This is a genomic window from Stenotrophomonas sp. YJH_SMC_110 (assembly GCF_059369255.1).
In genome coordinates this window covers 226,947-283,056 of record NZ_JCAFSM010000005.1, presented here as the reverse complement: position 1 = coordinate 283,056, position 56,110 = coordinate 226,947, and the positions used below count along the sequence as shown (strand labels likewise).

Genomic DNA, 56,110 nt, shown 5'->3' with positions numbered 1-56,110 from the left:
CCGTTCAAGCGCCGCAAGGACCTGCTGAAGGTCGCGCGCCTGGGCGAGAAGACCTTCGAGCAGTGCGCCGGCTTCCTTCGCATCGCCGATGGCGACCAGCCGCTGGACGCCTCGGCGGTACACCCCGAAGCCTATCCGGTGGTTGAGCGCATCGTGGCCAGCACCGCGCGCCCGATCAAGGCGCTGATCGGTGACGGCAGCTTCCTGCGTGGCCTGAAGGCAGAACAGTTCACCGACGACACCTTTGGCGTCCCGACCGTGCGCGACATCCTGAAGGAACTGGAAAAGCCGGGCCGCGACCCGCGCCCGGAGTTCAAGGCGGCGCGCTTCGCCGAGGGCGTCGAGGACATCAAGGACCTGCGCGAGGGCATGGTGCTGGAGGGCGTGGTCAGCAACGTGGCCGCCTTCGGAGCCTTTGTCGATATCGGCGTGCACCAGGACGGCCTGATCCACATCTCGGCGCTCGCCGATACCTTCGTGAAGGACCCGCGCGACGTGGTCAAGGCCGGTGACATCGTCAAGGTGAAGGTGCTGGAGGTGGACGTGGCGCGCAAGCGCATCGCCCTGACCCGGCGCCTGGACGATACCCCGGGCCAGGCCACCAGCCGCCCGGGCCAGCGCGATGAGCGGGGCCAGGGCCAAGGGCCGCGCCGTGACGCTGGCGGCCAGAACCGTGGACCGAACCGCGGCCAGGGCGCTGGCGGCCGTCCGGCCCAGTCTGCGCCGCCGGCCAACAATGCCCTGGCCGAAGCCTTTGCCCGGGCCAAGCGCAGCTGAGGATCGTGCCCCCCGTCACGGTTGATCCGGGGCGGGGGGCTTGTCGGTTTTCCCCGTGATTGCGCACACTTGCGCCTGAGGGGGGCGTTTGGCCTCCCCGCTGTCGCTGGGGAGGACCATGACGCCAGCACGACCCGCCGTCTTCGTTGCAGGCCGCAGTGCTTCGCTGCGGTCGGCGCCTGCCCGTGCCGGCAGGGGACCGGAGTGATGCCGGGCCAGGGCACCCACGGCAATGGACTGCTGGAGCGCCGCCTGCAGGCGTTGGCTGAAGAGCGTCGCCGGCTGGCGATGATCATCGACGGTACCGCTGCGGGTACCTGGGAATGGAACGTGCAGACCGGCGAGATGCGGGTCAATGCGCGCTGGGCCGAGATTGTCGGTTATCGCCTGGATGAGCTGGAACCGATCTGCCAGAAGACGTTCCTGAAGCTGGTCCATCCCGATGACATTGCGCTGTCCGATGCAGCGCTGGACGACCATTTCGAAGGGCGCAGCGACAACTACGCCTGCCTGCTGCGCATGCGCCACAGGAACGGCCAGTGGATCTGGATCCAGGACCGTGGCCGGGTCTTTGAATGGGACGGGCAGGGCAAGCCGCTGTGGATGGCCGGTGCCCATGCCGATGTCACCGAACTGCAGCAGGCAAGGCAGGACGCGGCCGAGACCCGGCAGCGCCTGCAGGCCGTGGTCGATGCGTCCGATGAGGTGGCGGTGATCGCCACCGATACCGATGGCACCATCACCCTGTTCAACACGGGGGCGGAGCGCCTGCTGGGCTACAGCGCGGCGGAGGTGGTCGGCCAGCGCCGGCTCGACGCCTTCCACGATCCAGCCGAACTGAAAGCGTGGTTGCAGCCGCTGGCTGATGCTGATGGCAATCTTCCCGGCGTGTTCGAGGCGCTGAGCGCGCGTGCCGACGGGCAGACCTACTCGCGGCAGTGGACGCTGCTGCGCAAGGATGGCCAGTCACGCCAGGTACGCCTGTCGATCAGCCGCATGGAGAGTGCCGATGGAACGCGCATCGGCTACGTCGGCATGGCCATCGACATTACCGAGATCCTGCAGGCACGCGCCGAAGCACGACTTTCGGCAGAGAAGTTCGCTGGCGCGTTCACCTCCGCCGCACTGGGCATGGCACTGGTGTCGCTGGAAGGACGCTGGCTGGATGTCAACGACGCGCTGTGCCGGATACTGGGCTACCCGCGAGAAGAGCTGCTGCAGGTCGATTTCCAGCGCCTGACCCATCCCGATGACCTGCAGACCGACCTGGCCCTGGTACAGGACCTGTTGGCCGGGCGACGCAGCCACTATCACCTGGAAAAGCGCTACCTCGACCGCGACGGCCGCATCATCTGGGCGCGGCTGTCGGTGTCGCTGGTGCGCAACGAGCATGGCGAACCGCTGCATTTCGTGTCGCAGATCCAGGACATCACCGCCCAGCGCAGCAGCGAGCAGCGCCTGTTCGAGAGTGAACAACGCAGCCGAATCACGCTGGATGCGGTGGCCGACCTGGTGCTCAGCGTCAGCCTTGATGGCCGCATCGACTACGCCAACGCGGCTGCGGTGCGCACCCTGGCCGGTGATGGCGCCTTGTCGCTGGCCGGGCACAAGGTTCAGGACGTGCTGGCGCTGACCACCGAGTACGCGCCCGGTTCGGTACTGGATGTGACGGTGCTGCTGGACCCGGAGAGCAACGCGGTGGACCTGCACGCCGACCTGCTGCTGCGCCTGGGCACGGCAACGGTGCCGGTGGACCTGACCCGCGCCTGGCTGCGCGATGACGAAGGCCACGTGCGCGGCGCGGTGTGGGTGCTGCGCGACGACACCCAGCAGCGGGCACGCCAGCGCGAAGCCCGCCACCTGGCCGAGATCGATCCGCTCACCGAACTGAGCAACCGCCGCGGTTTCGAGGTGCACCTGCAGCAGGCGATCACCCGCGTGGAGCGCACCGGCCAGGCCGCCTCGCTGATGTACATCGATCTGGACCGCTTCAAGCCGGTCAACGACACCTGGGGCCATCTGGCCGGCGATGCCGTGCTGTGGGCGGTGGCCAGCGTGCTGCGCCATGGCGTGCGCGATTCGGACGTGGTGGCACGGTTGGGCGGCGACGAATTCGCGGTCATCCTGTCCGGTTGCACGCCGCGGCGTGCGGCCCGCATCGGGGGCGAGCTGCTGCACACCCTGGCCGCGCTGTCCATTCCGTGGGACCAGGACCGGCTGCGGATCGGTGCCAGCATCGGTATCGCGCCGCTGGCCGGCGGCATGAGCGTGGACCAGGCGGTGGCTGCGGCCGATGCCCAGTGCTACCGGGCCAAGGCGATGGGGCGCAACAACGTGCAGGTGCAGGGCGAGTTGTCCCAGCTTCCGGGTGACGATCCCGACGCCGCGGAGGACTGATCTCAGCCTGTGAGAGGACGCGCGCGAATACTGCGCGCACTCCACTCACGCAGGTAACCTCCATGAATGCCTGGAACCCGGTTGCGGTACGCAAGTTCATTCCGGCCCTGATCGGCTGGTGCCTGGCGCTGGCCGCCTGTCTACGCGCCGAACAGCTGCGCGGCGACCTGCACGCACGGGCGTTGTTGCCCGTGTTGCAGCAAGGTGCGGTCGCGCTGCTGGTCCTGAGCCTGTCCTGCACGGTTGCGGCCTGCCTGTTGCTGTGGCGGCATGGCCGCAGCGATCATATGCATCCCGCTGCAGGCACTACACCCGTACGGCATCCATCAGCAGGAACCGGCACGGCGCACACTGGAAGGCATTGATCTGTGGCACAAGGCGCTGGAAGTGTTCGCTGGCACAGTGCAGGTCGAGCGCGGCGCGGTCGGGCCACAGCTCGATGAAGATGAAGTGGCCCGGATCCTTCTGGTCGACGAACAGTTCATAGCCGAGGCAGCGCGGCTCGCGCAGCGTGCATGCGACCAGCTCCCGGTACAGGGGAAGCACGGTGTCCACCGCATCGGGATGGATGAAATCCTCGGCGATCACTTTCAGCATGTCGGCACCTGCGAATCGGGCCTTGCAGGATAGCGCCGGCGCATGGCCGGCACCTGTTCCCGTCAACGCAATACCGTGTCCGCACTGACCAGCCGCACGTCATGCATCTGATTGAGGTAGGCCTCGTAGTAGCCCTTGTGCGAGGCACCCACGATGGCCAGCATGCGTCTGCCAGGATGCTGGCTCAGCACGTCGCGGATGTTGGCGACCATGCGCAGGTTGCGGGTTTCCCAGTAACCGACGTACATCCGGCCGAACGCCTTGGAGGACGGCTCGACGAGCGTCGCGCCGAAGTCGCTCTGGTAGGCGGCCATCGCCGCCGCCGGGCTGTTGTAGTCCCGATACAGCGCCATGACACCGCCGGGCTTGTCCAGATCGGCCACGAGGCGTTCATCGGCCTCCCGCCGCGCGCGCGAGTGCGTATTGTTCCAGGCACCGGTGATGGCCGCGCTGGCCGCCGCTTCATCCTCGGCGGGCGTGGGCGAATCGGCCGTGTGGTCGTCCACGGCCCACAGGCGTTCCTGCCCGAGGCGGGCGGCGACCTCGGCGGCGATCAGGTGGGTTTCATTGCGGCGAACCAGGCCTTTTTCGAGGATCTCGACCAAGGCAGGTGTCAGTCCATCACCGCCTTTGCGCTCAGACGCAGGCAGGCGCAGCCACTGCACCTGCGCCGAGCCGCGTTCACCCGCTGCCAGGAACAATGCTGCGAGCCGACGACGCTGGGCGGGCGTCGGCTCGTCCGGCCAGGTCGCAAGCAGGTGCTCGGCCTGGGTGTTCGCCGTAGGCACGTCCAGTCCGGTCGCAGCCTGCGCAGCGGTGGTGTCGAAGCAGTAGGTGGCCACGCTCTCCGCATAGCGTGCCGGGTAGCGACGCATGAAATCGCACTGCAGGCCTGACAGGTCTTCGGTGGCGATCAGCTCGGGCTTCCAGGCGACCAGTCGCTGCAGCAACGGTTCAAGCAAGGCGGGCTGGAAGGACTTGGGCAGGCCGGACAAGTGGGGGGTGCCCAGTACCAGCACTTCGTTCGGGCGCCCGGCAGGCGGGCCCTTCAGCTGGTCGGGATGGAAGCTGGGGCGGTAGGTGGCGTCGGCAGCGAAGGCGCCGCTGCTGCACAGGCCCAGGATGAGGAAACTGGCCAGGCGTGGGAACATGCGATCTCCGTGTCAGTGAGCGTCCTGCGGTTCGCTGCATGCTGGCCAGTTTCATCTGCCATCGGATCTCCCGTTGGTCATGCAAACCTTTTCCGCTTGAACTGCATCCGCGTGCCGGGCAAGGCTATGCCCAGTGACGGCGACAACGCGCGACATATGCCCTGACGACACCCGGTGCCGAGCAGAACCTGCCCAGCCGGCGCCTGGCGAAACCGCTCGGCGGTGCCCCTGTCGCGCGTGAGCAGAATGTGAAGTGCATCGCGATTGTCTACCGCATCCCTGCAGCAGCATCTGAAGATGCGATGGACGTCGCGGAATCCGGCTAAAGCCACCGATCGCATCGCCGATATTCCCTCTGGATCCCGCTCAAGTCGCCCGCTGCAGGACCCCAGGCTGCCCCCGACGGGCGGCCCGCGCTGTGTGTTCCGCCGCTCCCTATGCCGATCGCACCCGCACCAGACGTTCTTGCCAGCCGCTCGAGGGGTGCCTGCCGGTACCTGTAGTCCCAAGCAACTGAAGTTGCCGCCGGGCATCCCGCCCGTCGGGTCGCAACCGCTTACCGGACACCGAGGATCAGACAATGCTCATTCCAGGCTTTACGGCGGGCGCGCAGGCGCCGGCCGAGCTGCATACCCGTTGGTCGCCGTGGCGCGCCCTGCTGGGCGCGCTGGCACCGCAGCACCGCAGCGACGTCGAGGCGGCGGCCGATGGCCGTGCCGAGCTGGAGGCGCAGGTCGCGGCGCTGCACCGGGTCCAGGCGGTCATCGAGTTCGCCCTCGATGGCACCATCCTGCAGGCCAACGAGAACTTCCTGCAGGCGATGGGTTACCGGCTGGAGGAGATCCAGGGCAAGCATCATTCCCTGTTCGTCGACCCCGAGCAGGCGCGCAGCGCCGGATACCGTGACTTCTGGGCGCGGCTGGGTCGTGGCGAATATGACGCGGGCCAGTACCGGCGTTTTGGCAAGAACCAGCGCGAGATCTGGATCCAGGCCTCGTACAACCCGGTGCTGGACCGGCAGGGGCGTCCGTACAAGGTGGTCAAGTTCGCCACTGACATCACTGCGCAGAAGCTGCAGGCGGCCGACTCGGCCGGCCAGCTGGCGGCGATCGACAAGTCGCAGGCGGTGATCGAGTTCAGCATGGATGGCCGCATCCTGTCGGCCAACGACAACTTCCTGGCTGCCACCGGTTACAGCCTGGATGATGTGCGTGGCCAGCACCACTCGCTGTTCGTCGAACCTGAGTATCGCTGCAGTGCCGAGTATCGGCAGTTCTGGGAAAAGCTCGGCCGTGGCGAATATGATGCCGGCCAGTACCGGCGCCTCGGCAAGGGCGGACGCGAGGTCTGGATCCAGGCGTCCTACAACCCGATCCTGGACCTCAACGGGAAGCCGTTCAAGGTGGTCAAGTACGCCACCGACATCACCGCGCAGGTGCATGAGAACCAGGCCATGCAGCGTGCCGTGGCGCAGACCCGTGAAGTGGTGGCGGCCGCCAAGGAGGGCGACCTGACCCGGCGCGTGGCCACCGCCGACAAGACCGGGCCGATCGCCGAGCTGTGCGAAGGGGTGAATTCGCTGGTCGAGGCGATGGCCGCGATCATCGGCCAGATCAAATTCGCCGCTGACACCATCGCCGTCGGCGCCACCGAGATCGCGCAGGGCAACAGCGATCTGTCGCAGCGCACCGAGCAGCAGGCAGCGTCGCTGGAAGAGACCGCGGTGTCGATGAAGGGCCTGGCCGAGACCGTGCAGCGCACCGCGACCAACGCACGGCAGGCCAGTCAGCTGGCCGGTGGTGCCGCCGATGTCGCCGCGCGCGGCGGTAACGTAGTGCACGAAGTGGTGGAAACCATGGCGGTGATCAACGCGTCCTCGCGCCGCATCGTCGACATCATCGGCGTGATCGACGGCATCGCCTTCCAGACCAACATCCTTGCCCTGAACGCCGCGGTGGAAGCCGCGCGTGCGGGCGAACACGGGCGTGGCTTCGCCGTGGTCGCCACCGAGATCCGGGAACTGTCGCAGCGCTCGGCCAGTGCCGCCAAGGAGATCAAGCAGCTGATCGATGCGTCGGTGGCCAATGTCGGTGCCGGTACCGCGCAGGTTGAGAGCGCCGGCCGCACCATGGACGAGATCGTGGTCAACGTGCGCCGGGTCAGCGACCTGATGTCCGAGATCAGCACGGCCGCGCAGCAGCAGAGCGACGACATCCAGCAGATGAACCATGCCGTCGATCTGATCGACCAGGGCACCCAGCAGAACGCCGCGCTGGTCGAGGAAGCTTCGGCCGCGGCGCGCAGCATGGAAGAACAGTCGGCGCAGCTGCTGCAGACGGTGGCCAGCTTCCGCGTGCAGGGTGGGGCGGGGCACCTGCATGGTGCGGCGGTGCTGCGCGCGGTCTAGGCGCGGCGGTCGGCGTGTTGTTCCCCGGCCTCGACGGCCGGGGCGGCGTGCACGCAGTTGCGGCCGGCATGCTTGGCCCGGTACAGGGCCTGGTCGGCACGCTCGACCAGGCTGCGCGGGTCACCCTGGTCATGCGCGGCCTGCCAGGCCACGCCGATGCTGATGGTCACGTGGGCCTGGGCGGCGGGCAGGGCGGCGGCTTCCACGGCGGCGCGCAGGCGCTCGCCCAGGCCCAGGGCGTGGCCGATGTCGGGCGCGGGCAGGGCGGCGATGAACTCCTCGCCGCCGTAGCGGGCCAGCAGGTCATCACCGCGTTGCAGGCAGCCGTCGAGGATCGCGGCGACCGCCTGCAGGCGGCGATCACCTTCCGGATGCCCGTAGGTGTCGTTGAGTCGCTTGAAGTGGTCGATATCGATCATCAGCACCGCCAGCCCCACGCCCTGGCGACGGGCGCGGCCGTGCGCGCTGCCGAGCGCTTCATCGAAGTTGCGCCGGTTGCCGAGCCCGGTCAACGGATCGCGCCGGGCCAGCAGCGCCAGCTCGTCGCGCTCACGCTGGATCTGCACCTGGGTGAGCACGCTGCGCAGGGCATGGCCGAGCATGGCACCGATGAACCCCACGGTGGCCAGGGTCGGCTGCAGGCGTGCCACCAGCAGCGCCACCATCATCAGCAGCAACGGCAGCATCAGCGGCACGCCGGCATCGACGATGCGGCGGAGGTTGCGCGGCACAGCCACCGCCGGTGGGCGGTACGTGCTGCCGGCCAGCACTGCCAGCAGCACGAACAGCCCGCTGATCAGCAGGTCGCCCCAGCCACCATCGGGTACCTGCGGCTGCCAGGTATTGATGTAGAGCGCCATCAGGAAGTAGCCGAGCGCGTAGATCGTCAACGTGCGGAAGAAGTCGCGGCGGTCGGCATTGTCCTCGGCCAGGAAGCGGATCAGCGCGAAGCAGAACACCAGGCTGTTCTGCACGTTGCTCAGGGTGTGCAGGCATTGCGTCCACAATGCGGTGTTGAGGTGTGCCATCGCCCGCGTATGCACGAAGTACAGCAACCACAGCAGCGCGATGACCGCCAGGTCCACCGCACGGATACAGCGGTTGCCGCCGCCTGGGCTGGCGGCAACGTAGGTCAGCGGAATCCGGTAGAACACATACAGGATCAGCGACGAGGCGGTCATCTGCGCAGGGCTGAGGCCGGCCACATTGCGATACAGCAGGGCCAGCAGGGCCAGCGAGAACAGGCCGACGGCAGCGCCCAGCGTTCGCCACTTGCAGGCCGCCTGGCTGTCGCGCGCGCGTCGCACGCAGGCCAGAGCGGCCAGAAGGGGGGCGGTGATCAGCATCAGGTAGGAGCCAACCGGGTCCTGCGGGCCGATCAAGGCAATGACGAGCGCGTGCGTGACCATGAAAAACAGTGCCGCACGCAACGTCATGCATTCCCCCGCCCCCAGATCCGGCTGGGATCACGATAGGCAGAAGTAGGTGAGGCTGGCAAGAAAAGTGTGCGCTAGTGCTATTCACAACCTTGTCGGTTGTCACATTTTCGTTTCAGCGGGGTGACACGACGGCGTTGACGTGGGCGTACGTCCAGCAGTCGCGGGGCTGCCCCCGCAGGTGGCGATGGGCGCGCAGTATGTCGGCGAGCGTGGGAGGGGCATGCTGGGGCATCCTCGCCAGTGTCGGCGCTCCGGTCCGGGAAATGCAAAAGGCCAGGTCATGGACCTGGCCTTTGATGCAGTGGTGCCGGTGAAAGGACTCGAACCTTCATGGGGTCACCCCCGGCTGATTTTGAGTCAGCTGCGTATACCATTCCGCCACACCGGCAGGCAGCGTGCGAGTGTAACCGAGGTCGGCAGGAGATGCCTAGTAGGAGAGCCTATCAGGGCGGTTCCTGTCGGCATTGGCCCCTTGGTAGCTATACTCCCGACGTGCAATTGCCTCCAGGAGCGGTAGCTGATGACAGTGTTGCAGGACCTGAGGGTGCTGGTGGTCGAGAACGACGAGATGAGTGCGGCCCTGCTGCAGATGCAGCTGGTGCATGCCGGTGCGACTGTGGTCGGGCTTGCCGCGAGTGTGTCCGAGGCCCTGCGGCTGCTGGAGCAGAGCACTCCTGACGTGGCCCTGCTGGATTACCGGCTGGCCCGCAACGAGACCAGTGAGCCAGTGGCTGCAGCGCTTTCGGCGCGTGGCATTCCGTTCGTGCTGGCCACCGGGATGCTGGCCGAGCAGCTGCCTGCGCCGATGCTGGCCGGCCTGTTGCTGGTCAAGCCGTACCTGTCGGCCGATCTGTCGCGGGCGCTGGCGCGTGCGGTGGGACGCTCCAGCGCCAAGGCCTGAGCCGCTCGCCACGCACCGGCAGGGGGAAGCTGCGGGGGCTGAATCCTCACGTCTGCGATGCGCGGCGGCAACCCCTGATCCAGGAGCCCTGCCCACGCGCGGTTTTTCATTCGCGTCCGGCGCTCAGCCCGCTTCCTCGTACACGTAACGGATTTCCTCGCGGTCATCGAGGATGCGGTACTGGCGCGCCAGATCATCCGGTTCGGGGTTGAGCCAGGCGTCCAGGTGTTCCCTGCGGATCGGTACCACGCCGCGGTCATGCCCGGCAGCGGCGACGTCGCTGGGCGGTGTGTCGGTGATCGTGGCAAACGAAAGCAGGCGGCCTTCCGGTCCTTCCCATTCCGCCCAGAGGCAGGCCAGCAGCAGGTCGCGGGGTGGATCGGGGCGGAATTCGAGCACCACGTCCTGCTCCTTTTCGTCGGCACCGAGGCTGCGGCCGGCGATGGCGTGGCGGGGCACGTGCTCGTAGAAAGCCTGCACCACCACCACGCCGTGGCGCAGTCCGAACGCACCCCGCCAGTAACCTTCCAGGCTGTCGCGCCGCGCGTTGTAGGTGCCGGGGTACAGCACGTCGTTGCGCGCCGGCTTGTCCGGCAACCGGCACTGGTAGCGCATCGGCTTGATCACGCGCCGGCCGTTCTCGCTGACCATCACCGGCGCGTAGGTGCCGGGGAAAATGCGGTTGTCGCGCGGCAGCAGCTGCACCCGATGCAGGTCGTCCAGCCGGGCCTGCGCGCGCTCGATGCGGTTGCCAGCCACGCGCAGGTCATTGCGCGCTTTCTGCGTGGGCCGGGTGGCCAGCGTGGCATGGGCAATATCGCGTCGTTCGCGCTGCCGGACCAGTTCAGCCTCCAGCGCCTGCTGCTCCTGCGCATGCCATTGCTGGATCTTCGCCACGATGTCCCGGCCCTGTTCGGTACGCGCACCGGCGAACCCGTCATCCATCGCCTTCGGCGTCTTCGGCCGCTTCTTGCCTGGATCGTGTGCGTACAGTTCGGCGAACTCCTCCAGCGACAGGATGGCGCCGAACTCGCGTACCAGCTTGGCGTAGTCAGCGCGGATCAGGGCGGAATAGCACATGGGACTCTGGGGGCCTGGGTCGCAGCGGCTGCGACGTGGATGCGGCAGGATAGCCCGACCCATCTGGAGATGCCGCATGACTGATTCCATCACCTGCCAGTTCCGCGAAGCCGTGCCCACGGTCGAGGACTACTGCCGGTTGCGCGTGCTTGCAGGCCTCAGTGCCAAGGCCCGGGAAGCGGCCGCCCGCGCGCTGCCCAATACGCTGTTCGGCGTGTGTGCCTACCAGGGCACTGAGCTGGTGGCGATGGGCCGTATCGTCGGCGATGGCGGCTGCCACCTGCAGGTCTGTGATATCGCGGTGCTGCCGCGGTTGCAGGGGCAGGGCCTGGGCAAGGAAGTGATGCGGCGCCTGGATGGCTGGATGCAGGCCAACCTGCCGCCATCGGCGTACGTCAGCCTGCTGGCCGATGGCGAGGCGCATCGGTTGTACGCACAGTTTGGTTTCGCGCCCACGGCACCGGCATCGATCGGGATGTATCGGCGGTTCTGAGCCGTAATCGGGGTGAAGCCATCCACACCATGCGTGGATAGGGCCTTCCCAGGAATCACAGGCAAAGAAAAACCCCGATCGGAGTCGGGGTTTTCAAGAATTGGCGTCCCCACGGGGATTCGAACCCCGGTCGCCACCGTGAAAGGGTGATGTCCTAGGCCTCTAGACGATGGGGACGCACGAAAACTTCAAGTTGTAGATCCTTCGACGGCCTAATGTCGAAGTGGTGGAGCCAAGCGGGATCGAACCGCTGACCTCCTGCATGCCATGCAGGCGCTCTCCCAGCTGAGCTATGGCCCCATGAAACTCCGGATGATCTGCCGGGAGCAGAGTCCGTTTTGAAACTGGCGTCCCCACGGGGATTCGAACCCCGGTCGCCACCGTGAAAGGGTGATGTCCTAGGCCTCTAGACGATGGGGACGCACGAAAAACTTCAAGTTGTAGAACCTTCGACGGCCTAATGTCGAAAGTGGTGGAGCCAAGCGGGATCGAACCGCTGACCTCCTGCATGCCATGCAGGCGCTCTCCCAGCTGAGCTATGGCCCCGTGTTACCGAGCCGCCTATCATACCTGCGTGTTCAAGTTTGTGGAAGTTTTTTTTGAACTTTTTTCGTTCCGGTTCGACCATCGCCACGAGGGCAGGGGAACCGCAACGCCACAACCTGAATGCCGGTAGGCGGTGAACAAAAAAGACCCGGTTATCGGCCGGGTCCTCGTTGTTCGTGATGAGTGGCGTCCCCACGGGGATTCGAACCCCGGTCGCCACCGTGAAAGGGTGATGTCCTAGGCCTCTAGACGATGGGGACGCAATTCTCATCAATGTTCTTTAGCGACCTTTCGACGGCCTAATGCCGAAAGATTGGTGGAGCCAAGCGGGATCGAACCGCTGACCTCCTGCATGCCATGCAGGCGCTCTCCCAGCTGAGCTATGGCCCCACGTCGCTGAGGAGCGAAATAATAGCCTTGCCCCCGGGGGTTGGCAAGCATTTGTTGCACTTTTCTTCACGCGCGTTGCTATGCCGCGTCGTCGGTCAGCGCCGCCAGGATCGGGCACTGATCCAGCGTGCCGTGGCCGGGGCAGGCGTCGACCAGCTGAGAAAGCGCGGTGTGCATGCGCTGCAGTTCGGCCATGCGTTGTGCAATGTCCTGCAGCCGGGCCTGCGCCGTGTCGCGCACACTGCCCATGTCCTGTGAGTGGCGGTCACTGAGCGCCAGCAGTTCGGCGATTTCTTCCAGGCTGAAGCCCAGCGTCTTGGCGCGGCGGATGAAGCGCAGCCGGCGCAGGTCCTGCTCACCGAAGATGCGGTAGCCCCCGGCCGAGCGTGCCGCCGTGGGCAGCAACTGCTGGCGTTCGTAGTAGCGCACCGTATCGATCGGCACGCCGGCCCGGCGTGCCAGTTGACCAATGTTCATGGCGGATTCCTGCGGATGCTGCCGCTCATTGTGAAGCCTTGAGTCTGGTCCAGGGTCAAGGTCTCGTCGCTGACGGCGCATTCAGCGCACTTTGCAACTTTCTTCATAGCCCCACCGTCGTGGCAGTTCCTACCCTGCGCCTGAACCGGCCGCTGGACGGCCTGCAACGAACCGAGGAGATGGTCTGTGGAAGGATTCAGGAACGAAGGATTCGTCGAGGTCGCGGTGGTCGAATACCCGGGAGGCGACCCGTCGGCCGCCTCCGTGCTGACCGAGATGGCACATGTCGCCAACCGGCTTGCCCAGCAGCAGCGCCGTCCGTTCAAGCGTGTCCTGGTGACCCGCTGGATCGTGCCGGCCAGCCAGACCGGCGTGCATCGCATTGCCGGCGCGGAGATGCTCGAGGCGGACATCCCCGCCGTGATCGCCGTGCCTGGCCAGATCAGCCAGGGCGTCTGCCTGCGCGCCGATGAGGTGCTGCTGGATTGGCTGCGCGCGCATTACGACGGTGGCAGTCTGCTGGCTGCCGCCAGCGACGGTGTCAGCATGCTGGCACGCGCCGGTCTGCTGGCTGGGCGCACCGTCAGTGGTCCGGATCTCGGGCGCCATCCGGGCCTGCAGGGGCAGTCGGCCAGCTGGGTACCCAGCGAGCGCGCGCTGGTCGATGACGGCGACCTGCTGACGGTGGCCGGTTCCCAGGCCTGGCGCTTCCTCGCCCTGCGCCTGCTGTACCGGCTGCACGGCCAGGGGGTGGCGAGTTCCGTGGCGCAGCAGCTGGGGATCACGGTTCCGGCGGCGATCCAGCAGGATCTCGAGCGTTTCAGTGCCAACTTCGCCCACGGCGATCGCGACGTACTGAAGGCGCAACGCTGGCTGCATACCACCGCTGCGCGAGGCGCCACGCTCGGTGCGATCTGTGAGATTTCCGGGCTGGAGCCGCGCACCCTGCAGCGGCGCTTCCTGAAGGCCACCGGCCTGCGCCCGATCGAGTATTGCCAGCGGTTGCGTATCGCCAAGGCGCAGACGCTGTTGCAGCAGGGGGCGGGTATCGATGAAGTGGCCTGGGGCGTGGGCTATGCCGACCAGAGCGCATTCCGTCGCCTGTTCCTGCGCATTGTTGGAATGACGCCGGCCAACTATCGCCGGTTGGTCAACAACAAGCGGCGCGAGCGGCCGCTGTTGTCATCGGTGGCGGGCAGCCTGCGTGGGCTGCAACCGGCGCCCGGCATGCAGATGCCGCGCAGCGTGGCCTGATGCCTGCGGTAGGCGTCGCGCTTGCAACCTGGGCGCGACGCTTCGACCATGCAGGCAACGGATGATGGGGCAGGTGGGCTGATGTCGAGTGTAGGACCGGTGCCGATGCCGGTGGTGTTGATCCTGATGTGCGTGCTGCTGGCCATGGCGGTAGCACGCCTGTGGCCGCGTCGGAAAGACGGGATGGCAGTGCCTTCCGCGGCCAGCCTGGTTCTGGACATGTTGCTGATCGGCCTGCTGTGCGGACGCATCAGCTTCGTCGCCTTGAACTTCGCGCTTTACCGTGAGGCCCCGTGGAGCATCCTGCAGATCGCCGACGGTGGGTATCACCTTGCAGTCGTGCTGGCTGCGGGCCTGGCGTGGGGCACCTGGCGGCTGCGGCTCTGGCGCGCGTTGCGTGCGCCGGTGCTGGCGGGCGCACTGGTGGGCGTGGTGTCGTGGGTGGTGGGCAGCCACCTGCTGTCAGCTTGGCAGGAGCAGCGGATGCCGCTGCCGGCGGTGCAGGTGGCCGATCTGCAGGGGCGCGTGATCGACCTGCAGCAGTTCCGGGGCAAGCCACTGGTGCTGAATCTCTGGGCCAGCTGGTGTGGGCCCTGCCGGCGCGAGATGCCGGTGCTGGCATCCGCACAGCAGACCCACACCGACGTGCAGTTCGTGTTCCTCAACCAGGGGGAAACCCTGGACGAAGTGAAGGGTTTCATCGCATCCGAGCAGCTCCGGCTGGGCAATGTACTGCTGGACGATACCGCCTCGGCGTCAACCGTGCTGGGTGTGCAGGCCTATCCGTCGACGCTGTTCTTCGACGCCGAAGGTCGCCTGCGTGAACTGCACCTTGGCGAACTGACGGCCGCGGGTCTTGAACACAAACTGCGCCGGCTGCGGTAGCCTGCGCGGGCATCTCATTACGGAGTTCCCATGTTGTCGACTTCCCTGCGCATCGCTCCGGCGGTGCTGTTGCTGCCGGTCATGCTGGCATTGGCCGCCTGCAGCCAGGCCCAGACCCCGCCGGGCAAGACGGCGGCAGCGCCGGCCGCCGGCGCTCCGGCCACCGCGGCCAAGGGTGACCGTCCCGCAGTGCTGAAAGGCATCGAGAAGCACGGCTTCGAAGTCGTTGCCGAGTTTGATGCACCGGGTGGCCTGCGTGGCTTCGCCGGCGTGGTGGGGGGGCAGCAGCCCGCCGCCGCGTACGTGACCGCCGACGGCAAGCATGTGCTGGTGGGCAGCCTGTTCGATGCCGAAGGCAACGATGTGGCCGCCGAGGCGGTGGAGAAGCTGGTCGCTGCACCGATGTCGGCCAAGATGTGGACCAAGCTGGAAGCCAGCGCCTGGGTGCGTGACGGCAAGGCCGATGCACCGCGTGTGGTCTATACCTTCAGCGATGCCAACTGCCCGTACTGCCACAAGTTCTGGGAAGCGGCGCGTCCGTGGGTTGACGCCGGCAAGGTGCAGTTGCGCCACATCATGGTCGGCGTGATCCGCGAGGACAGCCCGGCCAAGGCCGCCGCCATCCTCGCGGCGCGTGATCCGAGCGCGGCGCTGCTGGAGAATGAGCACCAGTTCGACCGTGGCGGCATCAAGGCGCTACCGAGCATCAGTCGCGAGATCGCAGGCAAGCTTGATGCCAACCAGGTCCTGATGATCGAGATGGGCTTCCAGGGCACGCCGGGCATCCTGTTCCAGGATGCACAGGGGCAGGTGCAGCGTCGCGCGGGCCTGCCGCAGGGCGCCGACCTGCAGACGGTGCTGGGTCCGCGCTGATCGCCGCCAACGTCGTGATGTAACCGACAGGCCCGCATGGCAGCATGCGGGCCTGTTGCATTTCGGCGCTCCTGCGGCGGGCGGAGAGGGCAGCAGGGCTGCGCAGCAGCTGTTCGTCGTCACATCTGAATCGTGACTGACATCAAGCATCGCGCCTTGATTCCAATCAAGGTCAAAAACGACAGGCGGATTAGCCTGTTGACGCATGGAATACAGCGTCAACGCGCCATGGATGCCGCGCCAGACATGCCTTGAACCAGGGCGGTCGGCACAGCCATTCACGACACTCTCACTCCCCGATTGTTACCCAGACCGCTGCGGTCGCCACCTCTCTGGCAGCGCGGCCTTGATGGACTCGACACCGGTGCGGGCAGGGCAGTGTCATCGTCCTGTTGCCTGTCGGATGCAGGCTGGCCGGTGTCGTCAACGCAGTATCCGCATTTCCAGCAACGGCAACGCGAGGCCAGGGCACTGTGCGCCTGTATCCGGCCAGCGCGCTGCGAGTGTTTGTCCAGGGAGGATGCAATGCGCTTGGCTGTACTGAGTCTGGCCTGTTCGACCGCACTGGCGATCGCGCCAGCGTATGCGCAGCAGCATGGCCAGGAAGATGCGCAGGCGTTGCGGCAGGAAATCGCTGCCATGCGCCAGGCATTGGAAGGCATGCAGCAGCGCCTGGATCGGCTTGAGCAGCGCGAGGGCTCAGCGCCTGCCGCCGTGGCGCAGGCCCCGACCCCGGCAGCAACGGCGGGCGGCAGCGCCAGCATGCTGCACCCGACCCAGGTGCCGGGCGTGGCGCAACCGGTGCTGCCGCAGCGCGAATCGGTGGCCGATCCCTCAACGGCGGCGTCGCGTCCCGACAGCGCAGCCGGTCCGACCGACCCCGATCTGAAAGGCTTCTTCACCATTCCCGGCACCGATACGGTGATCCGCATCGGCGGCTACGCCAAGCTCGATGCGATTGCCGATTCGCGTGCGGCCGGTGACGAAGATCAGTTCATTCCGTCGTCGATGCCGGTGGGTGGCAGCCATCGCGATGTCTCCAATTTCAACATCCATGCCAAGCAGACCCGCTTCAGCTTCGAGGCGCGGCGCCCGACCACGCACGGCAACCTGCGTTTCTACCTGGAGAACGATTTCTTCGGCAGCAGTGAGGGGTATGAGTTCCGCCTGCGACACGCCTATGGACAGCTTGGCAACACCTATGCCGGCTATGGCTATTCCAGCTTCATGGACCCGGACAGCCTGCCCGATACGCTTGACTTCGCCGGGCCGGGCGGCGCCGGATACCTGCTGGTGGCGGGCATCCACCACAGTTTTGCGATAGGCAAGGGCAACACCCTGACCGTCGCTGCTGAAGACCCGAAGACTGAACTCGCCGGCGCCAGCGATGCTCGCACGGCAGTCAACCGCCTGCCCGATGTGACCGTGACCGCGCGCCTGGAGCGCGACTGGGGCCACCTGCAGCTGGGCGCGGTGGCACGCAGCCTGGCCTACGACGGCGATGGCGAGCGCGACCGGCGCATGGCCGGTGGCCTGCAGCTGAGCGGCTCGGCGTCAGTGGGCGAGCGCGACCTGCTGCTGTTCGGCGTACTCGGCGGGCGCGGCCTCAGTCGCTACACCGCCGACCTGACCGGCTCCGGACTGGACGCAGTGGTCGGTGCCGACGGCCGCCTCGCCGCGTTGGACCTGCACGGCGGTTTCGTCGGCTACACCCATTACTGGTCCGCGCTGTGGCGCTCCAACCTGATCTTTGGCCAGCTGACCCTGGAGCGCAACGCCGCACTCGCCGCTGATGCATTCCGGCAGAGCCGCTACGGCGTGTTCAACCTGATCTGGAGCCCGGCGCCGTCCTGGACGATGGGCATGGAGCTGCTGTACGGCCGGCTGGAACAGCAGGGCGGCGCACGCGGCGACACGGTCCGGGTGCAGGGCAGCCTGCAATACAACTTCATCAAATAGACGCCAGCGGTCGTACGCCAGCGTAACCGTCCCCACGCCCGGTGCTGCCGGGCTCATGCCAGTACCGGAGATCGTCATGGCAGAAGCAAAGAAAATCGGGGTGGTCGGAGCCACCTTCCTCGTCGCCGGCAACATGATGGGCTCAGGCGTGTTCCTGTTGCCGTCCAGCCTGGCCAAGATCGGTACCGCCTCGATCTGGGGCTGGCTGATCACCACCGCCGGTGCGCTGCTGCTGGCCTTCGTGTTCGCCAAGCTGGGCAAGCTCGCACCCAAGGCGGGCGGTCCCTATGCCTACGCGCGCGACTGGTTCGGGCCGTACATGGGCTTCCAGACCAACACCATCTACTGGTTCGCCAACTGGATCGGCAACGTCGCCATCCCGATCGCGGCGGTGGGCTATTTCAGCTATTTCTTCCCGATCCTGTCCGAGCCGCTGGTGCGTTGCATCGCGGTGCTGGTGCTGGTGTGGGCACTGAGCTTTGCCAACGTGATCGGTCCGGCCTTCGTCAGCCGCGTGCAGACGGTCACCACCAGCTTTGCGTTGGTGCCGATCCTGGGCATCGCCATTTTCGGCTGGTTCTTCTTCGATGCCGACATCTTCAAGGGCGCCTACAACGTGTCTGGCGAGTCGAACTTCGGTGCGATCTCGAGCGCCGCGGCACTGACCCTGTGGGCCTTCATCGGCGTCGAGTCTGCATCGGTGACTGCCGGTGTGGTCGAAAATCCGGAGAAGAACGTCGCCCGCGCGACGCTGGCCGGCGTGTTCCTGGCTGCCATCGCCTACATCGCCAGTTCGTCGGTGATCATGGGCATGGTGCCGAACGCGGAACTGCAGGTGTCCGACGCACCGTTCGCGCTGGCGGCGGCCAAGGCGGTCGGTGGCTGGGGCGGCGCGCTGGTCAGCCTGTGCGCCTTCATCGGTGCCGCCGGCTCGCTGGGTGGCTGGATCCTGCTGACCGCGCAGAGTGCCAAGGCAGCGTCGGATGACGGCCTGTTCCCGAGCATCTTCAGCAAGACCAACAAGGACGACGTGCCGGTCAAGGGCGTGCTGATCGTGGCGGTGCTGATGACCCTGGCGGTGCTGGTGACCTCCACCTCGGAAACCGCGTCGGCCCAGTTCGACGTGATCACGTCGGCGGCCGTGGTGCTGACCCTGCTGCCCTACATCTACTCGTGCGTGGCGTGCTACTTCGTGGTCGAGCGTTCGCACACCCTGGTCCACACCGGTGCGTTCTGGACGCTGACCAGCCTGACCGTCGTGTACTGCCTGTGGGCGATCTACGGCTCGTCGGGGACCATCGTGCAGTACGCCTTCCTGTTCGTGCTGTTCATCACCGTGTTCTATCCCTTCTTCAGCGAGGAGCGCCGCCAGCAGCGGCAGCGCGCCCGCGAGGCCTCGGCGATCAGCGCCGGCGCCCGGCATTCCTGAGTTCGACAAGGAGAATCAACGTGTACTTCAAGTCCCTGGACTACCCGGTCATTGTCATCGACAACGACTACGAGTCGCCGCGCATCGGTGGCATCCTGATCCGTGCGCTGGTGGAAGAGCTGCGCAGCAACGACCAGCGCGTGCTGTGCGGGCTGAACCTGGATGACGCCCGGGCCGGTGCCCGCACCTACGTGGCGGCCTCGGCGGTGCTGATCTCGATCGATGGCAGCGAAGAGGTGGATGGCGAGTTCCAGCGCCTGACCGCCTTCCTGCGCGAGCAGAGCGCGCGCCGTGCCAATCTGCCGGTGTTCCTGTACGGCGAGCGCCGCACCATCGAGAAGGTGCCGAGCAAGCTGCTCAAGTACATCCACGGTTTCATCTTCCTGTTCGAAGACACCAAGAGCTTCATCTCGCGGCAGGTGATGCGCGCGGCCGAAGACTACATGAAGAACCTGCTGCCGCCTTTCTTCAAGGCGCTGATCCATCATGCGGCCGAGTCGAACTATTCCTGGCATACGCCGGGCCATGCAGGCGGCGTGGCATTCACCAAGTCGCCGGTCGGCCGCGCATTCCATCAGTTCTATGGCGAGAACACCCTGCGCAGCGATCTGTCGATCTCGGTGCCGGAGCTGGGCTCGCTGCTCGATCACACCGGCCCGATCAAGGATGCCGAGAACGAGGCGGCACGCAACTTCGGTGCCGACCACACCTTCTTCGTCACCAATGGCACCTCCACCGCCAACAAGATCGTCTGGCATGGCACGGTGGCCCGCGGCGACGTGGTGTTCGTTGACCGCAACTGCCACAAGTCGCTGCTGCACGCGCTGATCATGACGGGTGCGGTGCCGGTGTACTTCACGCCCAGTCGCAACGCGCACGGGATCATCGGCCCGATCAGCCTGGACCAGTTCACGCCGGAGTCGCTGCAGCAGCGCATCGCGGCCAACCCGCTGGCCAGCCAGGCGTACAAGGCCGGTTCCAAGCCGCGCATCGCGGTGGTCACCAACTCGACCTATGACGGCCTGTGCTACAACGCCGAGAAGATCGCCGACGAGATCGGCAGCGCGGTCGATTTCCTGCACTTCGACGAAGCGTGGTACGCCTACGCCGCGTTCCATCCGTTCTACGAGAACCACTACGGCATGGCCAAGGGCAAGCCGCGTGAGCAGGATGCGATCATTTTCACCACGCATTCCACCCACAAGCTGCTGGCTGCGTTCTCGCAGGCGTCGATGATCCACGTCCGCAACTCGGCGCAACGCAACCTTGATGCCGAGCGCTTCAATGAGTCGTTCATGATGCACACCTCGACCAGCCCGCACTACGGGGTGATTGCCGCCTGTGACGTGGCCTCGAAGATGATGGAAGGCGATGCCGGGCGCTCGCTGGTGCAGGAAATGCATGACGAGGCAATTGCCTTCCGCCGCGCGATGCTGCACGTCCGCGATGATCTCGGTCGCGACGACTGGTGGTTCAGCGTGTGGCAGCCAACCCAGGTCGAGCGCAGCCTGGACAAGGGCGATACGCCGGCACCGCTGGTGGCCAAGCGCGAGGAGTGGTACCTGCGGCCGGACGCGCACTGGCACGGCTTCGAGAACCTGGTTGACGACTATGTGTTGATCGATCCGATCAAGGTGACCCTGCTGACCCCGGGCCTGGCAATGGACGGCAGCATGGGCAGGCTGGGCATCCCGGCGGCGGTGCTGAGCAAGTTCCTGTGGGGCCGCGGCATCACCGTGGAAAAGACCAACCTGTACTCGGTGCTGTTCCTGTTCTCGATGGGCATCACCAAGGGCAAGTGGAGCACCCTGGTCACCGAGCTGATGGCGTTCAAGGAACTGTACGACCGCAATGCGCCGCTGAGCCAGGCACTGCCGACGCTGGCCGCCGATTATCCGAATGCCTACGCCGGCTGGGGCCTGCGTGACCTGTGCGACGCGCTGCATGCGTTCAACCAGGAATTTGCCGTGGCCAAGGTGATGCGCGAGATGTACGTGGACCTGCCGACGCCGGTGATGACCCCGGCCGATGCCTACAACCACCTGGTCAAGGGCGAGATCGAGCGGGTCGACATCGAGCAGATCAGTGGCCGCATCGCGGCGACCATGCTGGTGCCGTACCCGCCGGGCATCCCGACCATCATGCCGGGCGAGCGCTTCGGCGACAGCGACGAGCCGATCATCCAGTCGCTGCGCATCGCCCGCGAGCAGAACGCCCGTTTCCCGGGCTTCGAATCGGACGTGCACGGGCTCATCATCGAGCAGGAGGGTGATGCGGTCTCGTACAAGGTGGAGGTGCTGAAGGCCTGACCCGTAACGGTCGGCTCATCGGCGAACGATGGATACCGCGCGCGAGCAACGCATCCTGACGTTCTCGATCGGGGTCACCCTTGCGGTGAGCGCGGTCGGCTTCGGCGGTGGCCTGCTGGTGGGATCGCAGGCCATCCTGTTCGACGGCGTGTACAGCCTGGTCGACGTCGCCCTGACCCTGGTGTCGTTGTCGGTGCTGCGGCTGGTGGCGCGGGAACAAAGCCCGCGCTTCCAGTATGGCTACTGGCACCTGGAGCCGATGGTCGAAGCGCTGGGTGGTGTGATCCTGTCGCTGGCCTGCGTGTATGCGCTGGCCAACGCGGTGATCGGCCTGACCACGGGCGGGCACGAAGTGAAATTCGGGCCCGCGCTGTGGTGGGCGGCGCTGCTGAGTGCCAGCAACCTGGCGATGGCGGCGTTCGTTGCGCAGCGGGCGCGGCATCTGCGCTCGGCGCTGTTATGGCTGGATGTGCGTGGCTGGCTGCTGGGCGGGTTGATGAGCCTGGCAGTGGTGCTGGCCTTCGTGTTGGCGCTGGTCCTGCACGGTGGTGAGTGGCACCATTGGGTGCCGTACCTGGATTCGATCGTGCTGGCATTGATCAGCCTGGCGATGCTGCCGGTGCCGGCGCGCAGCGCGTGGAAGGCCATGCGCGAAGTGCTGCAGGTGGCGCCGGATGATCTGGACCGGCGCGTGCAGCAGGTGATGCAGGCGTTCGTGGCCGAGCGTGGCTATGCCGGTTTCACCAGCCATGTGGCGAAGATGGGGCGGATGCGCTTCATCGAGATCCACGTACTGGCCGATCCGGCGACGCCCTTGGGCTCGGTGGGTGAGGTCGATGCGATGCGTGACGAGATCGCGGTGCGGCTGGATGCTCGGGGCAGCACGTTCTGGCTGACCATTGATTTCACGGCAGACCCGGCGTGGACGTGAGCCGTGAACGGTAGAGCCGAGCCCCATGCTCGGCTGCCATTCGCGCTGAGCAGCCGAGCGTGCGCTCGGCTCTACACGTGGGCACGATCGTTGCGCATGGCGGACCGGACTGTTGCAGCGGCTCGGTTTGACCTCAACTCTGGTTGAGGTCGCAGACTGCCTCGCATCCCCCACGAGGCATGCGGCATGAACCTGTTGACCACCCCGGACCTCAGTCACGGCCTGCTGGAGCTGTTCAATCCTGCGGGGCTTTACGACCCCTCGGCCAACGGCTACTCGCACGTTGCGGTGGTGCGCCTTCCCGCCCGGGTGATCCATATCGCCGGGCAGGGCGGTGAGGATGCCGATGGTCATCTCTCCCCCGGCTTCGGGGAACAGGTCGAGCAGGCACTGGACAACCTGCAGATCGCATTGCGTTCGGCGCAGGCCAGCCTGGCCGATGTCGCGCGGTTGCGCATCCTGGTGGTCGACCACGACGAGGACCGGCTGGGCATCATCGCCCGGCAGGTACGGCGGCGTTGGCCGAATGGCGCAGCGCCGACCTGCACCCTGATTCCTGTGCCACGGCTGGCGCTGGACGGCATGCTGTTCGAGATCGAGGCGGAGGCCTACGCCGCCTAGCGCAGGTAGTACTCCACCGGCACCACCAGTTCCTGCGGTGCCTTCATTTCCATGGGAATGGGCGGCAGCGGCTGCGCGCGGCGGAACGTCTGCAGTGCGGCGTCGTCGAGCATCGGTTGGCCGCTGGACTGCTCCAGCCGCAGGGCCTGCAGGCGTCCCTCGCGATCGATGCTGGCCCTGACCCAGGTCGTTCCCTGCTGCCGGCGCGAGCGCGCGACGGCGGGGTAGTAGCGATAACGCTCCAGCCACGCCATCAGGCGGGCTTCCCACTGGTCGCTGGCGGCGCCGGCCTGGAAGTCCGCCGGTGGTGCGTCGGGAGCGGGCGGCGCGGCCGTGATCGATGCCGGTGCGGGACTCGCATCGGTCACGGCCGCAGGCGGGGCGACCGGCAGGGCTTGCCGGCCAGGGCCACCGAGCTCGCTGGCGACCACCTCGCCCTCGCGCGCGGCGGTGGGCTTTGGCGGAGGGGGCGACTTCGCCGGTTGCGACGCGCGCGCCTGCTGCGCCTGGCTGGGGGTGTCGGCCAGGCGCTCTTCGACCGGCTGGGGAGGCGTAGCCGGTGCCAGCAGGCGCAGGCTGATGCGCACATCCTGCTCAGGCGGCGGCAGCAACGGTGGCGCGGCCATCCAGTGCACCAACAGCAGCAAGGGCAACAGGTGCAGGCCGATGCTGATGGCAATCGCCTGCCAGTGTTGGCCGCGTTCACACATCGCCCGGCACCCACAGCAGATCGGCGTCGGCCGCATCGACGCCTTCGTCGGGTGACGCAAGCGCGATCACCAGTGCCGGTACCTCCGGTGGCAGGTAGCCCGGCACGCCGGTGCCGCGCAGTACATGCCAGCGGCCGGCCACCAGCAGCGCGGGTGCAGGGGCTGCGGTCAGTGCCTGTGCCATGCGGGTGTCGCGGGCCTGTTGCACGGCCAGCATCCCTTCCAGCATCGGTGCGGCGTCTGCGTGCTGGGCCAGCACCACGGCCGACAGGCGTTGCCGGGCGGTGGGCATCGGAAACCGCACCGACGTGTTGGAGGCAAGCAACGCATTGACCTCGGCACGCGACAGGTTGCCGCCGAACAGGGGGATGCCGGCGGCGGTGGCGTCCTGTACCAGCCCGCCATAGGTGGCCCACGGCCAGCGTGTATCCCAGCCCAGCAGCGCCTGCAGGTGCGCACCATCGGCATGGTTGCCCTTGGCCAGCCAGCGCTGCACCCGCTGCAGGCGCGGTTGGCGTTCACTGGCGATCATCTCCATCACCAGCGCACCTTGTGGACGCTGCCGTTGCAGCGCGTGCAGCAGCCAGCGCTGGGCGGCGTGGTCACCGGCCAGGTCGTGGCGTTCGCCCAGCAGCAGCCGCGGGGCGTTCGCTGCACGCTTCACGAACGCGGCTTCGTCCAGGCGCTGCCCGCTGGCCAGGTCGATCACCGTGCCGGGCATCGGCTGCGCGCTGGCGATTGCGGCCAGTGCGAGCAGGCACAGCGGCAGCCAGCGACGGCTAGAACGCCACATTGACGCCCATCGAGACGGTGCGGCCACGGCCGTTGCCGCGGTCCAGGATCGGGCTGAAGATGCTGTCGATCGAGGCATTGTTGTCATAGGCCTTGTTCTGCAGGTTTTCGATGTTCAGCCACAGCGTGGTGTTGGGCTGGGGCTTGAAGCTGGCGTAGAAGTCGAGCAGTACACCGGTACCGCCGGTCCTGCGGGTCTGGAAGAAGTCGTAGCCTTCTTCGGTGGGCCCGGAGTATTCGGCGCGCAGGCCGGCCTGCACGCGCTGCTGCCACCAGCGGCCGCCGACATCCAACGTCCAGAAGTGGTCGGGCAGGGCGGTGATGTCTTCCAGGTTGACGAATTCGATGGCAGGCGCACTGGTGCGCGAGCGGGTCCAGCTCAGCGTGGCGTGGTAGTGCGCGCTGGCGTAGTGCGCTTCCAGCTCGATACCGCGCATGCGCACCACGCCTGGGTGGTTCATCCAGCGCGTGGTGGTGCTGAAGTCGTCCACGTCCAGGGCATCGGTCCAGGCAGTGAGCTGCTGATCGCTGTCGATCGGTACCACGAAAGGCCCCACCTCCGGCGGGTGCACGATCAGCAGGTACTGCGGCTTGATGTAGTCGCGTATGCGGTTGTCGAAGCGGGTGACGCGCAGCTGCGCGAGGTCACCGTCGGTCAGCAGCGAGGAGGCGCTGAGGTTGGCGCCGAACTGCAGGTTGCGCGAGCGCTCACGGCGCAGGAACGGGTTGGCACCCACGCCGTCGGCGTCGCTCATGCCTTCCAGAGGGATCTTCTCGAAGAACATCTCCTGCACGCGCGGCGGGCGGGAAGTGCGCGAGGCTTCGGCGAACAGTTGCAGCCAGTCGGTGGCCTGCCACGAGACCGCCAGGCTGGGGCTGAGTGCGCGCTGGGTACGGCGCACGTCGATGCCGCCGCCGTTGATCTCGGCGCACTGGCCGGGCACATCCGAGCACACCGGGACGTGGCCGCGGATGCCATAGCGATCCTGGCGCAGGCCTGCAGTCAGCGCGTAGATGTCGTACTGCAGTTCCAGCGTGCTGAACACGCTGTCCAGCTGGCTGCGGCCCTGGGGGTTGGCGCCGCGCAGGATGGGGGTGTCGGCCACGTAGACGTCCGACTGGTGCTTGATGCCGGTGTTCCAGCGTGCCTGCAGTGCACCGATATCGAAGCGGCTGGTGTTGTCGAGCGTCCAGCTGCTCAGGCTGCTGTGGGTGCGGCGGCCGATGTAGCTGGAATCCTCCACGGGTGGATAGAACAGCCGGGTCTTGTTGCCGGCGAAGGTCGCGCGCAGGTCGATCCACGGCGTGTAGGGCGTGTAGTGGTAGCTGGCGCGCTGGTTGCGTGCGGAAATCTGCCACGGGTAGTTGTGGTAGAAGTCGTTTTCGTAGCGCATGTGGCTCAGGTCCAGCCGATGCTGGTCACTGGGCTGCAGGCGTGCTTTCAACAGCCAGCTGCTGGGCTGCTGGCTGCCGGGGTCGGCATTGTTCTTCTGCCCGCGTGCCGTGGCGTACTCGCCGCTGCGACTGCTGCTGGCAGCGGCCAGCAGGCCGAACTGGCGGTCACCGCCGTCCTCGCTGTGGCGCCATGCGCCGGCGAAGGTGCGGCCGCTGCCATAGCCGTTGCTGCCATGGCGATAGCCCGCACGCAGGCCCCAGTCACGGCCTTCGCCGAGCAGGTCGTCGATGTCCAGCGTGCGGAAATTGGCACTGCCGGCCAGCGTGCCGGCACCATCACCACCGGCGACCGCACCGCGTTGCACGTCCACACCGGCCAGCAGGAATGGGTCGACGTAGGCGAACGGACCACCGGAGCCATGGCCCGCGTTGTTGCGGAAGGTCTGGGTGACACCATCGATCATGGTGTTGACCCGCCCGGCGCCGGTCATGCCGCGGATGTTGACCTGCAGGCCGGGCTGGCTGCGCGAGTGGAAAGTGTGGGTGCCGGGCATCGAACGCAGCAGGCTGTTGCCGTCCTGGCGTTCGGCCATCGCCACGCGCTCGCTGCCGACGGCGGGCGCAAAGCCATCGCGGGCCGCCGGGACATACTGGCTGGCGCCTGCACCGGGGGAATGGCCGTGTGCGATATCGCCCTGTACGCGCAGCGGGCCGGTTCGACGGCTGCCATCGGAGGGGTCGGCCGGCGCCGGTTCCAGGGTGGCGCGGCGCGCGTCGATGAAACGGGGGCGCAGGCCGCTACCGGCCAGCAGGCGCGACAGGGCCTGCGCGTCGTCGAACCGTCCGCGTAGTGCCGGCGCCGTCTGGCCGCCTGGCAATGCCGCGCCGATCACCAGATCGACACCGGTCAGCCGGCTGTAGGCATCCAGCGCGCTGGCCAGCGGTTGCGCAGGAAGATCGAAGTGGCGGGAGGTGGCCTGCGCGTGTGCGCTGGCAGGTAACAACGGAAGCGGACTGGCGCAGGCCAGTGACAGGGCGAGGACAAGGGGACGGTGAAACAGCATCGGGAGCTCCAGGGGCTGACGCAGCGCGTCGTCATCCTGGGTAGACGCAGTGGCAGGGCCGATGTCAGGGTGCATCGCGATGTTCCCTGCGTGGCGGCAGCCACACCTGCACGCCCGCGCCCAGACGGAGCACGCGTACATGCAGCTGCGTGGCCAGCTGGTCGCGGCTGCGCGCCGCGCCGTCTGCACTGCCGAGCAGGGTGACCGGCTGCTGGCGCAGGTGTGCGCCGATGATCCAGGTGTGGCCGCCATGCCAGCGATCCAGGCCCTGGGTGACCTCGGCCAAGGGCGTGGAGACCCAATGCAGGCGACGCTCGCGCCAGGCCAGGGCACTGTGGCTGGCGGCCAGGCCGATGATCGGTGCCTGGCCATCGAAGCGCAGCTGCTGCCCTTCGATGGCCTGCTCACTGCGGGTGCCGCTGTCCACACGGACGCGATGCTCGGTGACGGTGACCACGCTGTCGTTGTCGTGCACGGCAAGGTCGAAGGCCGTGCCGAGCGCGGTGACCATGCCGTGCGTCGTATGCACCTGGAACGGATGCTGCGCATCGGCGGCTACCTTGAACCAGGCTTGGCCGTGCTGCAGCTGCAGCTGGCGGCGCTGTGCATCGATGCGGACATGGACTTCGCTTCCGGGTGACAGCAGCACGTGCGAGCCGTCCGGCAGTACTTCTTCACGGATCTCGCCTGTCGCCGTGCGCATCACCTGCGCGGCCGGTGGTGCGGCCTGGCGGGTATACAGGCCCAAGGCGCAAAGCAGCAGCACGGCAGTGCTGGCGTCGCGCAGGTGCCGGCGCTGCCGCTTGCGCTGATGCCGCTGCAGGCTGGGCGTGGCATCACCGGCCTGCCAGAGCGCCTGCAGGTGCTGGTACTGCGCGGCGTGGCGGCAATCGGCGTAGTACCACTGGTTGAAGGCACGCTCGTCGCGACCGCCGTCGTGGCCGTCCAGCCACCAACGTGCGGCCTCGCGCGCGATCGCCTCCGGGCTCATGCGCCGGGTACCTGCTGCAGCGCCACCAGCGCACGCAGCAGATGGCCGTGCGCGGTCTGCCGGCTGATGCCGAGCCGGCGGCCGATCTCGGCCAGTGCCATCTGCTCCACCCGGGCCAGCAGGAATACCTGGCGCGAGCGCGGTGGCAGCGCGGCGATGATCGCGTCGAGATGGCGCAGCTGTTCGGCGTCCAGCAGGTGCTGCTCCGGCAGCGGTGCAGGATCGGCGAGGGCGTGCAGTTGGACGTCATCCAGCGCTTCCTCACGACGGCGCTGGCGTTGCCGGTAGTGATCGGCGATCAGATTGTGGGCGACGCGGTACAGGTAGGCGCGGCCGTTGCGCAGCAGGCCGCTGGTGGCGACCTTGATGACACGCAGCCAGGTTTCCTGGACGACGTCATCGGCGTCGCTGCGTTGCGGGAGTTTACGGCGGACATGGGCGTGCAGCGGCCGGTAATGGGCCGCGCACAGCTGCGCGACATCCGTCGGTTCGACAGGCGTGGACACGGGGCGGGCGACAACTGGGAAAGGGAACAGCCCGCGGCGGCAAGGGCAACGGCTGCACCTTACAGCAAAAGAGAATCATTTGCATCTATCGATGCGTGTGACACGCCTGCCCGGGACGGGAGATCAGCGCGGGCGATAATCGCAGTGGATCTGCAGGGCTTCGGTGGGGTTGTGATGCAGCTCGAAGCCGCAGCGCTGCAGGCTGCGCTTCACCCGCGCGACCGCTTCGGCATGGCGGGCGACGCGACGATCCTGCCAGCGTGGCGGGGTGAATACGCCCACGGGCAGCAGCCGTAGCCGCTTGCCGTGCAGTACCAGCGAGACATCGGTATGACGGCCATCGATGTCGTGGCCGTTGGCGCCGAAGATGGCATCGGCCTCATCATGGCGTTGCGGATAGCAGGCCCGGAACAACGCGATACCGAGCCAACGCACGCCACGACGGAAGCTGCCGAGCCAGCTGTGGCTGGGTTCGAAGCCGCGCGTGAGCAGCAGTCGCAGCCCGGCAGGCAGCATTGCCTGCGCATCCAGCAGGCGTTGCAGTACCTCTTCTTCCAGCTGGATACGGGTGGAGGGCCAGCGCGGGGCGACCAGCAGCCCGTGGTGGCTGCCGCGTTGCAGGGTCAGCATGCGTGAAGCTTCGCACGCGGGCGAACAGCCTTGGTAGTGCCGGCCGCTGGCCGGCAGATTCGGGTGCCGGCCAGCGGCCGGCACTACCGTGACGATCGTCAGATGTCGCGGTACTGGATCTGCGAAGCCAGTACGCGCAGGCCGTCGGCATTGCTGGACAGGATGCGCTCTTCGCCGACACCTTTCTGCCGTTTCAGCTGGAAGCCCTGTTCGGCAGGCAGCTGCGCGGCGATGGTGTCCATGCGTTGCATGGCATCGGGGCCGCTGCAGTCGAAGTGGCCCCAGTGGGCGCCATCGCGGTGGATCTGCAATCGGTAGTTCATTGCGGTGTCTCCGGCAGCTCCTGCAGCCAATGGTCGAACATCGCGGTGGCCGCCGCCGCCAGCGGTGCACCGTAACGGCGTGCCTGGGCGCGAAGATCGTTCGGATCGATGCCGGCCTGCGCCAGCTCCAGGGTGTGGCCGATCAGCCAGCGTTCGAACTGGCGGGCATCCAGTTCCGGGTGGCATTGCAGGGCCAACGCATGGCTGCCCATGGCGAAGGCCTGGTGGCGGCAGGCCGGCGTGCTGGCCAGGCGTCGTGCACCGGCCGGGAGTTCGAACGCCTCACCATGCCAATGCAGTACCGGAATGCCCTGCAGGGCCTGCAGTGGTGAGCGCTGGCCGTCATCGGTGAGCAGCAGCGGCGCAAAGCCGATCTCCTTGCCGCCACTGGCGGCGACGTCGGCACCGAGTGCGCGCGCCATCAGCTGCGCGCCGAGGCAGATGCCCAGCGTGGGCCGTTGCTGCTGCAGCCGACGTTGCAACAACGCGATGCTGTCGTTGAGGAAGGGATAGCGATCAACATCGTTGACGCTGACCGGGCCGCCCAGCACGACCAGCAGGTCGGCGGTTTCGGCCGGATCGAGGGTGTCGACACCGGCCTGCAGCACCTGCAGCTGCCAGCCCTGTGCCGACAGCAGTGGCTGCAGGGTGCCGAGGTCTTCAAAGGCGACGTGTTGCAGGACGACCGCGTGCTTCATGCGGAGGCTCCATTGCTGGGCCAGTAGAAACTGTCCGGGGTGGCGCGTGCGCCGAAGATGGCCTGCCCGACGCGGACCACGGTGGCACCTTCCTCGATCGCCACTTCGAAGTCTCCGGACATGCCCATCGACAACTGCGAAAGGTCGATGACGGGAGGTGCAGTGCGCTGCACCTGGTCGCGCAGTTCGCGCAGGCGCACGAAGCAGGCACGCACGCGCTCGACCTCCGGGGTGAAGATGGCCAGCGTCATCAGGCCGCGCACGCGCAGGCGATCGAACGCTGGAAGCTGCTGCACAAAGGCCTCGACGGCAGCGGGTTCCAAGCCGTACTTGCTGGGTTCGGCGGAGGTGTTGACCTGCACGAACACATCCAGCGTGCGGTCTTCCAGCTGCAGGCGCTGCTGCAGTGCTTCGGCCACGCGCAGGCTGTCCAGCGCCTGGAACTCGCTGGCGAAGCGCGCCACGTAGCGCGCCTTGTTGGTCTGCAGATGCCCGATCACCGACCAGTGCACGCCAAGATCGGCCATCGTCTCGGCCTTGCGTTGCGCCTCCTGCACCTTGTTCTCGCCCAGCTCGCGGCAACCGGCGGCCACCGCCATGCGGATGCGGGCGTCATCGACGGTCTTGCTGACCGGCAGCAGGCGCACGCTGGCCGGGTCGCGGCCGACGCGGGCGCAGGCATCGGCGATGCGTTGGCGCACCGTGACCAGGTTGGCGGCGATCTGTTCAACGGACTGGGCGACGGGCCAGTCGGCAGCGGCAAGGGGCATGCGGGCACCTCCAATGCAGGGTGGCCAGGGTGGGATACACTGGCACAGGACAAGAGATATTTTGGCATAGGACAAAATGAAAATCACCGGGCACAGCGCCGAGTCGATCTTCGACAGCATCCGCGACGGCATCGGCAAGGGTCGCCTGCCGGCCGGTAGCGTGCTGCCGCCGGTGCGTGAACTGGCCGAGCAGCTGGGCGTGAACCGCAACACCGTGGCTGCTGCCTACAAGCGCCTGGATGCGGCGGGACTGGCCAGCACGGCGGGCCGCCGCGGCACGGTGGTGCGTGGCCTGCCGCCGCCGCTGGCGCGCGAGGGCAGCACCCCGGGGCTGGCGCTGCAGGACCTGGCCGGTGGCAACCCGGATCCGCGCCTGCTGCCGAACCTGCGCCTGACCCCGGCGGCGCCGCGGCTGTATGGCGTGGGTACGGTCGACACGAGGTTGCAGGCGCTGGCACGCGCCTCGCTGGATGCGGATTGCCCCGAGGGATATGCGCTGGAGCTGACCCATGGCGCCGTCGATGGCATCGAGCGCCTGCTGGCGGCGTGGCTGCTGCCGGGTGATCGCATCGCGGTGGAGGATCCATGCTTCCTCGGCAGCCTCAATGTGCTCAATGCGTCGGGTCATGCGCCGTTGCCGGTGGCGGTGGATGCCCAGGGCATGCAGGTCGAATCGCTGCGGCAGGCGCTGGAGGCTGGTGCACGTGCGGTGCTGCTCACCCCCCGGGCGCACAATCCGACCGGGGCCAGCCTGGATGCGAAGCGGGCGCGGGCGTTGCGGCAGTTGTTGGCGGCGTACCCGCAGGTAGCAGTGCTGATCGACGATCACTATGCGCTGCTCTCGCAGCAGGCCTATCACTCGGTACTGCCGCTGGATGGGCGGCGCTGGGCGCTGCTGCGTTCGTTGTCCAAACCGCTCGGCCCCGACCTGCGGCTGGCCTGGCTGGCCTGCGATGAAGAAACCGCGATGCGGTTGCGGCTGCGATTGGCATCCGGTATCGGCTGGGTCAGTCACCTGCTGCAGGACGCGGCAACCTCGGTGCTGGCGTCGTCAACGCAGCGGGCGAAGATCGCCTCGGCAGGCGAGCGTTACCAGCAGCGCCTGCAGTCGCTGCAGGAACTGCTGCGCGCGCGTGGCGTGCCGACGCCGCTGCCGATGGAGGGATTGAACCTGTGGCTGCCGTTGCCGGGCGACAGCCATCCGCAGGTGCTGGCGCTGGCCGCGCGCGGATGGCATGTGCGCGCTGGCGAGGTGTTCGCGGTGGCGGCGCCGGCACATGGCCTGCGCATCACCTGCGCGGCGCTGGGCGCGGCGCAACTGCGGCCGCTGGCTGACGACCTGGCGGCGGTGTGCGGTCTGTAGCGTCGAGCGATGCTCGACGTTGCTTCGCCTTTGTAGAGCCGAGCCATACTCGGCTGCTGTTGGTAGAAGCAGTCGAGCATGGCTCGACGCTACAGAAGCAGATCAGGGCGCGGCGTTGGCGCCCGGGCGCACGTAGTGGGACTGGCCGCTGTCATCGACGAACATCAGTTCCGGCTTGCCCTGCCATGAGGTGAGCATGGCGCCGGTGTTGTTCTGGTGCTTGACCATCAGGCTGGCACCACGGTCCGGGTTGGCCACCACCTTGAACACTTCCGTGGTGCCATTGGCATCGTCCAGGGTCAGCACGGCTTCACCGCCGCGATCGCTGGTGCCATAGCCCCCGCGTTCGGAGCCATCCGGGCCGAGCAGGATCAGGCCGGACAGGGCGGTAGCGCGCGGCCCCTGGATACGGCCCCGGCTGAGGGGGGCGGGCACCGGCGCGCCTAGGATCACCCGGGGTTGGCCCGTGCCATCGTGGATGATCAGCCCGCGCGCTTCGATGATGCGCTGTGGCGATTGGCTGCGATGCAGGCTCCAGGCGGTCCAGCCGGAAACCAGCAGGGCGAGTGTGGAGACCACCAGCGTGGTCAGCAGCAGTGCGCGCGGCATCGTGTCGTCCTTCCTTGGATGCAGCGACGATAGCGGATGCGGGCGACCGATGGCCAGTTCATTGTGTGACGCTGTGTATCGTCAATGGAAATCGCGGCTGTGGCTGCGCAACCCCTGCAACAGTTCATCCAGGCAGTGCATGCGCTGCACGATGACATGCTGCACGCCATCGACGCGTTCCAGGCGGCCGTCGATCTGCATCAGCCGGGTATCGACCAGGACCCGGTGCTGGCGATCGGCCAGGTGCCGCCAGACCACGGCATTGACCATGCCGGTCTCGTCTTCAAGGGTGAGGAAGGTAACGCCACTGGCGGTCTGCGGGCGCTGGCGCATGCGGACCAGGCCGGCGATGCGCACGCGACGGCCATGGCCGTGGCCCGCAAGCTGCGCGGCATCCAGGCAGCCGCGGCTGCGCAGTTGCGTGCGCAGGAACGAGATCGGGTGGCGGCCGAGGGTGGTGCCGATGCTGCGGTAATCGGCCTGCATGTCCTCCCAGGCGCTGGGCAGGGGCAGCGGCACGCGTGCTTCAGCGGTGGCGCGGGCCTGGTCGAACAGCGGCAGCCGGTTCTCCACGCCGGAGATATCCCAGCGTGCACGATGGCGATGGCCGCTGAGCCCGCGCAGCGCACCGGCATCGGCCAGCAGGCCCTGCTGGCGGCGATCCAGGGCGGTGCGCTGGCACAGGTCGCCCACATCGTCGAACGGGCGCCGTGCACGTTCGCGCATGATGGCCTGTACAGCCGCTTCATTGCAGCCGTCGACCAGGCGCAGGCCGAGCCGGATCGCGGCCGCGCCCCTGCTGAAATCAAGCGTGCAGTCCCAGTCGCTGTGGCGCACGTCCACGGGAAGCACGCGGATGCCATGCCGGCGCGCGTCCTGCAGCAGCTGGTCGGGGCTGTAGAAACCCAGCGGCTGGCTGTTGATCAGGCTGGCGGTGAACGCGGCCGGATGGTGGCATTTCAGCCAGCAGCTGTTATAGGTCAGCAGGGCGAAGCTGGCGGCGTGGCTTTCCGGGAAACCGTAATCACCGAACCCCTTGATCTGCTCGAACAGGTGCTCACCGTATTCGCGGCTGAAGCCGTTTTTCAACATGCCTGCCAGCAGTTTTTCACGATGCGGTTCCAAGCCGCCACGGCGTTTCCAGGCCGCCATCGAACGGCGCAGGGCATCGGCCTGGCCAGGCGTGTAACCGGCTGCTTCGACCGCCAGCTGCATCACCTGTTCCTGGAACAATGGCACGCCCAGCGTGCGTGCGAACACGCGTTCCAGCTGCGGTGGGTAGAGCGGGTTGTCCGGGTCGTTCAACGCGTCCGGTCCCTGTTCGCGCAGGATCCGGCGCCGCTCCAGATAGGGGTGCACCATGTCGCCCTGGATCGGGCCAGGGCGCACGATTGCCACCTCGATCACCAGGTCATAGAACGTGCGTGGCTGCATGCGCGGCAGCATCGCCATCTGTGCGCGCGATTCGATCTGGAACACGCCGATGGTGTCGGCGGCGCAGATCATGTCGAAGGTCTTTGCATCCTTGGGCGGGATCGCATCCATGCGTCCTTCATGCAGGCCATGCTGTTTCAGCATGGCCAGGCACTTGCGGATGGCGGTAAGCATGCCCAGCGCCAGGCAGTCGACCTTCATCAGGCCGGTGGCATCCAGATCGTCCTTGTCCCATTGGATGACGGTGCGGTCGGCCATCGCCGCGTTTTCCACCGGCACCAGGGTCGACAGGGGATGTTCGGAAATCACGAAACCGCCGGGGTGCTGCGACAGGTGGCGCGGGAAGTCGATCAGCTCGGCGGTCAGCGCCAGCAGGCGCCGCATCAAGGGCGTGTCCGGATCGAAACCGCGCTCGCGCAGGGTTTCCGGCAATGGGATGTTGCCGCCCCAGTGGTCCATCGCCGCGCCCAGTTCGTTGACCTGGTCCATCGGCAGGCCAAGTGCACGGGCCACGTCGCGGATCGCGCTGCGGCCACGGTAGCTGATTGCCACCGCGGTCAGTGCGGCGCGCTCGCGGCCATAGCGCTTGAACACGTACTGCAGCACTTCCTCGCGGCGCTCGTGCTCGAAATCGATGTCGATATCCGGTGGCTCGTCGCGCTCGGCGGAGATGAAACGCTCGAACAGCAGGTTGCTGCGTGCCGGGTCGATCTCGGTCACGCCCAGCACGAAGCACACCGCGGAGTTGGCCGCCGAGCCGCGGCCCTGGCAGAGGATGTCCTGGCTGCGCGCGAAGCGCACGATGTCCTGCACGGTGAGGAAGTACGAGGCGTAGTTCTTCTGCTTGATCAACGCCAGTTCGTGTTCGATCTGCTCGCGTTGTTTCGGTTCGATGCCGCCTTTCCAGCGCCAGGGAATGCCACGCTCGACCAGCACGCGCAGCCAGCTGTCCGGGTCATGCCCCTCGGGCACCAGCTCGCGTGGGTAGGTGTACTGCAACTGTTCCAGGGTGAAGTGGCAGCGCTCGGCGATGCGCAGGGTCTCGGCCAGCAATTCGGGCGGATACAGTTGGGCCAGCGCGGTGCGCGGACGCAGATGGCGCTCGCCGTTGGGGAACAGGCGCCAGCCAGCCTCGGCCACGCTGCAGCGGTGGCGGATCGCGGTCAGGGTGTCCTGCAGGGCGCGGCGGCGGCGCACGTGCATGTGCACGTCGCCACTGGCGACCAGCGGCAGGCGGTGGCGTTCGCCGAAGGCCTGCAGCTGCTGCAGGCGACGTGCGTCGTCGTGTTCGTGGTGCAGCTCCACCGCCAACCACAGCCGATCATTGAAGCCGGCGCGCAGCAGTTCCAGGTCGGTGGCGGCCGGTTGCCGGTCCAGCCACAGGCACAGCAGGCCGTCGGGCAGGCCGAGCAGGTCCTTGCGCAGGCAGCGGTACTCGCCCTTGGCTGCGCGCCGCCGGCAGGTGGTGATCAACTGGCAGAGCCCGGCATAGGCGGCCTGGTCGGTGCACAGCAGGGCCAGCTTCGGCCCGTCCTCGACCTGGAATTCGGCGCCGACGATCAGCGCCACGCCATGCGCCTTCGCCGCCTGCCAGGCGCGCACGATGCCGGCCAGCGAGCATTCGTCGGTGATCGCCAGTGCCCGGTAACCCTGGCCAGCGGCGCGCGCGAACAGTTCTTCGGCGATCGAAGCACCGCGCTGGAAACTGAAGGCCGACAGGCAGTGCAGTTCGGCGTAGCCGGGCAGTTCGCTGTGCATGGCGGCTCAGCCGAACCAGCCGTGCAGCATCCACGGCGCATGCGGATCGTTGCGCTCACGGAAGGCCCAGCCGCGCTGGCCGTGTGCGGTTTCCACCACGTAGTAGTCGCGGCGTGCGTCGGCCTGGTCCCACCAGCCCGATTCGATCCGCTCCGGCCCGGCGACGATGCGCAGGCGCGGGTCACGCAACGGTTGTGGGGTGTCCAGCAACCAGCCGGGGCGCAGTGGCCAGTACGACGGGGGCTTGGCCGGTGGCTGGGTGCCACTGGCGCGTTCGGGGCGATGGTCGGCCTGCACCGCCAGCGGCTGCACGGCGTCATCACCCAGCCGCGCACGCAGGCGCTCGCGCAGCTGGTTCCAGGGCATCGCCTGCGCCGGCCGGGTATCGAACAGGTCGCGCGCGGCGGGCACGAACGGTGGCAGCTGCTCGGCCTGCAGGCGCAGTGCGCGGCTGCCGGCCGGCAGGGCGAACGCTTCCATGCGGTTGCGTGCGATCTCGAACAGCAGCGCAGGATCGCGTTCGGGGGCCAGCAGGCCGATGGTCAGCACGCTGGCCGGCAGCAGGTCGTGCTCGAAATGCAGGTCGAAGCGCTGCACGCCGCCATCGCGCGAACACAGGAAGGCGGTCAGGTCCAGCAGCAGGCGGCGCAGCGGGAACAGCAGGGCCTGGCTGGATTCGATCTCGTATTCGAATTCGATGCGCGCATCGAAACGGTCCGGTGGCTGGTAGTAGCGCAGCGGCGCGGTGGGCAGGCCGCGCAGTGCATCCAGCTGCTGCAGTACCTCCGGTGCGAAGCGCCGGGCCAGGCTGTCACGCGGCAGCTCGAGCACCGCACCCAGCGTGCGCAGGCCGGAACGGCCGAGCACGGTCACCGCGTCGCTGGGCAGGCCGCAGCGCGGCAAGGGTAGCTGCGCCAGTGCCGCTGGCAGCTGCTGCGCATCGATGCCGAGGCCGTCGTGGACGTTGGCCAGCACGCGCGCGGCATGCGCCGTGGGCGCCGCCACCAGGCGGTGGCGGAAACCGAGTTCATGCAGTTCGTTGCGCAGGCGCTTTTCGATCGTCAGCCAGTCACCGAACAGGGCACGGCTGGCGCCGATTTCCAGCACCAGTGCATGCGGGAAATCGAGGCTGACCTGCGAGCTGTAGGCGTAGGCCCAGCTGGCCAGCAGCTGCCGGGTGTGCTGTTCCGCGTCAGGGTCGTAGTCGTGCAGGTGCATGTCCTGCACCAGCACCTGCGCAGCCGACAGCAGCATGCCCGGGCGCAGCCCTGCTGCGCGCGCGGCCGGGCTGACCGCACGCAGCACGCGGCGCTGCGCTGGGCCCTGCAGCAGCACCAGTGGCCGCTGGGGGTCCGGCTGCAGGCGCAGCACGCTGTCCAGCGCCAGCTGCGGCAACAACAGGCAGGCCCAGTGCATGGCGCGGCCTCAGTGGGTGATGGCCAGTGGCAACGGCTGCGCGGGTGGCAGGCCGCCACGGCACTTCAGCACCCTTACCTGGCCGTGGTCGAGCTGCAGGCGCAGGCTGGCCGGGGAGGGGTTGCGCGCTGCCTGCGCCTCGCGGAACACGAAGCCCAGGCACTGGCCGCTGTCGGCGGCGACCTGCAGCCGGCGCAGGGCGCGATCGTCGGCCTGGTGCGGCCAGCACAGCACCGCCGCGCAGGCGGCAGAGCGCAGGCATTGTTCGGCCGCCCACAGCGCCTGCTTCGGCGCAGCGTGGATGATCTGCAGCTGGGCCAGATCCAGCCCGGCCGCGGCCCAGGCCGGGGCATGCGGGCGATAGGGTGGGGCGACCAGCACGATCGGGCGGTCGCGCTGGCTCAGCCTGGCCAGCGCCGGCCAGACCAGGGCCAGTTCGCCAACGCCCGGCGCCGCCTGCAGCACCTCGCACAGCCCGCTGGCCGGCCAGCCGCCGCCGGGCAGGCGTGCGTCCAGCGCCGGGTGGCCGCTGGCCAGGTGGTCGCTGGCCGGCCCCTGGCGGGCCGGGCCGCGCCACAACTGGCGGCCGTCCAGCAGCCGGTCGAGGGCGACGACGGCGCCCATCAGCCGGTCCTCCAAGGGAGGCGCCGGGCGGGCTGGAAGCGGCAGGAACGGGCGGAAACGACAGGCATGGAGCGAGTATCGGCGGGCTGGTATCAGGGGCTGAGACCAGACATGCTACTCGCCTTGTGAGTAGAATTACTAATGAAATTGGCGGGCCGGGTTTCAGGTTGCTGAAGTGGGAAAGGAGTGCCGAGCCAGGTCGGCACCCACAGGGCCCGGTTACGGGCGGACCGGCAGCGCGACCGGGCGCAGCGGCGCGGCATCGCCGCCGCGGATCTTCAGCGGGCCGCCGATGAAGGCGAACTCGTAGACCTTGTCGCGGGCCAGTTCATCCAGCGCCACCAGTTCGATGATCGGCGCGCCCTGCTGGGCCAGCAGGTAGGTGTGCAGCGGCACGTAGTCGTCGGCCACCTCCGAGGGGAAGGTCTCGAAGCTCAGGTTGTCGGCGCCGACGATCATCGCGCCGCTGTCCTCAACCAGGAAGCGCGCCGCGTCCAGGCCCATGCCCGGCGGGTTGGCCATGTAGGCCTTGGGCTGTTCGAACAGGCGCATGCGGCCGGTACGGATCAGCACCACATCGCCCTGCTGCAGCTTCACCCGCTGGCGTGCCAGCGCATCCTTCAGGTCCTGGCGGGTGACGCGGTAGCTGTCCGGCAGCATGTCCACGCCCTTGGCGGCGGCCACGTCGATCAGTACGCCACGCGCGATCAGCGGCGGGAATTTCTCGATGCCGGTGACATTCCAGCCACGATCGCCGAGATGCTTGTCGGCCTCGAAGCCGTTCCAGATCTTTCCGTGGATGCCGAAGTGGTTCAGCGCATCGATGTGGGTGCCGGTGTGGCTGTACATCGAGAACGCGGTGCCGGTGTAGCTGCGGGTGAGGTTCATGGTCTCGCCCACGCCCATCGGGTCGTCCATCACCGTGCCGCGCGGGGTGTGGGTCATCCAGAACTGGTAGTGCGGGTCGCCGGCGTCCTGCCAGCTGGGCATGCCGACGTAGTAGTCGGTGGCCAGGTCATAGGCCTTGCCGCCGCTGACCCGCGACAGGATCGCCGCACGCGAGGCTTCGGTGATCAGGTTGAGCCGGCCGATCTCGTCCTTCGGCCCCCAGGGGCTGGTGCCGACCTGCTGGCCGGAGGGAACGCGTTCGTGCGCGGACACGGTGGTGGACGCCGCGGTGCCGGCCAGCAGCAGGGCCAGCGCGCTGGCCAGGATACGTGGGGTCATGGGGAATCTCCTTGCAGGGTGGGGGAGGGTGCGGCTCAGGCCGCGACCAGGGGCGCCAGGGCCTGGCGCAGTTGCGGCAGCGGCAGGGTCTGCAGGCGCAGGCCGTTGCCGCCGATCACGGTGGGAATGGAGCGGATGCCGAGGGCAGCGGCGTCGGCACGATCGGCCTGCACGCGCTGGCGTACTGCGTCGCTGCGCATGTGGTCAGCGAAGGCACCACGGGGATGGCCCAGTGATTCGGCGATATCCAGCAGCACTTCGGCGTCGCCGATGTTGCGGTGCTGGTGCAGGTGCGCCCATTGCACCGCGTCGAACATTGCGCCATGGGCATCATTGCCGCCGATCAACCCTGCGGCCTGGCAGGCCAGTGCGCCGAGCCAGCCGGAGGGATATTCGAAGTCCTGTGCGCGCATGCCTTCGATATCGATGCGCGCGCTGTCTTCATGCGCGGCGCAGTCGGTCCAGTGGCGCAGGATGATCGCCTTGGCGCGCTCCATCGAGCCGAACACCTCGACCATCTGCGCGCGCGAGTCCTGCAGCACGAAGCTGCGATGGCGCACCTGGATGCCGAGTTCGGCCGAGACCTGCTGCAGGCGCGGGGCCAGCACGAAGCACCAGCCGCAGACCACGTCGTGGAAGAAGTCGACCACCGGCGCGGCGGTGGCGGGGGAAGGAACGGGAGACATCTGCCTGCCATCGGTGAGAGGGGAGGCGGCAGATTAGGCAGCGCGGCGGGGCCGAAACAGCGCGCCGTGGGCAGCTCAGTTTTCGCTGGCGGTTACGAATCCAGGCCGGCGCAGCGGGGCAGCTCGGCGTGCAGGAAATCGATGAAGGCACGCACCTTGGGTTGCAGGTGGCGCGACGTGGGATAGACCGCATGCACGAAGCGTGGCGGATAGCGGTGGTCGGGCAGCACCTGTTGGAGTTCGCCACGGGCCAGCGCTGGTGCCGCCAGGAACGAGGGCAGGGCGCCGATGCCCATGCCGGCCACCAGCAGGTCGCGCAGCAGCAGGCTGTTGTTGACGGTGACGCGTGCCGGCAGGGTGATGGTCACCTGCCCATCCGGGCCGAGCAGCGGCCAGCTGCCGGGGGAGTCGGACAGGCTGTAGGCCAGCACACTGTGCACCTGCAGATCGTCCACCGACTGCGGTGCTGGACGCTGCCGCAGGTAGGACGGGGCAGCGCACAGTACCTGTTGCAGCGAGGCAAGCCGGCGCGCCACCAATCGCGAGTCGTCCAGCTCGGCACGCAGCCGCAACGACACATCGAAACCCTCACCGACCGCATCGAGCAGGCGATCTTCCATCACCAGGTCCAGCGACAGCTGTGGGTGCTGTTGCAGGAAGCGTGGCAGCAGCGGCGACAGCGTGCTCAGTGCGAACGACTGCGGTGCATTGACACGCAGGCGCCCGGCCACCTCGCCACGCTGTTCGGCGATGCCACGTTCCAATGCGTCCAATTCGTCGAGCAGGCGGCAGCATTCGCGGTAATAGGCGTGGCCGGTCTCGGTCAGGCTCATGCGCCGCGTGGTCCGCTGCAGCAGCACCACGCCCAGGTGCGTTTCCAGCGCGCGCAACTGCTTGCTCAGCCCGGCCGGCGACATGCCCAGGTCTTCGGCAGCGCGGGCCAGCCCGCCGCGTTCGACGATGCGGCGGAAGGCGCGCATCAGGTTGAAGGAATCCATGCCGGTACCGGGCGCGATGAGGGCGCCATTGTAGATCCACGCCGTCCGTGGGTGGGGGAAACGCGGTGTCGGCCAAAGGGGGGATATCCACCGAGACGGGGCGGGTTGCGCCGTTTGTTCAAGCGCGCAACCGTCGTGCCGCGCCAGCATGCAGGCCCCTCACGTTCCGGGTTGCCCATGAAACACTGGATCCTCCGCCTGTATGCCCCGTTGTTCCTGCTCGGTTTTGTTGCCGCCGCCGTCGTCTGGGTCGGCCACCTCCATGGCGATCCGCTATGGCTGCTGGCCTTGCTGGCGGTCGCCATCGCGGTTTCGTTCGCTGCCGAACGTGCCTGGCCGTATGACCCCGCGTTCAACCACGACCACGGCGACAGTCTGCGTGACACCCTGCATGCACTGGTCAACGAAAGCCTGAACCTGCTGTCGATCGCTGCGGTGCCGCTGCTGGCAGCGCTCCTTCCGTGGCAGCTGTGGCCGCTGCAGTGGCCGTTCGTTCTGCAGGTACTGCTGGCCATCGTCTGCGCCGACCTTGGCATTACCCTGGTGCACTACGCCAGCCATCGCATCGGCTGGCTGTGGCGGTTGCACGCGGTGCATCACAGCGTCACCCGCATGTACGGCTTCAACGGCTTGATGAAGCATCCGCTGCACCAGGCGGCCGAAGCAGTGGGCGGCGTACTGCCGCTGCTGCTGTTGGGCCTGCCGATGCCGGTGGCTGCGGTGCTGGCCTTCGCCATTGCCATCCAGCTGCTGCTGCAGCACTCCAACGTGGACATGCGCCCGGGCCTGCTGGGCCGGGTGATGGCGTGGGCGCCGCTGCACCGCTTCCACCACATGCGTTACGGCACCGCTGGCGACGTCAACTTCGGCCTGTTCCTGACCGTCTGGGATCACCTGCTGGGGACCGCCTTCGATGCGCCGGGCTATCGGCTGCAGCAGCGCGACCTCGGCACCGGCAGCCAACCGGACTATCCGCGCGATTATCCGGGACAGCTGCTGGCGCCGTTCCGCGAACTGCCGCACGGCGAGGTGCCGGAGCTGCCGGAAGGTCTGCGCAGGCGCGGATGATGGGCCGTGTCAGGCCGCTTGAAACTGCAGGCCCTGCAGCTGCGCGGCACCGATACCGAACATGCGGCGCAGGCTGCGCGACAGATGGGCCAGATCGGCGAATCCAGCGGCATGCGCACTGTCGGTCAGGGTGTGCCCGCGCAGATGATGCATGAGTGCGCGGCGCAGCCGCTGCCACAGCACCCAGCCGCGCAGGGTCACCGCCAGATCAGACTGGAAACGCCGGTGCAGCTGGCTGGTCGACAGGTGCGCCGCCCCGGCGATATCGGCGGCCGGCACCGGGCCGGGCAGGTGCTGGGCGATACGGGCCAATGCCGCCTGCACGCGGCGGTCCAGCGGTTGCGGGCGGCTCAGCCGTGGCAGCCAGCCGTGCAGTTCCAGCGCGTTGCCCGGCAGTGCGTGCAGGTATTGCTGGATCTGTGCGGGATTGGCATGCGTCGGCTCAAGAAACACCGTGCAGCCTGCTTCTGGCGCTAACAGGATCGCGTGCGGCTGGAATGATGGCAGCCACAGTCGCTGGCCTTGCTGCTGCACGCCATCGACCTCGACCTGCCAGGCTGCGCCGTCGCTGAGCAGCAGTTGATGGGCGTAGTGCGCGTGCGCGGCGCTGTCACCGGCATGACCCTGCAGCACGGCCACGTGAGCATCCAGCAGCAACGTGCCATTCCAGGGCAGGGTGGGGGAGGACATTGAGGGATTGTAGATCCACGCCATGCGTGGATGAATCTCAATCGAAATCGATTATTTCGACAGACGGATTCACGGCGTCCCCGCAACCGGCCCCCACCCCCGCCAACCCACAGGAAGCCCGCTTTTGCTTCGGCTGTTGCTTCTGAGGTTGCCGGCCAGCGGCCGGCACTACCGCGGGTGCCGGGCGCCGCCCGGCCGTGCGCCCCCTCAGCGCCCGTGCGGATCCGGCCGGTGATGCACGTATTCAACCACGGTGCCATCGGGATGCACCGCATTGAACGCCGCCCCGGTCGGGACTACCTGCAGCGGGAAGATGATCTCGGCGCCGGCGGCGACCAGTTTGTCGTGATAGGGCCGAACGTCATCGACCAGCAGTGTCCCCGTGGTCGAGGTGAACGGTGCCAGTGCCGCCTGGCTGCCTTCGATCAGCAGGAAGGCGCCGACCATCGCCAGGCGCAGCCCGGCTTCCGGGAACGGGAACCCCGCATCGGCTACCACGCCCTGCAACTGCTCGTAGAACGCCACGCTGCGCTCCAGCTCGCCCGGGGCCACGAACACCCGGATCAGCACGCGCGGTGCGCGCTGGCTGGAGGTGTCACAGCGGTCGCGCCAGAGATGATCGAAGTCGCGATGTACGGTCATGGGCTCGATTCGTGGCCAGGGATCTCCATTATCAGCAGCCTCGCGCGGCGCGCTGATGACCGCCAGTGATGGCCTGATAACCATTGGCCGGGTTGCCCCTGTGACTTAGGTCCTGTTGACAGGTGTGAACGCCCTCGCACAATCTTCACAGGATTGGGTCGCCCTGCGCGGCCCGGGCAGGCAGGTTGTCACGCCGGGAGGAGGGTCCCGCGCGCAGACCGGCCCGTCCATCGGCCTGCGGGGCGTTGCCTGGCAACCCCTGCGCGGCATGAACGCTGCACCCTTCGGCGGCACTTTCCCTGGACCGATTGCCTTGGCAACGGAATTACGCCTGCCGATGAAAACGTTTACAAAACCGCTTGCACTGTCTCTGGCCCTGTCTGCCGCACTGGCCGCTCCGGCCTGGGCCGACCCGGCCGCGTTCACTGTGCTGACCCTGGAACAGGCGCCCCACGCCGAGGCGATGCCGGCGCTGGCCGCGCAACTGAAGAGCCTGAAGGTGGACGCGGTGAGCGTGCGCCAGGTGCAGCGCGGCATCGGCCAGGTCGATCCGCTGCAGGTGCTGGCCGATGGCCTGGGCTACGAGTACCGCTTCATTGCCGCCGGCAAGGACGATGGCCAGACCCAGCGCGGCCAGGCTGTTCTGACCCGGCTGCCGATCGCCGCTGAATCCGGCCCCGACCAACCGGGCCTGAACTACCTGCGCTTGGACGACGGCCGCCACACTGTGGCGGTCTATACCGATGCCGGTGCAGGTGCGGCGCAGCTGCCGGCGCTGGTCACCCGTTCGCGGCTGGGTGCACCGGCGGTGCTGCTCGGCGCGGTGGCCGGTGAATCGGCCAAGGCCGCAGGCTTCGATCCGGCGCGTGTGGCGCTGGAAGCCGATGCCAGCTATTTCAGCGACGGCTTCCAGGCCGCCAGCAGCGCGCCGTTCAAGGTGGAAGGCAGCACGCTGCGTGCCACCCTGCTGACCCTGGCCTATGCCGCCGACAAGCACGGCGACACGCCGTGGATGGACACCACGCTCAACGCCGATGCGCGCGCTGCGCTGCTGCTGAAGGCGATGACCGAGGATGAGAAGTTCCAGATGCTGCACAGCTACTTCGGGCTGGGCAAGGACGGCGGCCCGCTGCCGGAAGGTGCGGTCGGTTCGGCCGGCTTCGTGCCGGGCGTACCGCGGCTGGGCATCCCGTCGCAGCAGTCGGCCGATGCCGGTGTCGGCGTGACCAATCCGGGGGGCATCCGCCCGGGCGACTTCGCCACGGCGATGCCATCGGGCCCGTCCACCGCATCGAGCTGGAACCGCGAAGTTGCCTTCGCCGGTGGCGCCACGATGGGCCGCGAGGCGTGGCAGCAGCGCTTCAATATCCTGCTGTCGGGCAGCGTCAACCTGCAGCGTGACCCGCGCAACGGCCGCAACTTCGAGTACGCCGGCGAAGACCCGCTGCTGGCCGGCTCGATGGTTGGCGCGCTGATCCAGGGCGTGCAGAGCCAGCACGTGATCTCCTCGATGAAGCACTTCGCGCTGAACGACATGGAGACCCGTCGCAACTTCCACGACGTGCGCATCGGCGAACAGGCCATGCACGAGTCGGACCTGTTGGCCTTCGAGATCGCGCTGGACGCCGGTCGCCCGGGCGTGGCGATGTGCTCGTACAACAAGATCAACGGCACCTACGGCTGCGAGAACGGCTACCTGATGAACCAGGTGCTGAAGCAGGAATGGAAGTTCCCCGGTTTCGTGATGTCCGACTGGGGTGGCGTGCACAGTGGCTCGAAGGCTGCGCTGGCCGGCCTGGACCAGCAGTCGGCAGGTGAGGTGTTCGACGCGGCGGTGTTCTTCGATGAACCGCTGCGCCTGGCCGTGCATGGCGGCGTGGTGCCGCAGGCGCGCCTGAACGACATGGTGGCGCGCATCCTGCGCACGATGTTCCTGCATGGCAACTTCGACAACCCGCCGCAGCACCAGAAGGTGGATGCCGAGGCCGGCTTCGCCGTTGCCCAGCGCACGGTGGAGGAGGGCAGCGTGCTGCTGCGCAATGAGGGCAACCTGTTGCCGCTGGCCGACAGCGTGAAGCGCATCGTCATCATCGGCGGCCATGCCGACAAGGGCGTGATCGGTGGCGGTGGTTCATCGATGGTGGGCGTGACCGCCAAGGGCACCAACGCGGTGCCCGGCGTGATGCCGACCACCTGGCCGGGCCCGGTGATCTTCCATCCGTCCTCGCCGCTGGAATCGCTGCGTGCGGCGCGCCCGGACGCGACTATCACGTATGTGGATGGCACCAACGCCGCTGCTGCGGCCAAGGCGGCCGCGCAGGCGGATGTGGCCATCGTGTTTGCCACGCAGTGGGCTGCCGAATCGGTGGACCTGCCGGACATGCAGCTGCCGGACAACCAGGATGCCCTGATCTCGGCAGTGGCCAAGGCCAACCCGAAGACCGTGCTGGTGCTGGAAACCAACGGCCCGGTGCGCACACCGTGGCTGGCGCAGGTGCCGGCGATGCTGCAGGCCTGGTACCCGGGCATCCGCGGTGGCGAAGGCATTGCCGCACTGCTGACCGGCCAGGTCAATCCGTCCGGCCGCCTGCCGGTGACCTGGGTGACGGACGAATCGCAGCTGCCGCGCCCGCACATCGACGGCCTCGGCTTCAAGCCGGCCAAGCCGTTCGGTGATGTGTTCGATTTCGATATCGAAGGCGCCAACGTCGGCTACAAGTGGATGGCGGCCAAGGGCCTGACCCCGACCTTCGCCTTTGGCCATGGCCTGTCCTACACCTCGTTCGCCTATGACAACCTGAAGGTGAGCGTGGAAGGTTCGCGCCTGGTCGCCAGCGTCGACATCCGCAACACCGGCAAGCGCGCCGGTGCCGACGTGGCCCAGCTGTACCTGAAGCTGCCGGCCGGCAGCACCACGCCGATCCGCCTGATCGGCTATGACAAGGTGACCCTGCAGCCGGGCGAACAGCGCCGCATCCGCATCGAAGCCGAGCCGAAGACGCTGGCCCACTACGATGCACAGGCGCGCCAGTGGAAGATCGATGGCGGCACCTACCAGGTGCAGCTGTCGCGCAACGCCGCCGAACCGCTGCAGACGGTGGACGTGCAGCTGGTGGAGCAGGTGCTGCGCTGAGGCTTGAAGGCACGGCCTGCAAGGGCCGTGCCTGAAAAAGGGGACGGAGGGGATTAAGTCGTTTATGCATAAACGACTTAATCCCCTCCGTTCCCTTTTCATATGGCGAACCACCCGCGCAGGAAATCGATCAGCTGCCGCACCTTCGGCGAGGGCTGCGTGCTGTGCGGGTAGACCGCGTACACGCTCTGCTGCGGGAAGCGGTGCTGGCGCAGCACCGGGCGCAGGCGGTCCTGGGCCAGGTCGTCCTCGATCAGCCAGCGTGGCAGCACGGTGACCCCGGCGCCGGCCACGGCGAAGGCGCGCAGGCTGCTGGCACCATCCACGCGCACCATTGCATTGCCCGGATTGGTGGCAAACAAGGCGTCGCTGCCGTCGGGCGCGACCACCGGCACGTCGGCCAGGCGCGGGTAACCCAGGCGGGGCAGGGTGCCCAGCTGTGCCGGGTCATCGGCCGCATCGGCAGATGGCAGGCGTGCCAGCAGGGACGGAGCCGCCACCGCGCACAGCGGGTGCCGTTCCAGTTCACTGGCATGCAGGCCCGAATCGGGCAGACGGCCAAGACGGATCGCCAGGTCGAAGCGCTCGGGAATAAGGTCTGCCGGCGCGGGAGACGTGGACAGGTGCAGCTGCAGGGCCGGATGCCGCGCACGGAAGGCTTCCAGTGCGGGAATCAGGCGAAGCTGCGCGTACTCCGGGGTGGTGGTCAGGCGCAGCACACCCTGCAGCTGGTGCTGGTCGCGCCGCGCGGCATCGATTGCCGCCTGCGCGGCATCCAGCGCCTGTACGCAGTGCTGCAGGAACTGTTCGCCAGCGTCGGTCAGGGCCAGGTGGCGGGTACTGCGCAGCAGCAGGGTCACGCCCAGCTCCTGCTCCAGCCGTTTCAGGTTGAAGCTGACCACCGCACGGCTCAGGCCGAGCCGATCGGCCGCTGCGGTCAGGCTGCCGGCCTCGACCACGGCACGGAAGATATCGAAGCGATCGAGACTGACCATGGCGATTAATTGTCAAAACAGATTTGACAGTGTTGCAGGTGTTGTCGTGCTTTTCCAACAGCTCCCGGGCGGCATGCTGGCGGTCTCTCTGCTGGAGCACCGCCGATGCCGTCCCCCCGCCTGCGCCATGAGGCGATCTTCCTGCTGGTGTTCGCCCTGGATCTGGTCAACATGTTCATCGCCACGGTGGCCTATCCGGCACTGGCAGCGGAACTGCACGCTGATGTCGGTACCCTGGCCTGGGTGGGCACCGCCTACATGCTGGGCCTGAGCGTGGTGATTCCGCTGGCGCCCTGGTTGGCCGCGCGCTGTGGTGAGCGTCGCCTGCTGCTGGTGGCGTTGCTGTTGTTCGCGGTTGCCGCTGTGCTGGCCGGCGCCGCACCGGGTATCGGCTGGCTGCTGGGCTGGCGCCTGCTGCAGGGGCTGGCCGGTGGCCTGCTGATTCCGGTGGCACAGGCGGCAGCGTACCGACAGTGCACGCCGGACCAGCGTGGCGCGCTGACCCGCCGCATCCTGCTGGTGGCGCTGCTGGTGCCCGCACTGGCGCCGGCGCTGGGCGGGTTGCTGGTGCAGTGGTTGTCCTGGCGCGGCGTGCTCTGGGCCAGCCTGCCGTTGGCGGTGGTGGCGATCGGCCCGGTGCTGGCCTGGATGCCGGCCGATGGCGCGCGCAGTGCGCCGCGCCTGCAGGCCTATGCGCTGTCCACCGCGATGCTGGCGCTGGGCGCGCTGCTGCTGGCGTTGACCTGGCTGGGTGAACCCGGCCATCGGGCCGCCGGTGCCGTACTGCTGTTGATCGCAATGCTGTTGGCGGCGGCCCACCTGCGGCATGCACGGCAGCAGGCGCAGCCCCTGCTGCGCTGGTCGCTGCTGTCCCATCGGGGCCTGCGCCTGGCGATGCTGGTCTATCTGGCAGTGCCCGGTGTGTTCATCGGCAGCCAGCTGGTCAGTACCCTGCAGCTGCACCAGGCCGGTTACAGCGCGGCACGCATCGGCGCGTTGATGCTGCCCTGGGCGCTGGCCTCGGCCATTGCGATCACGGCCAGCAAGCGCCTGCTGGCGCGCTTCGGCCCGGCCACGGTACTGCGTACGGGCATGCTCCTGCAGGCCAGCGGCCTGCTGTTGATGGCGCTGCTGCCGCAGCCGGCCTTCGCGTTGGCCGGGCTGCTGTTCGCGCTGATGGGCGCCGGCGGCAGCCTGTGCAGCAGCACCGCGCAGACGCTGGCCTTCCATGGGGTCGAGGGCGAAGCATTGGGCGATGCCAGCGCACTCTGGAACCTCAACCGCCAGCTCAGCTTCTGCCTGGGCACCGCGGCCATCGCGCTGCTGCTGGCATTGGCCATGCAATGGCTGCCGGCCCACGCCACCGGCATCGCGCTGGGTCTGGCCGCGGTACTGACCCTGCTGCCGATGGCGCTGCTGCGCCGGCCGCAGTTGCTCACCCTTTCGCAACCGGAGAACATCTGATGGATACCACCGCAGAACATGAAATCCACCACCTGCACGACAAGCTGCAGGCCTGGTTCCGTGCCGATGTCGGCGCCGATGCGCTGGAGGATCTGATGGCGCACTTCAGCGCGGACTTCAGCATGGTCGGCATCGCGGGTCGCCGATTGGATCGGCAAGCCGTGCAGGCGTTGTTCGCGGGCGGTCACGGCGCGCGCCCCGGGCTGCGGATTTCCATCGACGCCGTGCACGCGGTGGAAGCGCCTTCACCGCTGGCGGTGCTGCGCTATCGCGAAGGGCATTCGCTCGATGGCGGCACGCCTGCATGGCGGGAGTCACTGGCGGTGCTGCGGCAGGAAGAGGGTCGCTGGCGCTGGCTGGCACTGCATGAGGTGGTGGTGGCCTGATGTTGTAGAGCCGAGCCTACGCTCGGCTGCTCTTCGGGTAGGTCGCGGCGGTCTGAGCCGAGCGTGGGCTCGGCTCTACAGGACGCACTGCTCCCACATTGGCCGCACATGTGCCATCAGTCCTGCCTGCATCCACCGCAGAATGCAAAGCCCGCACACACTTCATGGCTCGGGGCAGGAGTAGGCTTGGAGCTTTCCTGCCGGGAGGGGTTGTCCATGCGTGTGCGTGCCGTCGCTGTAGCCATTGCCCTTTGCCTGTCCAGCGCCGTGCTGGCCGCCGATACCCCGCCGATGACCCCGGACATCAGCGGCAAGCCCTTCGTTGCCCCCGATGTCGGTCGTGACTACGACAAGCGCGTGGTGATGGTGCCGATGCGTGATGGCACCAAGCTGTATACGGTGATCGTGGTGCCCAAGGGTGCCGGCAATGCCCCGATCCTGCTGACCCGCACCCCCTACGACGCTGCTGGCCGTGCCAACCGCAGTGACTCGCCGCGCATGCGCGACCTGCTGCCACAGGGCGACGAGGTGTTCGTCGACGGCGGCTACATCCGCGTGTTCCAGGACATCCGTGGCAAGTACGGCTCCGAAGGCGATTACGTGATGACCCGGCCGCTGCGCGGGCCGTTGAACAACACCAGGGTGGATCACTCCACCGACGCCTGGGACACCATCGACTGGCTGGTGAAGAACGTGCCGGAGAGTAACGGCAAGGTCGGCATGCTCGGCTCGTCGTACGAGGGTTTCACCGTGGTGATGGCGCTGACCGACCCGCACCCGGCACTGAAGGTGGCCGCGCCGCAGAGCCCGATGGTCGATGGCTGGATGGGTGACGACTGGCTCAACTACGGTGCGTTCCGCCAGGTCAACTTCAACTATTTCGCAATGCAGACCGAGAAGCGCGGCAAGGGCACGCCGCTGCCCAGCCTCGGCTATGACGACTACAGCACCTTCCTGCGCCTCGGTTCGGCCGGTGACTACGCGCGTTTCACCGGCGTGGACCAGCTGACCTGGTGGAAGAAGCTGGTCGAGCACCCGGCCTATGATGGCTTCTGGCAGGGTCAGGCGCTGGACGCGGTGATGGCCAAGACACCGTTGAAGGTGCCGACCATGTGGCTGCAGGGCCTGTGGGACCAGGAAGACATGTGGGGTGCCAACCACGCCTACCAGGCGATGGAAGGGCGCGACAGCGGCAACAACCGCAACTATCTGGTGATGGGCCCGTGGCGGCACAGCCAGGTGAACTACGGCGGCAGCGAGCTGGGTGCGCTGAAGTTCGATGGCGATACCGCGCTGCAGTTCCGTCGCGATGTGCTCAAGCCGTTCTTCGACCAGTACCTGGTGGATGGCGCGCCGAAGGCCGATACGCCGCCGGTGCTGATCTACAACACCGGCGAAAACCACTGGGACCGCCTGAAGGGTTGGCCGCGCAGCTGCGACAAGGGCTGTGCCGCCAGCAGCAAGCCGCTGTACCTGCGCGCCGGCGGCAAGCTGGCGTTCCAGGCACCGGCGGCGGGCGAGGGGGACTTCGAGGAATACGTGTCCGACCCGGCCAAGCCGGTACCGTTCGTGCCGCGCCCGGTCCGCTTCGGCGACCGCGACATGTGGACCACCTGGCTGGTCAAGGACCAGCGCTTCGTTGATGGCCGCCCGGACGTGCTGACCTTCATCACCGAACCGCTGACCGCGCCGCTGCGCATTGGCGGCGCGCCGGTGGTGCACCTGCAGGCTTCGACCAGTGGCACCGACAGCGACTGGGTGGTGAAGCTGATCGACGTGTATCCGGACCAGGAAGCGTCGACGCCGGAGATGGGTGGCTACGAGCTGCCGGTGTCGCTGGCGATCTTCCGTGGCCGTTACCGCGAAAGCTTCAGCGATCCGAAGCCGCTGGCCGCCAACCAGGTGCTGCCGTACCGCTTCGACCTGCCCAACGCCAACCACACCTTCCAGAAGGGCCATCGGGTGATGGTGCAGGTGCAGTCCAGCCTGTTCCCCCTGTATGACCGCAATCCGCAGACCTACGTGCCGAACATCTACCTGGCCAAGCCGGGCGATTACCAGAAGGCCACGCAGCGAGTCTGGCACAGCGCAGCGCAGGCCAGTTACATCGATCTGCCGGTGTATTGAGGTTGATGAGGTACGCCGGGTGCGCGATGCCCGGCGGCGGTAGTGCCGGCCGCTGGCCGGCATCGGCGACGGTGCAGGAGCGTGTCGACCAAGGTCGACACCTACCGGGGCTGAGTCATGGCATGTCGAATCAGGCGGCTTTGGTAGTGCCGGCCGCTGGCCGGTATCCGCGACGGTGCAGGAGCATGTCGACCAAGGTCGACACCTACCGGAGCGGGGATCCTCACCCCACCTTCGAGGGGCCCGTACGCCAGCGGCTGGGGACCAGACCGAAGCGCTTGCGGAACGCGGCGGCGAAGTTGCTGGGGTGGCGGTAGCCGCTGGCGGCGGCGGCCTGCTCAACCGTCCATCCGTTTTCGCGCAGGCCCTGTTCGGCATGGCGCATGCGCTGTTCATGCAGGTAGTCGAACACCGAACTTCCATACTGCTGGGCAAAATGGCGGCGCAATGAGCTGGGGCTCATGCAGGCCAGCCGGGCCAGCTCGACCAGGCTGTGTGCATGGCTGGGGTCGTCATGCAGGTAACTGCGTACCCGTTCCAGGCGCTCGCGCTGGCCGGCACGCAGCGTGCGCACCGGGTCGGTCTGCAGATCCTCGGCCTGCAGGCCGAGGGCCAGCAGCTGCAATGCCACGCCTTCGCGCCACAGCGCGTCGATGCCGTCCTGCCACGGGCTGTCGAACAACTGGCCCAGCACCGGCAGCATGGCGTGGGGAATGGCCCAGTGGCGGCATTCCAGGTGCGTGCCAAGCGCTTTTTCCAGCTGTGGCATCTGGAAAACATCCGCGTCGATGCCACCCGGCACGATCACGCTGACCCCGCGCAGGCGCGTTTCGCCGGGGTGCGCCCCGGTCATCTCGATCTGGTCGCGATGGTGGGCGGTCATCGCGGTGCCGGCACGCAGGGTGAAACTTCCGCGTCGCGGGATACGCACGTCGACCTGACCCTGCAGCATCACGCGGATGGCGAGCCCGGGCCGCTGTTGCGCGGTCGCCACATAGGGGAACCGGTTATGCACGTCGGAGGCGATCAGGCTCATGCCACCGCGCATGAACTGTTCGTTGACTTCGCCGCGGCCGGCCCACTGGTCGTCACGCAGGTGTTCCGGATCAGCGCGGTAATCGAAGCCGTGGCGTTGGCCGAAGCGGCGGTAATCGGCAAAGGTGAAGTATCGGGACATCGCTCGGCACGTACAGGAGGGGAGGCGCTGGCACCATGGCCCATGTGCTGCCCCGCGTAGCGGGCAGCCTGGAAGGCCGGAAAACGCCAGGTTGGAAAAAATGTGTCGAAGAAACTGGAAACGTTTCCCATTGTCGCTGCGAATCATTCGCAGGGGATTTGAATACGGTCAAACCGATTGGTCATTACGGCCAAGTTGAACGGGGTGCCGGACATACGCCAGCGTTTTGCCGCTATATCCGTACTTGATTCCCTACATGAACTTCGGTTGAGGTTTCATTGCTGGAACGATCATCCGCGGACAGGCTGTTGGTCTGCTCGTCACAGCGGCCGGCGTAAGGTGATGGATTGGCGGCCGCGCGCCGCATCGCTACCCCCACCGATGGAGAATGCAGATGATTGATTACCAGCTGACCGGCAAGACCGCGATCGTGACCGGCGGCGTGTCGGGCATCGGCCTGGCCGTGGCACAGACGCTGGCCGCATCCGGTGCCCGTATTTCGGTCTGGGACCTCAAGCAGGATGCGGTGGATGCCACCGTGGCGCAGTTGCGCAGCACCGGCGCACAGGCCATCGGCATCGCGCTGGACGTCACCGACGATGCAGCAGTGGAGGCGGCGGTGCAGCGCACGGTCAAGGAACTTGACGGCCTGCATGTGGCGGTCAACAACGCCGGTATCGGCGGGCCGGCGGCCAGCAGCGGCGACTATCCGATCGAGGGCTGGCAGCGGGTCATCGACGTCAACCTCACCAGTGTGTTCCTGTGCCAGCGTGCGCAGATCCAGGCAATGCGGGCCGCTGGAACCGGCGGCAGCATCATCAACATGGCCTCGATCCTGGGCCAGGTGGGCTATGCCGGTTCCACCGCTTATGCGGCGGCCAAGCACGGCGTGGTCGGGCTGACCCAGACCGCCGCGTGGGAACATGCGGCCGACGGCATCCGTGTCAACGCGGTGGGTCCGGGTTTCATCAGCACACCGCTGCTGGAGAAGATGGACCCGAAGGTGCGCGCCACGCTGGAAGGACGGCACGCGCTGAAGCGGCTGGGCACGGCCGAGGAAGTGGCGGCATTGGTGGCCTGGTTGGCCAGCGACGACGCCTCGTTTGCGACCGGCGCGTACTACGCCATCGATGGTGGCTACCTGGCGCAGTGATGCGTTGAACGCAGGGTGCGGTGCCGCCGGGTGTCGCCCGGCGCTACCGGGTGAACGGACTGTGGCGTGGCCTTCACCTCTGTGCCACGGGGGCCACGCGACGCTCCGGGAAAACCCCGGAGCTTGACCATGGAACTCACCCAGGATGTCTCGATCCTGCTGCGCGTTGCCGCAGCGATGCTGTTCGGCGGCGTGCTCGGCGTCGAGCGCGAGATGGGCAAGCACGCCGCTGGCCTGCGTACGCACATGCTGATCGCGGGGGCCGCTGCGCTGATCGTCGCCCTCGGCGACTCGGTGGCCGAGCATTTCCAGCAGGAGCGCTACCGCGACCTGCTGCAGGTCGATCCGGTGCGCCTGATCGAAGCGGTGGTGGCCTGTGTCGGCTTCGTTGCCGCTGGCACCATCCTGCGTGGGTCACGCGAGGACCAGGTCAGCGGCCTGACCACGGCCAGCTCGCTGATCATGGCAGCGGCCATCGGGATTGCGGTGGGGATCAGCAAGTACGTGATCGCCATCGGGGTGAGCGTGCTGTGCGTGCTGGTGCTGGCGGTGATGCGGCGGTTGGAGAAAAGGATTCCGTAGGGAAGGTCTAGTTGCCGGCCAGCGGCCGCCACTACCATGAGAGCCGTAATGGTCGGACCAATATGAAGTCTAGCCCTATGGTCTAATAGGCACTTCGTCGGAGCGGCGGTTAAATCCGCTGCAAGTGGTCTGATCGAAATAATTATTGGTACGACCAATAATCGACAGCCACGGCGACCCACCGCCTGCGGTGGAGCACATCCCGCCCCAGTCGAGAGCCTTCATGCAGCCCTGGCAACACCTGTACGACCCCGCCGGCAACCTGTGGTTGTCCAGCCTGATCGCGCTGCTGCCGATCGCGTTCTTCTTCGTTGCCCTTGCGGTGCTGCGCATGAAGGGCTGGCTGGCCGGCACGATCACCGTGGCCATCGCGCTTGGCGTGGCCCTGTTGTTCTACCGCATGCCGTTGAGCCAGGCGCTGGGCGCGGCCGGTTTCGGCTTCGTCTACGGCCTGTGGCCGATCGCCTGGATCATCATCGGCGCGGTGTTCCTCTACAAGGTCTCGGTCAAGACCGGTCAGTTCGACATCATCCGCGCCTCGATCCTGTCGGTGACCGAAGACCAGCGCCTGCAGATGCTGATGGTCGGTTTCGCGTTTGGTGCCTTCCTGGAAGGCGCGGCCGGCTTCGGTGCGCCGGTGGCGATCACGGCGGCGCTGCTGGTGGGGCTGGGCTTCAAGCCGCTGTATGCCGCCGGCCTGTGCCTGATCGTCAACACTGCGCCGGTGGCGTTCGGTGCGATGGGCATTCCGATCATCGTGGCCGGGCAGGTCACCGGCCTGGATGCATTCGAGATCGGCCAGATGGCCGGCCGCCAGCTGCCGTTCCTGACTGTGATCGTGCTGTTCTGGATCATGGCCATCATGGATGGCTGGCGTGGCATCAGGGAAACCTGGCCGGCGGTGCTGGTGGCCGGTGGCTCGTTCGCCATCGCGCAGTACCTCACCTCGAACTTCATCGGCCCGGAGCTGCCGGACATCACCGCCTCGCTGGCGTCGCTGGTGTGCCTGACCCTGTTCCTGCGCCGCTGGAAGCCGGCACGGATCTTCCGCTTCGATACCGAAACCAGCGCCGAGGCGGCCGCGCAGGCACTGGAGGCACCACGCTACAGCGTCGGCCAGATCGCCAAGGCGTGGTCGCCGTTCCTGATCCTCACCGCGATGGTCACGCTGTGGAGCATCAGGCCGTTCAAGTCGCTGTTCGCGGCAGGCGGCCCGTTGGAAGGCTGGGTGCTCAAGCTCCCGGTGCCGGGCCTGGACCAGAGGGTGCAGAAGATGCCGCCGATCGTCGACGCGCCGCTCAGCTATGAGGCGATCTACAAATTCGACTGGTTCTCGGCCACCGGCACCGCGATCATCCTTGCGGCGGTGATCGCGATCATCGCACTGCGCATGCCGGCCCGCTCGGCGCTGCAGACCTTCGGCGAAACCGTGCGTGAGCTGCGCATGCCGATCTACTCGATCGGCATGGTGCTCGCCTTCGCCTTCATCGCCAACTACTCGGGCCTGTCGGCAACACTGGCGCTGGCATTGGCGCACACCGGCGATGCGTTCCCGTTCTTCTCGCCGTTCCTGGGCTGGCTGGGCGTGTTCCTGACCGGTTCGGATACCTCGTCCAATGCGCTGTTCTCGGCGCTGCAGGCCACCACCGCGCAGCAGATCGGCGTATCCGACGTGCTGCTGGTGGCGGCCAACACCACCGGTGGCGTTACCGGCAAGATGATCTCGCCGCAGTCGATTGCCATTGCCTGCGCGGCGGTCGGCCTGGCCGGCAAGGAGTCGGAC

The 56,110-nt window shown here is 67.4% G+C and carries 48 protein-coding genes and 7 tRNA genes (2 of these 55 only partly in view); 22 read left to right on the top strand and 33 right to left on the bottom strand.

Features of this window, described 5'->3' with window-relative positions; genetic code table 11:
- Both AC5P6H_RS12175 and AC5P6H_RS12170 read left to right on the top strand, forming a co-directional pair.
- Window positions 1-777, top strand: partial view of a Tex family protein gene (locus tag AC5P6H_RS12175; RefSeq protein ID WP_100450266.1) — the 3' portion only. Its footprint begins 1,611 nt before the window's first position; the window shows 777 of its 2,388 coding nt (coding positions 1,612-2,388); its start codon lies off the left edge, out of view; its stop codon occupies window positions 775-777.
- 207 nt (window positions 778-984) lie between these two features.
- Entirely contained in the window at window positions 985-3,174 is a 2,190-nt protein-coding gene (locus AC5P6H_RS12170) for a PAS domain S-box protein (RefSeq protein ID WP_014647539.1), read from the top strand.
- A 140-nt stretch (window positions 3,175-3,314) separates the two neighbouring features.
- On the opposite strand, the gene AC5P6H_RS12165 is transcribed toward AC5P6H_RS12170, so the two are convergent.
- From AC5P6H_RS12165 to AC5P6H_RS12155, 3 genes are all read right to left on the bottom strand, one after another.
- Window positions 3,315-3,467, bottom strand: a complete 153-nt coding sequence (locus tag AC5P6H_RS12165; protein ID WP_495202676.1) for a hypothetical protein — start codon at window positions 3,465-3,467, stop codon at window positions 3,315-3,317.
- 13 nt (window positions 3,468-3,480) lie between these two features.
- Window positions 3,481-3,771 carry a putative quinol monooxygenase gene (locus AC5P6H_RS12160; RefSeq protein WP_046431272.1) on the bottom strand — a complete coding sequence of 97 codons (291 nt, stop codon included), beginning with the start codon at window positions 3,769-3,771 and terminating at the stop codon, window positions 3,481-3,483.
- 62 nt (window positions 3,772-3,833) lie between these two features.
- Window positions 3,834-4,922 (bottom strand): DUF5694 domain-containing protein, encoded by a 1,089-nt coding sequence (locus AC5P6H_RS12155; protein WP_014647537.1) that lies wholly within the window; start codon window positions 4,920-4,922, stop codon window positions 3,834-3,836.
- A gap of 580 nt (window positions 4,923-5,502) precedes the next feature.
- On the opposite strand from AC5P6H_RS12155, the gene AC5P6H_RS12150 reads away from it, so the two are divergent.
- Complete coding sequence (locus tag AC5P6H_RS12150; RefSeq protein WP_329768163.1) at window positions 5,503-7,329, top strand: methyl-accepting chemotaxis protein; 1,827 nt, start codon at window positions 5,503-5,505, stop codon at window positions 7,327-7,329.
- Here the strand turns inward: AC5P6H_RS12150 and AC5P6H_RS12145 are convergent.
- Window positions 7,326-8,765 (bottom strand): GGDEF domain-containing protein, encoded by a 1,440-nt coding sequence (locus tag AC5P6H_RS12145; protein WP_053495880.1) that lies wholly within the window; start codon window positions 8,763-8,765, stop codon window positions 7,326-7,328. The genes AC5P6H_RS12150 and AC5P6H_RS12145 overlap by 4 nt on opposite strands.
- A 305-nt stretch (window positions 8,766-9,070) precedes the next feature.
- Window positions 9,071-9,156 (bottom strand) — tRNA-Leu (locus AC5P6H_RS12140).
- 132 nt (window positions 9,157-9,288) lie between these two features.
- Between AC5P6H_RS12140 and AC5P6H_RS12135 the strand changes: the two genes are divergently transcribed.
- Entirely contained in the window at window positions 9,289-9,669 is a 381-nt protein-coding gene (locus AC5P6H_RS12135) for a response regulator (protein WP_032957303.1), read from the top strand.
- 123 nt (window positions 9,670-9,792) lie between these two features.
- On the opposite strand, the gene AC5P6H_RS12130 is transcribed toward AC5P6H_RS12135, so the two are convergent.
- A complete protein-coding gene (locus AC5P6H_RS12130) occupies window positions 9,793-10,749 on the bottom strand; it encodes an SOS response-associated peptidase family protein (RefSeq protein WP_049404942.1) in 957 nt (318 codons plus the stop codon).
- A 76-nt stretch (window positions 10,750-10,825) separates the two neighbouring features.
- Here AC5P6H_RS12130 and AC5P6H_RS12125 point away from each other — a divergent pair, with 76 nt between their 5' ends.
- Complete coding sequence (locus AC5P6H_RS12125; protein WP_014647532.1) at window positions 10,826-11,242, top strand: GNAT family N-acetyltransferase; 417 nt, start codon at window positions 10,826-10,828, stop codon at window positions 11,240-11,242.
- Between the two features lie 101 nt (window positions 11,243-11,343).
- On the opposite strand, the gene AC5P6H_RS12120 is transcribed toward AC5P6H_RS12125, so the two are convergent.
- The 7 genes from AC5P6H_RS12120 to AC5P6H_RS12090 all read right to left on the bottom strand — a co-directional run bounded on the left by AC5P6H_RS12120 (window position 11,344) and on the right by AC5P6H_RS12090 (window position 12,655).
- Window positions 11,344-11,419: transfer RNA gene (locus AC5P6H_RS12120), tRNA-Glu, on the bottom strand.
- A gap of 47 nt (window positions 11,420-11,466) precedes the next feature.
- Window positions 11,467-11,542 (bottom strand) — tRNA-Ala (locus AC5P6H_RS12115).
- Between the two features lie 45 nt (window positions 11,543-11,587).
- Window positions 11,588-11,663 (bottom strand) — tRNA-Glu (locus AC5P6H_RS12110).
- A gap of 49 nt (window positions 11,664-11,712) precedes the next feature.
- Window positions 11,713-11,788: transfer RNA gene (locus AC5P6H_RS12105), tRNA-Ala, on the bottom strand.
- Window positions 11,789-11,972: 184 nt separating this feature from the next.
- Window positions 11,973-12,048, bottom strand: a tRNA-Glu gene (locus AC5P6H_RS12100).
- A 54-nt stretch (window positions 12,049-12,102) separates the two neighbouring features.
- A tRNA-Ala gene (locus AC5P6H_RS12095) sits at window positions 12,103-12,178 on the bottom strand.
- A gap of 78 nt (window positions 12,179-12,256) precedes the next feature.
- On the bottom strand, window positions 12,257-12,655 hold the full coding sequence (locus AC5P6H_RS12090) for a heavy metal-responsive transcriptional regulator (protein ID WP_014647531.1): 399 nt from the start codon (window positions 12,653-12,655) through the stop codon (window positions 12,257-12,259).
- Window positions 12,656-12,841: 186 nt separating this feature from the next.
- On the opposite strand from AC5P6H_RS12090, the gene AC5P6H_RS12085 reads away from it, so the two are divergent.
- From AC5P6H_RS12085 to AC5P6H_RS12050, 8 genes are all read left to right on the top strand, one after another.
- A complete protein-coding gene (locus tag AC5P6H_RS12085; protein WP_032957296.1) occupies window positions 12,842-13,909 on the top strand; it encodes a GlxA family transcriptional regulator in 1,068 nt (355 codons plus the stop codon).
- A gap of 81 nt (window positions 13,910-13,990) precedes the next feature.
- Entirely contained in the window at window positions 13,991-14,794 is an 804-nt protein-coding gene (locus AC5P6H_RS12080) for a redoxin family protein (protein ID WP_032957295.1), read from the top strand.
- Window positions 14,795-14,824: 30 nt separating this feature from the next.
- A complete protein-coding gene (gene dsbG / locus AC5P6H_RS12075; protein WP_032957294.1) occupies window positions 14,825-15,667 on the top strand; it encodes a thiol:disulfide interchange protein DsbG in 843 nt (280 codons plus the stop codon).
- A 525-nt stretch (window positions 15,668-16,192) separates the two neighbouring features.
- The gene (locus tag AC5P6H_RS12070; RefSeq protein WP_014647527.1) at window positions 16,193-17,626 is read left to right on the top strand and encodes a DcaP family trimeric outer membrane transporter; all 1,434 of its coding nucleotides are present in this window, start codon (window positions 16,193-16,195) and stop codon (window positions 17,624-17,626) included.
- Window positions 17,627-17,702: 76 nt separating this feature from the next.
- Window positions 17,703-19,055: an arginine/agmatine antiporter gene (gene adiC, locus AC5P6H_RS12065; protein ID WP_021204506.1), complete on the top strand. Its 1,353-nt coding sequence runs from the start codon at window positions 17,703-17,705 to the stop codon at window positions 19,053-19,055.
- A 20-nt stretch (window positions 19,056-19,075) separates the two neighbouring features.
- A complete protein-coding gene (locus AC5P6H_RS12060; RefSeq protein WP_049440967.1) occupies window positions 19,076-21,364 on the top strand; it encodes an Orn/Lys/Arg family decarboxylase in 2,289 nt (762 codons plus the stop codon).
- A gap of 28 nt (window positions 21,365-21,392) precedes the next feature.
- Entirely contained in the window at window positions 21,393-22,295 is a 903-nt protein-coding gene (locus AC5P6H_RS12055; RefSeq protein WP_014647524.1) for a cation diffusion facilitator family transporter, read from the top strand.
- A gap of 186 nt (window positions 22,296-22,481) precedes the next feature.
- Window positions 22,482-22,916 carry a RidA family protein gene (locus AC5P6H_RS12050; RefSeq protein ID WP_014647523.1) on the top strand — a complete coding sequence of 145 codons (435 nt, stop codon included), beginning with the start codon at window positions 22,482-22,484 and terminating at the stop codon, window positions 22,914-22,916.
- Here the strand turns inward: AC5P6H_RS12050 and AC5P6H_RS12045 are convergent.
- From AC5P6H_RS12045 to AC5P6H_RS12005, 9 genes are all read right to left on the bottom strand, one after another.
- Complete coding sequence (locus tag AC5P6H_RS12045; RefSeq protein ID WP_495202675.1) at window positions 22,913-23,626, bottom strand: energy transducer TonB family protein; 714 nt, start codon at window positions 23,624-23,626, stop codon at window positions 22,913-22,915. The two genes, AC5P6H_RS12050 and AC5P6H_RS12045, sit on opposite strands and share 4 nt — an antisense overlap.
- Complete coding sequence (locus AC5P6H_RS12040; protein WP_495202674.1) at window positions 23,619-24,419, bottom strand: ChaN family lipoprotein; 801 nt, start codon at window positions 24,417-24,419, stop codon at window positions 23,619-23,621. The genes AC5P6H_RS12045 and AC5P6H_RS12040 overlap by 8 nt, the downstream gene beginning before the upstream one ends.
- Window positions 24,406-26,877, bottom strand: coding sequence for a TonB-dependent receptor (locus tag AC5P6H_RS12035; RefSeq protein WP_478405969.1), 2,472 nt, complete (start codon window positions 26,875-26,877; stop codon window positions 24,406-24,408). The genes AC5P6H_RS12040 and AC5P6H_RS12035 overlap by 14 nt, the downstream gene beginning before the upstream one ends.
- A 64-nt stretch (window positions 26,878-26,941) precedes the next feature.
- Window positions 26,942-27,868: a FecR family protein gene (locus tag AC5P6H_RS12030; RefSeq protein WP_262093136.1), complete on the bottom strand. Its 927-nt coding sequence runs from the start codon at window positions 27,866-27,868 to the stop codon at window positions 26,942-26,944.
- Window positions 27,865-28,374, bottom strand: a complete 510-nt coding sequence (locus AC5P6H_RS12025) for an RNA polymerase sigma factor (RefSeq protein WP_126412519.1) — start codon at window positions 28,372-28,374, stop codon at window positions 27,865-27,867. Before AC5P6H_RS12025 ends, AC5P6H_RS12030 begins: the two co-directional genes overlap by 4 nt.
- A gap of 123 nt (window positions 28,375-28,497) precedes the next feature.
- Window positions 28,498-29,004: a hypothetical protein gene (locus AC5P6H_RS12020; protein ID WP_478405968.1), complete on the bottom strand. Its 507-nt coding sequence runs from the start codon at window positions 29,002-29,004 to the stop codon at window positions 28,498-28,500.
- 98 nt (window positions 29,005-29,102) lie between these two features.
- Window positions 29,103-29,327 (bottom strand): hypothetical protein, encoded by a 225-nt coding sequence (locus AC5P6H_RS12015; protein WP_014647516.1) that lies wholly within the window; start codon window positions 29,325-29,327, stop codon window positions 29,103-29,105.
- Window positions 29,324-30,025 carry a glutamine amidotransferase gene (locus AC5P6H_RS12010; protein WP_126412515.1) on the bottom strand — a complete coding sequence of 234 codons (702 nt, stop codon included), beginning with the start codon at window positions 30,023-30,025 and terminating at the stop codon, window positions 29,324-29,326. The genes AC5P6H_RS12015 and AC5P6H_RS12010 overlap by 4 nt, the downstream gene beginning before the upstream one ends.
- A complete protein-coding gene (locus tag AC5P6H_RS12005) occupies window positions 30,022-30,795 on the bottom strand; it encodes a YggS family pyridoxal phosphate-dependent enzyme (RefSeq protein WP_126412513.1) in 774 nt (257 codons plus the stop codon). Before AC5P6H_RS12005 ends, AC5P6H_RS12010 begins: the two co-directional genes overlap by 4 nt.
- Before the next feature lie 76 nt (window positions 30,796-30,871).
- Here AC5P6H_RS12005 and ptsJ point away from each other — a divergent pair, with 76 nt between their 5' ends.
- The gene (gene ptsJ / locus AC5P6H_RS12000; protein ID WP_046431219.1) at window positions 30,872-32,158 is read left to right on the top strand and encodes a MocR-like B6 salvage transcription factor PtsJ; all 1,287 of its coding nucleotides are present in this window, start codon (window positions 30,872-30,874) and stop codon (window positions 32,156-32,158) included.
- A gap of 102 nt (window positions 32,159-32,260) precedes the next feature.
- Here the strand turns inward: ptsJ and AC5P6H_RS11995 are convergent, their stop codons facing one another.
- From AC5P6H_RS11995 to AC5P6H_RS11965, 7 genes are all read right to left on the bottom strand, one after another.
- Window positions 32,261-32,767, bottom strand: a complete 507-nt coding sequence (locus AC5P6H_RS11995) for a hypothetical protein (RefSeq protein ID WP_111205926.1) — start codon at window positions 32,765-32,767, stop codon at window positions 32,261-32,263.
- Between the two features lie 81 nt (window positions 32,768-32,848).
- On the bottom strand, window positions 32,849-35,959 hold the full coding sequence (locus AC5P6H_RS11990) for an error-prone DNA polymerase (protein WP_134809016.1): 3,111 nt from the start codon (window positions 35,957-35,959) through the stop codon (window positions 32,849-32,851).
- 6 nt (window positions 35,960-35,965) lie between these two features.
- On the bottom strand, window positions 35,966-37,375 hold the full coding sequence (locus tag AC5P6H_RS11985) for a Y-family DNA polymerase (RefSeq protein ID WP_495202673.1): 1,410 nt from the start codon (window positions 37,373-37,375) through the stop codon (window positions 35,966-35,968).
- A gap of 9 nt (window positions 37,376-37,384) precedes the next feature.
- Window positions 37,385-37,999, bottom strand: coding sequence for a translesion DNA synthesis-associated protein ImuA (imuA, locus tag AC5P6H_RS11980; protein WP_014647509.1), 615 nt, complete (start codon window positions 37,997-37,999; stop codon window positions 37,385-37,387).
- 219 nt (window positions 38,000-38,218) lie between these two features.
- Entirely contained in the window at window positions 38,219-39,226 is a 1,008-nt protein-coding gene (locus tag AC5P6H_RS11975; protein ID WP_053496083.1) for a cyclase family protein, read from the bottom strand.
- 35 nt (window positions 39,227-39,261) lie between these two features.
- On the bottom strand, window positions 39,262-39,912 hold the full coding sequence (locus tag AC5P6H_RS11970; RefSeq protein WP_014647507.1) for a DsbA family oxidoreductase: 651 nt from the start codon (window positions 39,910-39,912) through the stop codon (window positions 39,262-39,264).
- A 92-nt stretch (window positions 39,913-40,004) separates the two neighbouring features.
- The gene (locus tag AC5P6H_RS11965) at window positions 40,005-40,910 is read right to left on the bottom strand and encodes a LysR family transcriptional regulator (protein ID WP_041864222.1); all 906 of its coding nucleotides are present in this window, start codon (window positions 40,908-40,910) and stop codon (window positions 40,005-40,007) included.
- A 177-nt stretch (window positions 40,911-41,087) separates the two neighbouring features.
- On the opposite strand from AC5P6H_RS11965, the gene AC5P6H_RS11960 reads away from it, so the two are divergent.
- On the top strand, window positions 41,088-41,978 hold the full coding sequence (locus tag AC5P6H_RS11960) for a sterol desaturase family protein (RefSeq protein WP_495202672.1): 891 nt from the start codon (window positions 41,088-41,090) through the stop codon (window positions 41,976-41,978).
- Window positions 41,979-41,987: 9 nt separating this feature from the next.
- Here AC5P6H_RS11960 and AC5P6H_RS11955 read toward each other — a convergent pair whose 3' ends face one another.
- Entirely contained in the window at window positions 41,988-42,692 is a 705-nt protein-coding gene (locus tag AC5P6H_RS11955) for a helix-turn-helix domain-containing protein (protein WP_495202671.1), read from the bottom strand.
- A gap of 183 nt (window positions 42,693-42,875) precedes the next feature.
- Window positions 42,876-43,310, bottom strand: a complete 435-nt coding sequence (locus AC5P6H_RS11950) for a VOC family protein (protein ID WP_014647503.1) — start codon at window positions 43,308-43,310, stop codon at window positions 42,876-42,878.
- Window positions 43,311-43,647: 337 nt separating this feature from the next.
- Between AC5P6H_RS11950 and AC5P6H_RS11945 the strand changes: the two genes are divergently transcribed.
- The gene (locus AC5P6H_RS11945; protein ID WP_014647502.1) at window positions 43,648-46,443 is read left to right on the top strand and encodes a beta-glucosidase family protein; all 2,796 of its coding nucleotides are present in this window, start codon (window positions 43,648-43,650) and stop codon (window positions 46,441-46,443) included.
- Window positions 46,444-46,541: 98 nt separating this feature from the next.
- Here the strand turns inward: AC5P6H_RS11945 and AC5P6H_RS11940 are convergent, their stop codons facing one another.
- Window positions 46,542-47,438 carry a LysR family transcriptional regulator gene (locus AC5P6H_RS11940; RefSeq protein WP_495202670.1) on the bottom strand — a complete coding sequence of 299 codons (897 nt, stop codon included), beginning with the start codon at window positions 47,436-47,438 and terminating at the stop codon, window positions 46,542-46,544.
- 105 nt (window positions 47,439-47,543) lie between these two features.
- Here AC5P6H_RS11940 and AC5P6H_RS11935 point away from each other — a divergent pair, with 105 nt between their 5' ends.
- The 3 genes from AC5P6H_RS11935 to AC5P6H_RS11925 all read left to right on the top strand — a co-directional run bounded on the left by AC5P6H_RS11935 (window position 47,544) and on the right by AC5P6H_RS11925 (window position 51,415).
- Window positions 47,544-48,902 carry an MFS transporter gene (locus AC5P6H_RS11935; protein ID WP_495202669.1) on the top strand — a complete coding sequence of 453 codons (1,359 nt, stop codon included), beginning with the start codon at window positions 47,544-47,546 and terminating at the stop codon, window positions 48,900-48,902.
- Window positions 48,902-49,288, top strand: coding sequence for a DUF4440 domain-containing protein (locus tag AC5P6H_RS11930; protein WP_049440941.1), 387 nt, complete (start codon window positions 48,902-48,904; stop codon window positions 49,286-49,288). Before AC5P6H_RS11935 ends, AC5P6H_RS11930 begins: the two co-directional genes overlap by 1 nt.
- Window positions 49,289-49,504: 216 nt before the next feature.
- Window positions 49,505-51,415, top strand: a complete 1,911-nt coding sequence (locus AC5P6H_RS11925) for a CocE/NonD family hydrolase (protein ID WP_495202668.1) — start codon at window positions 49,505-49,507, stop codon at window positions 51,413-51,415.
- A gap of 223 nt (window positions 51,416-51,638) precedes the next feature.
- Here the strand turns inward: AC5P6H_RS11925 and AC5P6H_RS11920 are convergent, their stop codons facing one another.
- Window positions 51,639-52,592, bottom strand: coding sequence for a helix-turn-helix transcriptional regulator (locus AC5P6H_RS11920; RefSeq protein WP_049407541.1), 954 nt, complete (start codon window positions 52,590-52,592; stop codon window positions 51,639-51,641).
- 394 nt (window positions 52,593-52,986) lie between these two features.
- On the opposite strand from AC5P6H_RS11920, the gene AC5P6H_RS11915 reads away from it, so the two are divergent.
- The 3 genes from AC5P6H_RS11915 to lldP all read left to right on the top strand — a co-directional run.
- Entirely contained in the window at window positions 52,987-53,745 is a 759-nt protein-coding gene (locus AC5P6H_RS11915; RefSeq protein ID WP_014647496.1) for an SDR family NAD(P)-dependent oxidoreductase, read from the top strand.
- Between the two features lie 129 nt (window positions 53,746-53,874).
- On the top strand, window positions 53,875-54,327 hold the full coding sequence (locus AC5P6H_RS11910) for an MgtC/SapB family protein (protein ID WP_495202667.1): 453 nt from the start codon (window positions 53,875-53,877) through the stop codon (window positions 54,325-54,327).
- 223 nt (window positions 54,328-54,550) lie between these two features.
- Window positions 54,551-56,110: the 5' portion of an L-lactate permease gene (lldP, locus tag AC5P6H_RS11905; protein WP_164077365.1), read on the top strand. Its footprint extends 99 nt past the window's final position; only the first 1,560 of its 1,659 coding nucleotides appear in the window; its start codon is at window positions 54,551-54,553; its stop codon lies off the right edge, out of view.

Excerpts from the sequence above, each read along its gene's own strand:
- AC5P6H_RS12165 (WP_495202676.1), bottom strand. The coding sequence starts at position 3,467 with ATGCATATGATCGCTGCGGCCATGCCGCCACAGCAACAGGCAGGCCGC.
- adiC (WP_021204506.1), top strand. The coding sequence starts at position 17,703 with ATGGCAGAAGCAAAGAAAATCGGGGTGGTCGGAGCCACCTTCCTCGTC.
- AC5P6H_RS12170 (WP_014647539.1), top strand. The coding sequence starts at position 985 with ATGCCGGGCCAGGGCACCCACGGCAATGGACTGCTGGAGCGCCGCCTG.
- AC5P6H_RS12160 (WP_046431272.1), bottom strand. The coding sequence starts at position 3,771 with ATGCTGAAAGTGATCGCCGAGGATTTCATCCATCCCGATGCGGTGGAC.
- AC5P6H_RS12035 (WP_478405969.1), bottom strand. The coding sequence starts at position 26,877 with ATGCTGTTTCACCGTCCCCTTGTCCTCGCCCTGTCACTGGCCTGCGCC.
- AC5P6H_RS12135 (WP_032957303.1), top strand. The coding sequence starts at position 9,289 with ATGACAGTGTTGCAGGACCTGAGGGTGCTGGTGGTCGAGAACGACGAG.
- AC5P6H_RS11990 (WP_134809016.1), bottom strand. The coding sequence starts at position 35,959 with ATGCACAGCGAACTGCCCGGCTACGCCGAACTGCACTGCCTGTCGGCC.
- AC5P6H_RS12145 (WP_053495880.1), bottom strand. The coding sequence starts at position 8,765 with ATGACGTTGCGTGCGGCACTGTTTTTCATGGTCACGCACGCGCTCGTC.
- ptsJ (WP_046431219.1), top strand. The coding sequence starts at position 30,872 with ATGAAAATCACCGGGCACAGCGCCGAGTCGATCTTCGACAGCATCCGC.
- AC5P6H_RS11995 (WP_111205926.1), bottom strand. The coding sequence starts at position 32,767 with ATGCCGCGCGCACTGCTGCTGACCACGCTGGTGGTCTCCACACTCGCC.
- AC5P6H_RS11920 (WP_049407541.1), bottom strand. The coding sequence starts at position 52,592 with ATGTCCCGATACTTCACCTTTGCCGATTACCGCCGCTTCGGCCAACGC.
- AC5P6H_RS12080 (WP_032957295.1), top strand. The coding sequence starts at position 13,991 with ATGTCGAGTGTAGGACCGGTGCCGATGCCGGTGGTGTTGATCCTGATG.
- AC5P6H_RS11915 (WP_014647496.1), top strand. The coding sequence starts at position 52,987 with ATGATTGATTACCAGCTGACCGGCAAGACCGCGATCGTGACCGGCGGC.
- AC5P6H_RS11925 (WP_495202668.1), top strand. The coding sequence starts at position 49,505 with ATGCGTGTGCGTGCCGTCGCTGTAGCCATTGCCCTTTGCCTGTCCAGC.
- AC5P6H_RS12050 (WP_014647523.1), top strand. The coding sequence starts at position 22,482 with ATGAACCTGTTGACCACCCCGGACCTCAGTCACGGCCTGCTGGAGCTG.
- AC5P6H_RS12045 (WP_495202675.1), bottom strand. The coding sequence starts at position 23,626 with ATGTGTGAACGCGGCCAACACTGGCAGGCGATTGCCATCAGCATCGGC.
- AC5P6H_RS12090 (WP_014647531.1), bottom strand. The coding sequence starts at position 12,655 with ATGAACATTGGTCAACTGGCACGCCGGGCCGGCGTGCCGATCGATACG.
- AC5P6H_RS12040 (WP_495202674.1), bottom strand. The coding sequence starts at position 24,419 with ATGTGGCGTTCTAGCCGTCGCTGGCTGCCGCTGTGCCTGCTCGCACTG.
- AC5P6H_RS11910 (WP_495202667.1), top strand. The coding sequence starts at position 53,875 with ATGGAACTCACCCAGGATGTCTCGATCCTGCTGCGCGTTGCCGCAGCG.
- AC5P6H_RS12070 (WP_014647527.1), top strand. The coding sequence starts at position 16,193 with ATGCGCTTGGCTGTACTGAGTCTGGCCTGTTCGACCGCACTGGCGATC.
- AC5P6H_RS12155 (WP_014647537.1), bottom strand. The coding sequence starts at position 4,922 with ATGTTCCCACGCCTGGCCAGTTTCCTCATCCTGGGCCTGTGCAGCAGC.
- AC5P6H_RS11935 (WP_495202669.1), top strand. The coding sequence starts at position 47,544 with ATGCCGTCCCCCCGCCTGCGCCATGAGGCGATCTTCCTGCTGGTGTTC.
- AC5P6H_RS12005 (WP_126412513.1), bottom strand. The coding sequence starts at position 30,795 with ATGCCCCTTGCCGCTGCCGACTGGCCCGTCGCCCAGTCCGTTGAACAG.
- AC5P6H_RS11985 (WP_495202673.1), bottom strand. The coding sequence starts at position 37,375 with ATGCACTGGGCCTGCCTGTTGTTGCCGCAGCTGGCGCTGGACAGCGTG.
- AC5P6H_RS12150 (WP_329768163.1), top strand. The coding sequence starts at position 5,503 with ATGCTCATTCCAGGCTTTACGGCGGGCGCGCAGGCGCCGGCCGAGCTG.
- AC5P6H_RS11930 (WP_049440941.1), top strand. The coding sequence starts at position 48,902 with ATGGATACCACCGCAGAACATGAAATCCACCACCTGCACGACAAGCTG.
- AC5P6H_RS11940 (WP_495202670.1), bottom strand. The coding sequence starts at position 47,438 with ATGGTCAGTCTCGATCGCTTCGATATCTTCCGTGCCGTGGTCGAGGCC.
- AC5P6H_RS12125 (WP_014647532.1), top strand. The coding sequence starts at position 10,826 with ATGACTGATTCCATCACCTGCCAGTTCCGCGAAGCCGTGCCCACGGTC.
- AC5P6H_RS12055 (WP_014647524.1), top strand. The coding sequence starts at position 21,393 with ATGGATACCGCGCGCGAGCAACGCATCCTGACGTTCTCGATCGGGGTC.
- AC5P6H_RS12130 (WP_049404942.1), bottom strand. The coding sequence starts at position 10,749 with ATGTGCTATTCCGCCCTGATCCGCGCTGACTACGCCAAGCTGGTACGC.
- AC5P6H_RS11945 (WP_014647502.1), top strand. The coding sequence starts at position 43,648 with ATGAAAACGTTTACAAAACCGCTTGCACTGTCTCTGGCCCTGTCTGCC.
- AC5P6H_RS11965 (WP_041864222.1), bottom strand. The coding sequence starts at position 40,910 with ATGGATTCCTTCAACCTGATGCGCGCCTTCCGCCGCATCGTCGAACGC.
- imuA (WP_014647509.1), bottom strand. The coding sequence starts at position 37,999 with ATGGGCGCCGTCGTCGCCCTCGACCGGCTGCTGGACGGCCGCCAGTTG.
- AC5P6H_RS11975 (WP_053496083.1), bottom strand. The coding sequence starts at position 39,226 with ATGACCCCACGTATCCTGGCCAGCGCGCTGGCCCTGCTGCTGGCCGGC.
- AC5P6H_RS11950 (WP_014647503.1), bottom strand. The coding sequence starts at position 43,310 with ATGACCGTACATCGCGACTTCGATCATCTCTGGCGCGACCGCTGTGAC.
- AC5P6H_RS11970 (WP_014647507.1), bottom strand. The coding sequence starts at position 39,912 with ATGTCTCCCGTTCCTTCCCCCGCCACCGCCGCGCCGGTGGTCGACTTC.
- AC5P6H_RS12020 (WP_478405968.1), bottom strand. The coding sequence starts at position 29,004 with ATGCTGACCCTGCAACGCGGCAGCCACCACGGGCTGCTGGTCGCCCCG.
- AC5P6H_RS12030 (WP_262093136.1), bottom strand. The coding sequence starts at position 27,868 with ATGAGCCCGGAGGCGATCGCGCGCGAGGCCGCACGTTGGTGGCTGGAC.
- AC5P6H_RS11955 (WP_495202671.1), bottom strand. The coding sequence starts at position 42,692 with ATGGCGTGGATCTACAATCCCTCAATGTCCTCCCCCACCCTGCCCTGG.
- AC5P6H_RS12015 (WP_014647516.1), bottom strand. The coding sequence starts at position 29,327 with ATGAACTACCGATTGCAGATCCACCGCGATGGCGCCCACTGGGGCCAC.
- dsbG (WP_032957294.1), top strand. The coding sequence starts at position 14,825 with ATGTTGTCGACTTCCCTGCGCATCGCTCCGGCGGTGCTGTTGCTGCCG.
- AC5P6H_RS11960 (WP_495202672.1), top strand. The coding sequence starts at position 41,088 with ATGAAACACTGGATCCTCCGCCTGTATGCCCCGTTGTTCCTGCTCGGT.
- AC5P6H_RS12010 (WP_126412515.1), bottom strand. The coding sequence starts at position 30,025 with ATGAAGCACGCGGTCGTCCTGCAACACGTCGCCTTTGAAGACCTCGGC.